Source organism: Burkholderia sp. Bp8963 (assembly GCF_003854275.1).
Lineage (GTDB): Bacteria > Pseudomonadota > Gammaproteobacteria > Burkholderiales > Burkholderiaceae > Burkholderia.
Genome location: NZ_QTQP01000030.1, coordinates 1 through 57671, shown reverse-complemented (window position 1 = coordinate 57671; position 57671 = coordinate 1). Strand labels below are relative to the sequence as shown.

General features: G+C 64.2%; 53 protein-coding genes and 4 pseudogenes (1 of these 57 running past the window's edge). 20 read left to right on the top strand and 37 right to left on the bottom strand.

Annotated elements, in window-relative coordinates:
- Positions 1-702, top strand: the 3' portion of a protein-coding gene (locus DID96_RS23660) for a membrane integrity-associated transporter subunit PqiC (RefSeq protein ID WP_124601711.1). 51 nt of this gene lie to the left of the window's left edge; only the last 702 of its 753 coding nucleotides appear in the window; the start codon falls outside the window, past its left edge; its stop codon occupies positions 700-702.
- A gap of 62 nt (positions 703-764) precedes the next feature.
- On the opposite strand, the gene DID96_RS23655 is transcribed toward DID96_RS23660, so the two are convergent.
- Positions 765-1520 (bottom strand): TetR/AcrR family transcriptional regulator, encoded by a 756-nt coding sequence (locus tag DID96_RS23655; protein WP_124601683.1) that lies wholly within the window; start codon positions 1518-1520, stop codon positions 765-767.
- A gap of 179 nt (positions 1521-1699) precedes the next feature.
- Between DID96_RS23655 and DID96_RS23650 the strand changes: the two genes are divergently transcribed.
- Positions 1700-2128 carry a TetR/AcrR family transcriptional regulator gene (locus tag DID96_RS23650; protein ID WP_124601682.1) on the top strand — a complete coding sequence of 143 codons (429 nt, stop codon included), beginning with the start codon at positions 1700-1702 and terminating at the stop codon, positions 2126-2128.
- Between the two features lie 100 nt (positions 2129-2228).
- Here DID96_RS23650 and DID96_RS23645 read toward each other — a convergent pair whose 3' ends face one another.
- The 20 genes from DID96_RS23645 to DID96_RS23545 form a co-directional block, all read right to left on the bottom strand.
- Positions 2229-3365, bottom strand: coding sequence for a porin (locus tag DID96_RS23645; RefSeq protein WP_124601681.1), 1137 nt, complete (start codon positions 3363-3365; stop codon positions 2229-2231).
- Positions 3366-3560: 195 nt separating this feature from the next.
- Positions 3561-4688: an SMP-30/gluconolactonase/LRE family protein gene (locus DID96_RS23640; RefSeq protein ID WP_260463991.1), complete on the bottom strand. Its 1128-nt coding sequence runs from the start codon at positions 4686-4688 to the stop codon at positions 3561-3563.
- A gap of 41 nt (positions 4689-4729) precedes the next feature.
- Positions 4730-5224 (bottom strand): YbhB/YbcL family Raf kinase inhibitor-like protein, encoded by a 495-nt coding sequence (locus DID96_RS23635; protein WP_124601680.1) that lies wholly within the window; start codon positions 5222-5224, stop codon positions 4730-4732.
- Between the two features lie 244 nt (positions 5225-5468).
- On the bottom strand, positions 5469-6629 hold the full coding sequence (locus tag DID96_RS23625; RefSeq protein ID WP_124601679.1) for an acyl-CoA dehydrogenase family protein: 1161 nt from the start codon (positions 6627-6629) through the stop codon (positions 5469-5471).
- Positions 6626-8434 (bottom strand): acyclic terpene utilization AtuA family protein, encoded by a 1809-nt coding sequence (locus tag DID96_RS23620; RefSeq protein ID WP_124601678.1) that lies wholly within the window; start codon positions 8432-8434, stop codon positions 6626-6628. Before DID96_RS23620 ends, DID96_RS23625 begins: the two co-directional genes overlap by 4 nt.
- Complete coding sequence (locus DID96_RS23615) at positions 8419-9183, bottom strand: enoyl-CoA hydratase-related protein (protein WP_124601677.1); 765 nt, start codon at positions 9181-9183, stop codon at positions 8419-8421. Before DID96_RS23615 ends, DID96_RS23620 begins: the two co-directional genes overlap by 16 nt.
- Positions 9180-10427, bottom strand: coding sequence for a CaiB/BaiF CoA-transferase family protein (locus tag DID96_RS23610; RefSeq protein WP_124601676.1), 1248 nt, complete (start codon positions 10425-10427; stop codon positions 9180-9182). Before DID96_RS23610 ends, DID96_RS23615 begins: the two co-directional genes overlap by 4 nt.
- A 23-nt stretch (positions 10428-10450) precedes the next feature.
- On the bottom strand, positions 10451-10999 hold the full coding sequence (locus DID96_RS23605; protein WP_124601675.1) for a 2,4'-dihydroxyacetophenone dioxygenase family protein: 549 nt from the start codon (positions 10997-10999) through the stop codon (positions 10451-10453).
- 26 nt (positions 11000-11025) lie between these two features.
- Positions 11026-11766, bottom strand: coding sequence for a cupin domain-containing protein (locus tag DID96_RS38410; protein ID WP_185732339.1), 741 nt, complete (start codon positions 11764-11766; stop codon positions 11026-11028).
- Entirely contained in the window at positions 11763-12029 is a 267-nt protein-coding gene (locus DID96_RS23595) for a hypothetical protein (RefSeq protein ID WP_124601674.1), read from the bottom strand. The genes DID96_RS38410 and DID96_RS23595 overlap by 4 nt, the downstream gene beginning before the upstream one ends.
- A 98-nt stretch (positions 12030-12127) precedes the next feature.
- A complete protein-coding gene (locus tag DID96_RS23590; protein ID WP_260463990.1) occupies positions 12128-12919 on the bottom strand; it encodes a GntR family transcriptional regulator in 792 nt (263 codons plus the stop codon).
- A gap of 551 nt (positions 12920-13470) precedes the next feature.
- On the bottom strand, positions 13471-14232 hold the full coding sequence (locus DID96_RS23585) for an SDR family NAD(P)-dependent oxidoreductase (protein WP_124601672.1): 762 nt from the start codon (positions 14230-14232) through the stop codon (positions 13471-13473).
- 17 nt (positions 14233-14249) lie between these two features.
- A complete protein-coding gene (locus tag DID96_RS23580) occupies positions 14250-15164 on the bottom strand; it encodes a LysR family transcriptional regulator (RefSeq protein ID WP_124601671.1) in 915 nt (304 codons plus the stop codon).
- A gap of 9 nt (positions 15165-15173) precedes the next feature.
- Complete coding sequence (gene fdxA / locus DID96_RS23575; RefSeq protein WP_124601670.1) at positions 15174-15506, bottom strand: ferredoxin; 333 nt, start codon at positions 15504-15506, stop codon at positions 15174-15176.
- Positions 15506-16279, bottom strand: coding sequence for an enoyl-CoA hydratase-related protein (locus tag DID96_RS23570; protein ID WP_124601669.1), 774 nt, complete (start codon positions 16277-16279; stop codon positions 15506-15508). Before DID96_RS23570 ends, fdxA begins: the two co-directional genes overlap by 1 nt.
- A complete protein-coding gene (locus DID96_RS23565; protein WP_124601668.1) occupies positions 16276-17457 on the bottom strand; it encodes a CaiB/BaiF CoA-transferase family protein in 1182 nt (393 codons plus the stop codon). Before DID96_RS23565 ends, DID96_RS23570 begins: the two co-directional genes overlap by 4 nt.
- On the bottom strand, positions 17454-18839 hold the full coding sequence (locus DID96_RS23560; RefSeq protein ID WP_124601667.1) for an FAD-dependent oxidoreductase: 1386 nt from the start codon (positions 18837-18839) through the stop codon (positions 17454-17456). Before DID96_RS23560 ends, DID96_RS23565 begins: the two co-directional genes overlap by 4 nt.
- Before the next feature lie 37 nt (positions 18840-18876).
- Entirely contained in the window at positions 18877-19716 is an 840-nt protein-coding gene (locus DID96_RS23555; RefSeq protein ID WP_124601666.1) for an ABC transporter permease, read from the bottom strand.
- Positions 19716-20549 (bottom strand): ABC transporter ATP-binding protein, encoded by an 834-nt coding sequence (locus DID96_RS23550; protein ID WP_260463989.1) that lies wholly within the window; start codon positions 20547-20549, stop codon positions 19716-19718. The genes DID96_RS23555 and DID96_RS23550 overlap by 1 nt, the downstream gene beginning before the upstream one ends.
- A gap of 3 nt (positions 20550-20552) precedes the next feature.
- Entirely contained in the window at positions 20553-21584 is a 1032-nt protein-coding gene (locus tag DID96_RS23545; protein ID WP_124601665.1) for an ABC transporter substrate-binding protein, read from the bottom strand.
- Between the two features lie 264 nt (positions 21585-21848).
- Between DID96_RS23545 and DID96_RS39575 the strand changes: the two genes are divergently transcribed.
- From DID96_RS39575 to DID96_RS23525, 4 genes and pseudogenes are all read left to right on the top strand, one after another.
- Positions 21849-22616, top strand: a complete 768-nt coding sequence (locus DID96_RS39575) for a porin (protein WP_409333805.1) — start codon at positions 21849-21851, stop codon at positions 22614-22616.
- A 48-nt stretch (positions 22617-22664) separates the two neighbouring features.
- Positions 22665-24244 (top strand): IS3 family transposase gene (locus DID96_RS23535; RefSeq protein ID WP_409333804.1). Its coding sequence is split into 2 segments (ribosomal slippage): positions 22665-23148 and positions 23148-24244, totalling 1581 coding nucleotides; the frame shifts between segments, so codons are not numbered across the junction.
- Positions 24245-24271: 27 nt separating this feature from the next.
- On the top strand, positions 24272-24940 hold the full coding sequence (locus tag DID96_RS23530; RefSeq protein WP_124601664.1) for a porin: 669 nt from the start codon (positions 24272-24274) through the stop codon (positions 24938-24940).
- Positions 24941-24960: 20 nt separating this feature from the next.
- A pseudogene (locus tag DID96_RS23525) lies at positions 24961-25392 on the top strand (dihydrodipicolinate synthase family protein); the annotation flags it as partial.
- A 184-nt stretch (positions 25393-25576) separates the two neighbouring features.
- On the opposite strand, the pseudogene DID96_RS23520 reads toward DID96_RS23525, so the two are convergent.
- A pseudogene (locus DID96_RS23520) lies at positions 25577-25711 on the bottom strand (HU family DNA-binding protein); the annotation flags it as partial.
- 93 nt (positions 25712-25804) lie between these two features.
- Between DID96_RS23520 and DID96_RS38405 the strand changes: the two are divergent.
- Entirely contained in the window at positions 25805-26005 is a 201-nt protein-coding gene (locus tag DID96_RS38405; protein ID WP_185732338.1) for a hypothetical protein, read from the top strand.
- A gap of 181 nt (positions 26006-26186) precedes the next feature.
- Here the strand turns inward: DID96_RS38405 and DID96_RS23510 are convergent.
- The 6 genes and pseudogenes from DID96_RS23510 to DID96_RS23485 all read right to left on the bottom strand — a co-directional run.
- Positions 26187-26408, bottom strand: a pseudogene (locus DID96_RS23510) (transposase); the annotation flags it as partial.
- A gap of 33 nt (positions 26409-26441) precedes the next feature.
- A complete protein-coding gene (locus DID96_RS23505) occupies positions 26442-27305 on the bottom strand; it encodes an IclR family transcriptional regulator (RefSeq protein WP_124601662.1) in 864 nt (287 codons plus the stop codon).
- 136 nt (positions 27306-27441) lie between these two features.
- Positions 27442-28833: an MFS transporter gene (locus DID96_RS23500; protein WP_124601708.1), complete on the bottom strand. Its 1392-nt coding sequence runs from the start codon at positions 28831-28833 to the stop codon at positions 27442-27444.
- Between the two features lie 131 nt (positions 28834-28964).
- Entirely contained in the window at positions 28965-29798 is an 834-nt protein-coding gene (locus DID96_RS23495) for a sugar phosphate isomerase/epimerase (RefSeq protein ID WP_124601661.1), read from the bottom strand.
- A 30-nt stretch (positions 29799-29828) separates the two neighbouring features.
- Positions 29829-30440: an NIPSNAP family protein gene (locus DID96_RS23490; RefSeq protein WP_124601660.1), complete on the bottom strand. Its 612-nt coding sequence runs from the start codon at positions 30438-30440 to the stop codon at positions 29829-29831.
- Positions 30427-32184: an FAD-dependent oxidoreductase gene (locus tag DID96_RS23485; protein ID WP_124601659.1), complete on the bottom strand. Its 1758-nt coding sequence runs from the start codon at positions 32182-32184 to the stop codon at positions 30427-30429. The genes DID96_RS23490 and DID96_RS23485 overlap by 14 nt, the downstream gene beginning before the upstream one ends.
- Positions 32185-32322: 138 nt before the next feature.
- Between DID96_RS23485 and DID96_RS23480 the strand changes: the two genes are divergently transcribed.
- Positions 32323-33243 carry an NAD(P)-dependent oxidoreductase gene (locus DID96_RS23480; protein ID WP_124601658.1) on the top strand — a complete coding sequence of 307 codons (921 nt, stop codon included), beginning with the start codon at positions 32323-32325 and terminating at the stop codon, positions 33241-33243.
- 4 nt (positions 33244-33247) lie between these two features.
- On the opposite strand, the gene DID96_RS23475 is transcribed toward DID96_RS23480, so the two are convergent.
- The gene (locus tag DID96_RS23475; RefSeq protein ID WP_124601657.1) at positions 33248-34294 is read right to left on the bottom strand and encodes a Gfo/Idh/MocA family protein; all 1047 of its coding nucleotides are present in this window, start codon (positions 34292-34294) and stop codon (positions 33248-33250) included.
- A gap of 187 nt (positions 34295-34481) precedes the next feature.
- Between DID96_RS23475 and DID96_RS23465 the strand changes: the two genes are divergently transcribed.
- The 6 genes from DID96_RS23465 (at position 34482) to DID96_RS23440 (ending at position 44128) form a co-directional block, all read left to right on the top strand.
- Positions 34482-35780: an ABC transporter substrate-binding protein gene (locus DID96_RS23465; protein ID WP_124601656.1), complete on the top strand. Its 1299-nt coding sequence runs from the start codon at positions 34482-34484 to the stop codon at positions 35778-35780.
- Between the two features lie 135 nt (positions 35781-35915).
- Complete coding sequence (locus tag DID96_RS23460) at positions 35916-36785, top strand: branched-chain amino acid ABC transporter permease (RefSeq protein WP_124601655.1); 870 nt, start codon at positions 35916-35918, stop codon at positions 36783-36785.
- Entirely contained in the window at positions 36782-39346 is a 2565-nt protein-coding gene (locus tag DID96_RS23455) for a branched-chain amino acid ABC transporter ATP-binding protein/permease (RefSeq protein ID WP_124601654.1), read from the top strand. Before DID96_RS23460 ends, DID96_RS23455 begins: the two co-directional genes overlap by 4 nt.
- Positions 39343-40185 carry a shikimate dehydrogenase gene (locus DID96_RS23450; RefSeq protein ID WP_124601653.1) on the top strand — a complete coding sequence of 281 codons (843 nt, stop codon included), beginning with the start codon at positions 39343-39345 and terminating at the stop codon, positions 40183-40185. The genes DID96_RS23455 and DID96_RS23450 overlap by 4 nt, the downstream gene beginning before the upstream one ends.
- Before the next feature lie 370 nt (positions 40186-40555).
- Positions 40556-42322, top strand: coding sequence for an FAD-binding protein (locus DID96_RS23445; RefSeq protein WP_124601652.1), 1767 nt, complete (start codon positions 40556-40558; stop codon positions 42320-42322).
- 285 nt (positions 42323-42607) lie between these two features.
- On the top strand, positions 42608-44128 hold the full coding sequence (locus DID96_RS23440; RefSeq protein ID WP_124601651.1) for a sensor domain-containing diguanylate cyclase: 1521 nt from the start codon (positions 42608-42610) through the stop codon (positions 44126-44128).
- Between the two features lie 18 nt (positions 44129-44146).
- On the opposite strand, the gene DID96_RS23435 is transcribed toward DID96_RS23440, so the two are convergent.
- From DID96_RS23435 to DID96_RS23425, 3 genes are all read right to left on the bottom strand, one after another.
- Positions 44147-44731, bottom strand: a complete 585-nt coding sequence (locus DID96_RS23435) for a hypothetical protein (protein ID WP_260463987.1) — start codon at positions 44729-44731, stop codon at positions 44147-44149.
- Complete coding sequence (locus tag DID96_RS23430; RefSeq protein ID WP_124601650.1) at positions 44728-45468, bottom strand: IclR family transcriptional regulator; 741 nt, start codon at positions 45466-45468, stop codon at positions 44728-44730. The genes DID96_RS23435 and DID96_RS23430 overlap by 4 nt, the downstream gene beginning before the upstream one ends.
- Before the next feature lie 100 nt (positions 45469-45568).
- On the bottom strand, positions 45569-46117 hold the full coding sequence (locus DID96_RS23425; RefSeq protein WP_124601649.1) for a VOC family protein: 549 nt from the start codon (positions 46115-46117) through the stop codon (positions 45569-45571).
- 116 nt (positions 46118-46233) lie between these two features.
- On the opposite strand from DID96_RS23425, the gene DID96_RS23420 reads away from it, so the two are divergent.
- The 6 genes and pseudogenes from DID96_RS23420 to DID96_RS23395 all read left to right on the top strand — a co-directional run.
- Positions 46234-47739, top strand: coding sequence for a bifunctional 3-(3-hydroxy-phenyl)propionate/3-hydroxycinnamic acid hydroxylase (locus DID96_RS23420; protein ID WP_124601648.1), 1506 nt, complete (start codon positions 46234-46236; stop codon positions 47737-47739).
- Positions 47740-47835: 96 nt separating this feature from the next.
- Positions 47836-48681, top strand: coding sequence for a fumarylacetoacetate hydrolase family protein (locus DID96_RS23415; RefSeq protein WP_124601647.1), 846 nt, complete (start codon positions 47836-47838; stop codon positions 48679-48681).
- Positions 48682-48932: 251 nt separating this feature from the next.
- Positions 48933-50303, top strand: coding sequence for an MFS transporter (locus tag DID96_RS23410; protein ID WP_124601646.1), 1371 nt, complete (start codon positions 48933-48935; stop codon positions 50301-50303).
- 202 nt (positions 50304-50505) lie between these two features.
- Positions 50506-51525, top strand: coding sequence for an NAD(P)H-quinone oxidoreductase (locus tag DID96_RS23405; RefSeq protein WP_185732337.1), 1020 nt, complete (start codon positions 50506-50508; stop codon positions 51523-51525).
- 126 nt (positions 51526-51651) lie between these two features.
- Positions 51652-52725 (top strand): porin, encoded by a 1074-nt coding sequence (locus DID96_RS23400; RefSeq protein ID WP_124601644.1) that lies wholly within the window; start codon positions 51652-51654, stop codon positions 52723-52725.
- Between the two features lie 333 nt (positions 52726-53058).
- A pseudogene (locus DID96_RS23395) lies at positions 53059-54000 on the top strand (amino acid permease); the annotation flags it as partial.
- A 272-nt stretch (positions 54001-54272) separates the two neighbouring features.
- On the opposite strand, the gene DID96_RS23390 reads toward DID96_RS23395, so the two are convergent.
- The 5 genes from DID96_RS23390 to DID96_RS23370 all read right to left on the bottom strand — a co-directional run bounded on the left by DID96_RS23390 (position 54273) and on the right by DID96_RS23370 (position 57633).
- Positions 54273-55286, bottom strand: coding sequence for a hypothetical protein (locus DID96_RS23390; protein ID WP_124601643.1), 1014 nt, complete (start codon positions 55284-55286; stop codon positions 54273-54275).
- A 400-nt stretch (positions 55287-55686) separates the two neighbouring features.
- Positions 55687-56040, bottom strand: coding sequence for a hypothetical protein (locus DID96_RS23385; protein ID WP_124601642.1), 354 nt, complete (start codon positions 56038-56040; stop codon positions 55687-55689).
- Positions 56041-56228: 188 nt separating this feature from the next.
- Complete coding sequence (locus DID96_RS23380; RefSeq protein ID WP_124601641.1) at positions 56229-56963, bottom strand: type IV toxin-antitoxin system AbiEi family antitoxin domain-containing protein; 735 nt, start codon at positions 56961-56963, stop codon at positions 56229-56231.
- 47 nt (positions 56964-57010) lie between these two features.
- Entirely contained in the window at positions 57011-57226 is a 216-nt protein-coding gene (locus tag DID96_RS23375; protein WP_124601640.1) for a hypothetical protein, read from the bottom strand.
- A gap of 107 nt (positions 57227-57333) precedes the next feature.
- Positions 57334-57633 carry an H-NS family nucleoid-associated regulatory protein gene (locus DID96_RS23370; protein ID WP_311767765.1) on the bottom strand — a complete coding sequence of 100 codons (300 nt, stop codon included), beginning with the start codon at positions 57631-57633 and terminating at the stop codon, positions 57334-57336.
- Positions 57634-57671 lie beyond the last annotated feature (38 nt).

Sequence of the window (57671 nt, the reverse complement as noted above, 5' to 3'; positions counted from 1 at the left end):
GCGAGTGCGCTCGCGCTGTCCGCCTGTGCGTCGTCGCCGCCCAGTCGGTTCTATACGCTGGCGCCGGAGGCGCGAGCCGGGGCCGCTTCGAGCGTTTCCGGTCCCGCGGCCTTGATCGACATTCAATCTGTCAGCGTACCGGACCAGGTTGCGCGCAATCAGCTCGTCGTCAGGATCAGCGAGACGCAGGTTGAAGTGCTCGAAAACGAACGCTGGGCGTCGCCATTGAGCGACGAAATACGCATGGCCCTGTCGATGGCAGCGACACAACAGTTGAGCGACGTCAGCGCTCCCCGTCCGAAGCAGAAAGGCGATGCGCACGTCTATCGCGTTGCCGTCGACATGCAGCGTTTCGAGTCGTGGCCCGGTGCGCGGGTGGTCGTCGATGCGATCTGGAGTATTCGCTCGCCGGGCGCGCCCGGTGAAAAGCTGACTTGCCGCAGCACGGTGTTCGAGCCTGTAGCCGCCGGTTACGATGCGCTGGCGGACGGTCATCGCCGCGCGCTGACGACCATCGCCGGGCAACTGGCGGCGACCGTTCGCGCTCTCGACGCCGGCGCGGGCGGCCCGCCAATGTCGACGACAAGCCGTTCAGCGAATTGGGCGCCGACGGTGCAGTGTCCGTCCCCGGCCACCCACATCGCAAACGACGCCATATCGATTTCGGGATCGTATGCGGCCCGTTCGGGGTTCGCGCAATGAGTGAATACCGCTTGGCTACCCGCCTTGCCGACGGTCAGCCGAGCGGTATGCCGTCATGGTTTTCAGTCGGCTTCGACAGCGGGTTCCACGATCGGCAACGGACGCGTCGCAACCTTTTCGGCTTCCGCCCGTTTGAGACCCAGGCTTTGCAGCAGAACGGCGGCCACGCGCTCGGCGAGATGCTCGCTGCTGAAATCGAACGCGTTCAACGCGTCGGCATTCGGCGCCTCCGGCACGACGACGCCGAGTTCGGCTGTCACCGCGGCAAGCACGGTGCCGCCCACGGACAAGAACGCGACGAATGGATCCGCGACGGCGAAACGCTTTGCATCGATGCCCCTTTGCACATCCCGCAACAAACGCTGACCCAGTCCGCGGGTAAGCATGCGCGAGGAAAAGCCCTCCCTGACCAGGAACTGGCCCCAAAGAGGCTCGCGATGCGCGCGCATCAACGTATAGCGCACGGAGACGGCGATCACCTCGGCCGGGTCGGACACGCCGGTCGCGAGACGGTCGAGCCAGTCGGCGAACTCCTCGAACACGGACTCAACCAGAGTCGCGTAGATCGCCTCCTTGGACTCGAAGTGGTTGTAGAACGACCCGAAGCCGACGTCGGCCGCCTCGGTGATTTCGTTGATGGCCACACCTTCCATGCCTTTTTCGGCCATGAGCTTGAGCGCTGCCTCAAGCAGGCGCGCCCGCGTCTCTCTCTTGCGGCGTGCGCCGCGCGGCTCCCGCGCGTCAGCGGCCTCCAAAGTGACGGCAGGCGTTCGCGGAGCGGCGCGCTTTTGTATCGGGCGATTTGTTGTCTTCGACATGACGATTCCGATCTCGATCAGAACCGCAGTATAGATTCAAACGTCTCAACCGACAAACCAGTCACTATTGAGCGTAATATCATTTACAATTGCGGGATTGGCCTCGTCTTTGCTCAGGCGTCAGCCGGCAGCCTGCTCCGACCCGCCCATTGGGACACTGGACTTCTCATGGACATCCAATGAAACGCAAAAGGCTGACGCACGCGGAACGAAGAGCGCAGACGCGCGAGCAAATGGTGGAAGCCGCTCGGGAGCTCTTTATCGAAAAGGGATTTCCGGCGACCAGCGTGGCCGATGTCGCCGAAGCGGCGGGCTACACGCGCGGCGCGTTCTATTGCAACTTTTACGACAAGTCCGACTTATTGATCGAATCATTGCACTGGAAGCAGGACGAGCGGACGTGCAACCTGCACTCCGCGTTGTTGAAACTCCGTGATTACTTGCAAAGCGACGATTGCTTTACCCTCTGGGTCGAGGCAAGCCTTCTCGCAAGGCGGGACCCCGCGTTTCGCGCGCGGTTCGATTCAGTCCTGAACGACGCGAAACCCGCCATTCCAGTTCAGAAAGGCGAGGCAAGCGAGCCATGCGAGGCGCATCGAGAGAATTGAACGTCGCCGCCACAACGCTGCCCGACAAGGGTTCGAGTTCATGAAAGCGAATCACGCCACCTGGCCTATCGCCATGATGGCGCGGCTGCTGACAGCCAAATCAGAAGCGATGCGAGACGCCTACAGCGACCAGTGTCTGAGACGCACCAAAATCCGGCGCACCCGTCGGCGTGGCAACCCGTATCCCGGCCCAGCTCGTCGTTGCGGTACCGTTGTTCTTCATATGGCCGGCCCGTACGTACAAGCTTGTCCGTTTCGAAAGGAGATGGTCGTAACCCAGTTGGATGCCAAGCGTATTGTCGTGTGAGCCGCGCACGTTACGTTCAATTCCCGAGATCTCGACAACGTCTTGCGGCGACGCCTGAATGGTTACGCCGATGCCCGCGATGCCTACCGGGTGCGCAGTGCCGGCGAGCGCGGCCGCCGAGCCCGCTGGTGCGTCGTGCGGTCGCGCGTACGTATAAAGGAACTGGATGTTCGCAATCCCGAAGCGATATGCGAGTGCACCGGTGAAGTGTTCGGTGGCGACCAGGTTTAGCGAAGCAAGCGGCCCGACGGTGATCGCCTGCGTTCCCGGACGCTGCGATTGATAAGCGACAGACGCATACAGCCCATACCCGGTGTAGGTTGCGGACACGTCAAGGAGGTTGCCCGTCGAAGCTGGCACGGGTTGCGTGACCGTCGCGGCGAACGCGTACATCGCGGCCAGCCGCACGCCACCGAAGTCCGGCGATTGATAGAGCACGGCATTGCTCGTGCGCCCGGCGATCGATTGTGTCGACAGCGTGTTCCTGTCTACGGCAAGGACCGCCGCGACAAGCGGCGACAGGACTTCGTCGAGTGCAAACGGATCGGCGCCATAGGCGGTATTGAATGAGGGCTGATACTGCCGTCCGAACGTCAGCGAACCGTATTTGTTATCGGAGAGCCCGACCCATCCCTGACGGTAGAACAATGCCGTCGTATCGGTGAAGAGCGTCCCGTTGTTGACGTTGTAGCCTGTTTCAATATCGAACTTTGCCTGAAGCCCTCCGCCCAGATCCTCCCGCCCCAATAATCCGAAGCGCGAACCCGATTCACCACCGCTTCGTTCGGAGTACGAAGTGTGACCGCCATTATTAAGATACTGCATGAATGTATCGACCACGCCGTACAGTGTGACGTTCGACTCTGCGGCCGCACTCCCGGCCGCTAACAGGAATGTAGCCCCGCAAATGGTCTTCGCAGAAAATTGCACGTTCGTCTCCTTTCTTCCTTCCACGGTGGATATCGAGCGGCAATGAGGACCTCGATACGATCCTTATTCCCACTGCTTGCATTGACGGTACATACCGACCATTCGCCGATTCATCTCGGTCTTGCGCTGCATGTGTTCGATCGCGTGAGATGCGCACGCCAGCGGTCGAACGCAGTGCAGTGGAGCAGCAGAATCTTATTGCCGTGCGGTGAGGTCCTGGCCTTGCGGTATCCGCCTCTTGATTTTCGAGATCGTGTGGACCTTCACCTGGCCTGCCCATGGCCCATCGATTGTCCGCAGATCCGCGGCCACGGGATGCGCGAAGCCAAGCTCATCGCTAAGCCTCGAAAGTGCCGCGGCGTAATCGAGAGACAAGTTGGTGACAAGCACGTCGTCATCGCGGAAGACCAGGCTATTCGACCAAAGGAGACCTATGGGCGCCCCCTTGCGATCGATTCCGCCGAAATCGCCGAGCTTTGCAATCACTCGCCCCTGTGTCGGCTCGAGCACGACAATCTCGTTGGACTGGTTGCATGCAATCCAGATGTTGTCGTGCTCGTCGATGATCAGGCCGTCGGGCCCGCCGCCGACGCGATTGACGAAGACCTCGGGCGTGCCAGGTTCAAGCGCCGAGCCGGTCACCGGTATTTTCACGATCGTGTCGTTCGATGTGTTGGCGACGAACAGCGCCGTCCGCTCCTTGTTGAACGCGAGACCATTCGCGCCGATGTGCGGCGCTGGCCTTGTCGGACTGAGCAGTGGGCTTTTGACCCATGCCAACCCTTCGCCGCCGCCTGGTCCGGTTTTCCAGATGATGCCCTGGTGGGAGTCGGTGACGTACACGTTGCCGGCGGCATCGAACGTCATCCCGTCAAGGCCGGGATTCTTGCCCGTGACCGTCATGAATACCGATGAGACACCCGTATCGGGATCGACGCTCAAAACCTTCCCATACTGATAATCGATGACGAGCAACTTGCCGGTCTGCGGATTGAAACCCACATCGAGCAATAGCCTGCTTGAGCCCTTGATGCGGACAGTCCGTAGGTGCTCGCCCTGTGGGTCGAACACAATGAGCGTTCCCTCACTCGTCAAAGGCTTGTTCGCCGCGACCGTCACGACGTAGACGTTGCCGTCATGGTCCAGGGCGATCCCCTCAGGATGCGCCTCGCCAGGGGGCAACGTGGCAAATGTCTCGACCTTGCCGCGCTCCCAGGCCTTCGCGGCGAGCGGCGTCGTCAACAACGCCAGCAGTATCAGTACCGTTTTGACCATGCCCGTTCTCATCTTGCAGTCTCCAAAGTTGGGGAAGCTGTAATGCATCGGATTATTCGATCGTGTCCGCCCCATTCATGCGAGCACCCTCATCGGCTGTAGAGGCCGGTCAGGGTGGCCACGGCGAGCGTGTTCTGGTGGATCACGAAGCGCACCACCGCGTTGGGCGCGTTGGCTGGCAAATCAAGCTTCGGCACACGCAGCGCGTGCACGGTGAAGATATAGCGGTGCGCCGGCAAGCCCTTGGGTGGGCAGGGGCCGCCGTAGCCGGCGGTACCGTAGTCGTTGGTGGCCTGAGTGCCACTGGCGCCGAGGTCAGCGGCGTCGGTGGAGCCTGCACCGGCGGCAAGCTGCGTGACGGACGAATCGATATCGAACAGTATCCAGTGCCAGAAGCCGCTGCCGGTGGGTGCGTCCGGGTCGTACAGCGTCAGCGCGAAACTCCTGGTTTCTTCCGGCGAGCCGTGCCATTGCAGGGCGGGTGAATGGTTCTGACCGCTGCCATCGAAGCCATTGAACTCATGCACCCGTTGCAGCCGTTCCAGATCCTTGAATTCAGGCGATATTACTGTGAAGTTCTTCACGCCATTTCCTTTGAATAACTCGGTTTTACAATTCGGATGCCTAAACGTTTATCTCGCCACGCGACACGCTCGGCCGCTGACGATGACACGTTTCCATCTATCGCGATGTTTCCGTCATGCGGACGGTCGGCAATAACCCGGGCACAGGCGTCGCCCATTTCTGCCGGATTGCGGCGCAGCGTCGGTCCGCCATTGACCTGCAGGTCCTGCCCCCCTGGATTCCGTTTGCCTCGCGCCGTGCGCGTCAATACGACTTCGGCAGCCCGAGCGCCTGCTCGGCCACGTAGCACAGCGCGAGCTCCTGCGTCACCGGTGCGAGCAGCGACAGCACGCTTTCGCGCAAGCCGCGCTCGACGTGGTACTCCTTCGCGTAGCCATATCCGCCGTGCGTACGCACCGCGCGCAACGACGTCTCGAAACTGGCCTCCGCCGCCAGGTACTTGGCCGCCGTGGCCTCGACACCGCAGGGCTTGCCGGCGTCATAGAGAGCCGCCGCCTTCCACATCAGCAGTTCGGCCGATTGAAGGCGCATCCAGCATTCCGCCAGTGGATGCTGAATCGCCTGGTTCTTGCCGATCGGGTGGCCGAACACGACGCGTTCCTTCGCGTAGTCGGTCGCCCGCGCCAACGCTGTCTCGGCGGCGCCGAGCGCGGCAGCCGCGACGAGGATGCGCTCCGGGTTCAGCCCGTGCAGGAGGTACCTGAAACCCTGGCCTTCCTCTCCGATGCGATCCTCGACCGGGATTTCCAGCCCGTCGATAAACAGTTCATTCGAGTCCACCGCCTTGCGCGCCATCTTCTCGATCTCGCAGATACGCAAATGCGAACGGTCGATGTCGGTGTAGAACAGCGTCACGCCGTCCATCGGCCGCGCGCATGCCTCGATCGGCGTCGTGCGGGCCACGAGCAGTATCTTGTTCGCTTGCTGGGCGGTCGAAGTCCAGACTTTCTGGCCGTGGACGATGTAGCGGTCGCCCGCGCGGCGGGCGGAGGTTCTGACGCGTGTGGTGTCGGACCCGACGTTGGGTTCGGTCACGGCGAAGCAGGCGCGATCCGAACCGTCGATCAGCGGCGGCAGCATGCGCCGCTTTTGCGCCTCGCTGCCGAACACGACCACCGGCTGCGGGCCGAACAGGTTCAGGTGGACTGACGACACCGCCGCCGAACCGAGCTTGCCGACCGTACGCATCACCATCGCGGCCGCCGAGATGCCGAGGCCGGCGCCGCCATGTTCCCTTGGCATGGTCACGCCAAACCACCCGCCGCGGGCAACGGCATCGCAGAATTCGCTGGGCCAGCGTCCATCGCGGTCGCGCTGGAGCCAATAATCGGCGCCGAAGTCGGCGCAAAGCGCGTCGACGGCGTCGCGAATCGCAAGCTGGTCGTCGGAAAAATCGAAATTCACGCGGTGAACTCCTGCAACATGCCTGTGGGAACGTCGACCGGCATGTCGAGCAGCATCTGCGCCATGCCCTTGCCGAGCGGGTCGTTACGCATCGATGCCATGCCGCCGCCGCCCAATGCCCGCTCGCAGACGAGATTGATGGCATGGATGCCGGGCAGTTCGTAACGTTGGACCGGCCCCTGCACCAGATGGCCGAGGTACGCCGCGACCCGCTCTGACGTCACCTGGTCTCTTAGCACCGGCAGCAGGGCCGGATGCCGCGCGATGAGACCAATGTTGGAAATGTCGCCCTTGTCGCCGCTGCGTCCGAGCGCGATTCTCAACAGCGGCACGGTCTGGCGTGGGCCGGCAGGCAGCGCACCTTCGATAGGCGCCAGCGGTTCCGGCGCGACCTGCGGTTGCGGTGGCGGCAGCGTCACGGTGAATGTCGTGTCGCCGAGCGTGACCGACGGCGTCACCTGCTCCTTCGGCATGAGCCAGGCGAACTGCCGCAGCACCGGCGACACCGAGGGACGGCCACCCGCACCGGTCGTGCCGGGTGACCAGGATGTGCCTGGTGCGGCCAACTCGCGGCTGAACATCTGCAGTGCACGCCGGTCGGCATGCGTCACCGTCAGGCGCAACACGACTTCGCGCGTCGGCAACGGGCGCGCATGGGGCCCGTAGGCCGACTCCGTGCCGAGCAGCTCGATATGGGTGCCCAGGAAATCCGTGAACCCACACTCACGCAGCAGCAACCGGCCTCGCTCGAGCAGCGCCTCGCCCGTGCGCCTCGCCTTGGCTGCAGCGTCGATTCCGACGATGGTAAGTTGTCCTGACACCTTGAAGCCCGCCGACGCAGTGGCGCTGACCTTGTAGGTGCCGGTCGGCGGCCGGCCGCGCGCGCCGGTCACGAGCACGCGATGCGGCCCGGTCTGTTCGATGCGCACCTGTCGAAAGTCGCAGGTCACGTCCGGAAGCAGATAACTGGCCGGATCGCCGATCTCGTACAGCAGTTGCTCCCCGACGGTTGCGGGCGTCACGAGGCCGCCGGTGTCCGCGGGCTTGGTAACCTCAAAGGTGCCGTCTTCGTGGCACTCGACGATCGGATAGCCGATGTTCGCCCAGTCCGGCACGCTGGCCCAGTCGGTGTGCAGGCCGCCCGTCGCCTGGCAGCCGCATTCGATGATGTGGCCGGCCAGACTGCCGGCGGCGAGCCGGTCGAAGTCGTCGGCCGCCCAGCCGAACTCATGCATCAGCACGCCGAGGGTGACGGCGCTATCGACGCAGCGCCCGGTGATCACGATGTCGGCGCCCGCGGCCAGGGCCTGCGCGACGGGCAGTGCCCCAAGATAGGCATTGGCCGACACCAGCCGCTCCGGCATCGGTTCGCCGCTGGACATTTCGACCGTGCCGGCCGCTCGCATCGCGGCGGTGAACGGGAGTACGTCGTCGCCTTCGACGATCGCGACGCGCACCGGGACGCCAAGTTCGTCGGCCAGCGCCTGCACCGCTGTCGCGCAGCCCTTCGGGTTCACGCCGCCCGCGTTGCTGACGATGCGAATGCCCTGCTCGACCGCCTGCTTCAGCACCGAGCGCAGCGCCACTGTGACGAAGTCGATGGCGTAGCCTTCCTCCGGTCGCTTCGCCCGCGCGCCGGCGAGGATCGACATGGTGAGCTCGGCGAGATAGTCGAACACCAGGTAATCGATGCCCCCGCAGCGCACCAGTTGCGCCGGCCCGAGACTGCTATCGCCCCAGAAGCCCGAGGCGCCGCCAATGCGCACGACCTTGCCCGGCGTCGAGAATGTCATTTGCCCGTCCATTGCGGTTTCCTTTTTTCCTTGAATGCAGCCACGCCCTCGCGCGCGTCCCGGGTTAGTGCCAGCAGGCCGAGCTGCCCTTCGCCGAACGCGATCGCCTCTTCGAAGGACATCGAACGCATCGCCTTCATCGCATACATGCCGCGCCGCAGCGCGGTGGGCGAGCTGGCGAGCAGCCGCGACAGCAGGCGCTCGAGCGCAGCATCGAGGTCGTCGGCCACCTCATTCACCAGACCGATCTCGCGTGCCCGCGCCGCGTCGATGGGCTCGCCCGTCAGACACAGCTGCGCCAGGCAGCGTTGCGGCAGCTGAGCCTGCAGCACGGCGAGCACCTGCATCGGGAACACGCCTACCTTCGCCTCCGGCAGGCCGAATGTGGCATGCCGGGCGGTGATCGCGAGATCGCACATGGCAAGCAGGCCCATGCCGCCGGCCATGCAGGCGCCGTTGACGCGCGCGACGAGCGGCACGTTCAGCGTGCGGGCCGTTCGCAGCAGGTCGGCATAGGCGCTGGTCGGCATGGCGTAGTCGAACGCGAACGCATCCCCGCCGAGGTCGGCGCCGGCACAGAACGCGTCGTCGCCTGCGCCGCTAAGCACCACGGCGCGAATGGTCTCGTCGACCCGGGCGCGATCCAGCGCCTGCTGAAGCGCGTGTATCACTTCCGCGTTGAGCGCATTCCGGCGCTCCGGGCGGTCAATGGTGAGAATTAGCCGCCCGTCCTGCCGGCTGGCGCGTACGACCTCGCTCATGCTTCGACTCCCGTTGACTCGCTGCACGCCGCCACTTGCGTCACGCCCGCTTGCACCATCTCTTGGATCTGCTGCGGCGAGTAGCCAGCTTCGGCCAGCACTTGCGCGCTGTGCTCGCCCAGCAACGGCGGCGGGCGCAGCGGCGGCAGCGGCGTTTGCGGCCATTCGCTGGGCACCGCCAGGGTTCGCAGCACGCCTTCGGTGGGATGTTCGAGTTGCTGAAAGAACCCGATGTCCTGCAGGTGCGGATCGTCGAGCAGCGACTCGAAGGTGTGCGCCGACAGCACCGGGATGCCGAGCGGCTCCAGCAGCTCGCTCCATTGCTGCGTGGTCTTCGTTTTCAGCTGGTCGGAGAGGATCTGGTACAGCGCCTCGACATGCTGCGTGCGCGATTCACCATCGGCAAACCGCGGGTCGCTCTCGAACCGTTCGGCCTCGCCGACCACGCGCATGAAGGCCTTCCACTGTTCGTCGGTGTAGACGACGAGGCACACCAGGCCATCCTGCGTGGCGTACGGCCTGCGCTGTGGGTTGAGCAGCCGCGGATACCCGAAGCCGCCGCGCGGCGGGACGAACGTGTGGCCGTAGAGATGGTCGCCCAGCATCATCTGCGCGGTCGTTTCGAACATCGGCACGTCGACCGCCTGGCCGCGGCCGGTGCGTTCGCGCGCGAACAGCGCCGCGCAGATCACACCGAACGCGTACAGGCCCGTCGCCCGGTCGGAGAGATTGAGCGGAGCATAGCGCGGCATGTCCGAACCGGCCCGTACGCTGGCTTCGGGGATGGCGACTGCCGCCTGGATCAGGTCGTCGAAGGCGCGCATGTCCGCATAGCGGCCGCGCTGGCTGAAACCGAACGTGCCAACATAAATCAGTCGCGGGTTCACCTGCCGCAGCACGTCGTAGTCGAGCCCGAGGCGCGTCATCGCCTGCGGCCGCACGTTGTAGACCAGTGCGTCGGCCGCCTGCGCCAGCTTAAGCAGCGCCTCCTTGCCTTCGGGGCGCTTCAGGTCCAGCACGATGCTGCGCTTGTTGCGGTTCAGGTTGAGGAACAGCGGGCCGGCACCCGTGCGCCCGCCAGGACCGGTGGCGCGCAGCATGTCGCCGCCGGGTGGCTCGACCTTGATCACATCGGCGCCAAGGTCGGCCAGCATCTGTGTGGCCGAAGGTCCCATGACGACCTCGGTGATATCGACAATGCGCAAGCCCGCGAGCGGTCCGCCCGGGTTGGAGTCGTTTTTCATCTGGCCCGTGCTCCTCTTTTCGGTCAGGAACCGGCTACGTCGGCACCATTGCCGCGGATGTAGGGCACCGGCCCGATGTCCCGTGCCGCCGCGAGGGCCTCGATCGCGTACCGGATCGAGACCGCATCATTGAGCGAGTGGAACGTGCCGTCCTCGTTGAAACTGACTTGCGCGCCTTCGATCCAGGCAATAGTGATGGTGTCCTCGGTGTTGTCCTCGGGGGTGTAGAAGGTGTGCACCGAGCCGCCGGGCTCGTACAGATAGGAGCCCGCCGTCTGCGGCTGGTCGGGGTACTCGCGATACATCCAGCAGCCCTGGATCGTCCAAACCTGCGCCGTACCGGTGTGGTAGTGAATCGGCAGGGAGCGGCCGGGTTCCACGATGGCCATGAAGACCCACTCGCCGCGCTCCAGGTCCAGGCGCAGCGGCTTGATGTGGATACCCGGAAAGACATCCTTGATCAGCGGAATCTGCTCGATGTTGACGGTCAGGAGCTTGTCTTGCGGCAGAGCGGGCAGCGGCAGCGGTGCGCCAGTGGACGTGGTGGGCTGCGCGAGAATTCTTGCGTTCATGAGTTGTCTTCCGTTGTGAGTGGATGTCAAGCAGTGGCTGGAAGCCGCCCTTTGATAAGGAAGCCGGACGCAGGCTGCTCCGGCAACGAGCGCAGGGAGGCGGCGGCCCCGCGCGGAAGAAACAGGAAGTCGCCCGGCGTGAGACCGAAGTCCTGCCCGTCGGCGCGTGCGTCGATCCGTCCGCGTTCGACGTAGAGAACCTGCTCGGCGTCAGGCTCCGTGGTGCAGACCGATGCGCTGCCGGCAGGCATGCGCAGCGCCGCAATGTCGACCCAGCGCGCGCCAGCGGTCTCGCGGTCGATGAGGGGAACCGTGCCGGTGGCGGCGTCGCCGGCGGCAAGCACGCACACCTTGCCGTGAGCGGGCGCGGCAACAGCGCCGTCGGGTTCCGTGATCGTGTGCGCCGGGTTCTCGCCATAAGGCGGCGTATAGACGACCAGCACGCGCCCGGGTTGGTCGCTGGTCACGCGAAACGAATGGAACACGCCTGCCGGCACGTAGGCCCAGGTCCCGGGCTCCATCGCTTCAACGCGGCCCCCCTCCCCCGACTCGCCGGTTCCCTCGATCATGTAGGCGCATTGCTCCAAGTGGGGATGCGCGTGCGGCCGCGCGCCGTGCGATTTCACGATCGTGCCGACCAGCACTTCGAGCGCCGTCGCGCCGACGGTCTCGGGGCCAATCACGCGCACATTGGAGGTGCCGGTGTGGTTGGCCGGCGCGTAGGCGGCTAGGTCTGCCGCCCGAATCACGGTAGGTACGGACTTCATTCGGGCTGGCTCCATGCGGTCTTGACCGCCGGGGCGGCTGCCTGCGCCGCCATGAAACCGGAGGCATTGGGACGGTTTTCTAAGATGACGTGCTGGCCCTTCCCGGCGGGCAGCGATTGGTCGAGAACGCGCGCCCCGGCGTCTGTTCCGCTTCCGACCGGAAAGGGAACGATGATCTTGATGGGATCGGTCGGATAAGGGGCCGCCGCCATTGCTTGCGACGCGAGCAGGGGGGCAGCCAGGAGAAAGAGAAGATTCCGCATGCGCATCGAACTCCAATGAAGACTGAACTTCGGAGAGTTAAACCTAAACTCCTAATGTTAGAAGTTTAGGCGTGCGCAAAGTGGCGTCAAATACGGGCTTACCCGACAGTCCGTCGCTGGGGCTCTGTGATCCCGGGCACGGTTTTCAGGGCGGACGCGGGGAGGTCGATCTCGGAGACGTAGCGGTCGCCCCGATACCAGGCAGCTCCCACGTAAAGCACGTTGCCCTTACCGTCAACCAGGCGCCGCGACATCTTCGCGACGGGCGAGGCAAACGGGATCTTCAGCATGTCGCATAGGGGAAAATCCGCGGGTATTACGGTCACGCGTTGCCTCAAGCGTTTGCAGCGCGAGCCCAGTTCGTCGAGCACCGCTGCAAGCAGCTTGCGCTTCCTGGCGATGTCCTTGGGCAGTGATTCGAAAACCGGCGTGGGCACATAGATTTCGGCGTAGCAGAACGGCTCGCCAGAATAGGAGTGAAGCTTGCGGACACACACGTATTCGTCGGCCGACCGGTCATCCGGTCCGAGCAGCTCCTGCGGCACCTGGGTGCAGCGCCGGACTTCGAGTATCTCGAAGGCAAGCGCCTGCGGCGTGGCGAAGGGGTTGTTGATCACCTGTTCGAGGTCGCCCGTGGCGGCGGGCAGCGCTGCAACGTGGGTTCCAACGCCCCGCTGGCTGCGGATCAGCCCTTCCTTGGAAAGCAGCTCGTATGCTTGCCGGACGGTGACGACGGCGACGCCCAAGTCGTCCGCGAGTTGCGTGATCGGCGGCAGCTGCGCGCCGAGCGGGTATTCGCCCTTCGCTATTCGGTGCCGCAGCAGGGACGCCAGCCGCTGATATTGCGCAACACCGCGCTCGGCCGGCAGCTCCGACCGCTCGGTCCCCATGGGTCGCTCATCCGACGTCATATAAATCCTAATTAACCAATATTCGAATTATATGTGAGCGATGGGGCAAGCTGACGCTCGCGTTCTTGGCACACCCCAACTGCCAGATAACGCCAGCCCCGGGCCGTGCGGAGTGGAGTAAGAGACAGGGTGTAGTCGAACTATTTCGCTGCCTCCCCTCTCGCCCCGGCCGCCTCTACGCCCCCCCGGGTTTCCCTATGCCGACGCGCTCGCGGCGCTGCGCGCGTGGTATGCGGGCCGCCTATCGTCTGTTTGACGGACATCAGACCAATGCAGTGCGTTTCGGCTTTCAACGAATTTGATTCATCAGTTCGGCAATGTGTCGATTACGGGAGGCCCGTCGAATTTTTGCGGGACTGCATCGATAGATAACTCGTCGCCGCCGATACCGTGTCGATACCGACGGCCGTCATTCGAAAAGCCATGCATCCGCATGGTTTGACACCAATTGCAGCGACAACGGACGCGCAAAGCAGCGTGCCAGCTTCAAGCGATCCGCTCTAACGGAACCTGCCAACACTATAGTGAAATCAAGGCATCACTTGCCCACCGTTCACTTCGATGATCTGCCCAGTGACGTAACTGCTCGCTTCGTCGCTTGCAAGAAAGAGGAATGCCCCCGTGCACTCATCGGCCGTGCCGAGACGTCCCATCGGAATGGCCGCCGCGAAACGCGCGAGTATCTCTGGGCTCGAATGACCGTCATGAAATGGCGTCTCGATTACCCCCGGCGCGATGGCATTGACGCGAATCCTGTCATTCACAAGTTCCTTCGCCATCGTCCGCGTGATTGTAGAGACAAACCCCTTGCACGCAGCATAGAGGCCCGCGCCCGGGCCACCGCCGGTACGCGCGGCCTGCGTCGTCACGTTGATGATGTTTCCGCCACCGTCGCGCGCCATCAGTGGAATCACTCGCCGACTGACTGCAACGACCGAACGGGCATTGAGTTTAAACACCTCGTCGATGTAATCGTCGTCGGCTTCCACGATCGGCGCACGCCGAACGAACCCGCCTGCATTGTTGACCAGCACGTCGATGCGTCCGTAGCGTTCGCGCACCTCGTCAACCATGCCGTCCACCTGCGCCGATTGCGTCACATCGGCCTGCACGGCGAACGCGTCGCCACCGCACTCTTTCACCTGAGCCACGACCGCGTTCGCTTCAGCGATGCCGCCTCGGTAGTGCACGGCAACGCGCGCACCACGTGCGCCAAACGCGCGCGCGACCGCGGCCCCAATGCCCGAACTCGCGCCAGTAATTAACACAACCTTGTTCTTCAGATCCTGCATATATGCCCCGTGATCGGTCAGGCTTCCTGAAGCGACAACTCGACATGCCTCAGACGCCGCACGACGCGGTCGAGGAACTCGACCGTGACGTGCGGCAACGCACGTTGATTCGGCACAATCACGCCAACCGTAAGCGCGTTGACGTTGTCGTCGTCGAGCGGTCGCCATACCACCTCGCCGCGCGCGAGCTCATCAAGGAAAGCCAGTTTGGAAAAGAAAGAAATGCCGCGCCCGGCCGCGATCAGCCGCTTTAGCAGCGTCGTCGAGTTGCAGGTGACGCTGGGTTGCAGCGATTCCCAGAACTCGGCGAAGTCGGTCGTCACGACGCCCTGGATCGGCGACCGCCCCTCCAGCCGCAGGAACGCGTGCGAGCGGCAGTCCTCGAAACTGATCCGCTCTCGCTTTGCGAACGGATGCGACGCAGCCATCACCACGCCCGGCGGCAGCGACACTTCAGCCGCGACGTCGAGGCCTGCGGGCAGCTTCGTGATATAAGAAATGCCGATGTCGTTCTCGCCGCTGAGGAGTCGTGCCGGCACGTCGTGTGGCGGAACTGCGGCAATCGAGTAGGTCACCGCGGGATAAACGTCGGAGAATTCCTCGACCGTGGCAGGCAGCAAATCAACGAAGAGCGAATCCATCGCAACAACAGAGACGTGTCCCTTACGCTCGCCCTTCAGATCGTCAAGTTCGCTGCGCATCAGGTGGAAATCGTTCAGCGTTGCGCGGATATGCAGCAACACGCGCTCGCCGGCTGCGTTCAGGCGAATGCCGTTCGGCAGCCGGTCGAATAGCTCGGTGCCCATCTCGGCTTCCAGCTTCAGGATCTGCCGGTTGACAGCGCTCGACGCCACGTAGAGATTCTGCGCGGCCTTGCGGATCGAACTGCACCGAGCCACCTCGACGAAATACTTCAGGACATTCGCATGCATCTTGGTCTCTTAGGATGTGATAGCCGGCCATGCGGCGACCAGTGGATGATCACACGCCGTTTTGCCAACGTCACATGCGCCGCCAGGCAGGCCGAGCCCACTCACGCTCGCATCGAAGAACTCGCGGTTCGCTAAGGCAAAGGGCGCCTCGGTCGCCGGGAGCTCCTCCTCGTGAAAAATCGCCTCGGTCGGGCATACCGACACGCATATCCCGCAATTGACGCATTCGTCAGGATGGATATAGAGCGTGCGCCCGCCTTCATAGATGCAGTCGACAGGACAGCATTTCACGCACGCTCCGTCCTTCACGTCGATACACGGCGATGTGATCACATAGGCCATCAGAGTCCGCTCCAGCGGGGTTTGCGCTTCTCCTGGAACGCGCGCACACCCTCGTTTGCATCCTCAGATTGCAGCGCCTCGACGAGCGCAGGCAGCCGCAGCGCCTGTGCTTCGGCCGGAGAGAGCGTGGACGTGCATTTCACGACCTGCTTGATCGCCTGAACCGACAGCGGCGCGCATGCGAGCACCGCCTCAACCCAGCGATCGACGGCCGCGTCCAGTTCTGCGCGCGGCACGACCTCGTTGACGAGGCCCATCTCGCGGCCCTCTCGTGCGGACACACGGCGGCCGGTCAGCAACATCGCCATTGCCTGACGATACGGGATCTGCCGTTGCAGCAGCGTCATCCCGCCGTCGAGCGGCATGCGCCCGACAAGCGCCTCGGGCAGGCCAAAGCTCGCTTCTTCGCACGCGACCACGAGATCGCAACCCAGTACCATTTCGAAACCGCCGCCAAGCGCGTAGCCATTGACCCGCGCGATCACAGGCACGTTGAGCGTCTCGCGCAGCGCAATGCCGCCGAAGCCGCCGGGCCGCGGCGCAGCCCAGTATTCGAGGCCGCTCACAGAAGGATTCTTCAGGTCGGCGCCGACGCAGAACGCCCGCTCGCCCTCGCCGGTCAGGACGACGACGCGCACATCGCGGTTGCGCTCGAGCTCCGTCCAGATGCGCTGGAGTTCGCTTTCGGTCTCGAGATCGACCGCGTTGAGCGCCTCGGGACGCGCGAGCGTCACACGTGCAACGTGCTGATCGATTGAAAGTCGTACAGTCACAGTGCCTCCGTGGAAATGCCGTTCGTGAGTGTGCGGAGCACTTCCTCGGTATGTTGTCCAAGCCGCGGCGGCGCGCGCCGCAAGCTGACCGGTGCGCGCGACAGCTGGATCGGACTGCCGATGAAGCGCACCGGCTGGCCTTCGCCCTCGCCTTCGATGATCAGCTTGTTATGCAGCGTTTGCGGATCGACGAGCGCCTCGCGCAGGTCCCGTACGGGCGCGCACAAGAGATCCTGCTCTTCGAGCCGGGCGAGCCAGAAATCGCGCGTGTTGGTTGCAAAGCGCTCACGGAAGATGCGGTGCAATTCGGCTTTGTGACGGAACTGCTCGGTCAGGGTGGCAAAGCGCGGATCCAGCGACAGATCCTCGATTTGCAGCGCGGCGCAGATGTCGCGCAACGGGTTCTGCTTGAACGCCCCAACCAGCACGAGCGGGCCGTCCTGCGTATCGAATACCCCGGAAAGCGGCATTGCGGCCCAGTTCACCTCCGAGTCCTGCATCATGATCATCGCTGCTTCTTGCATCTGCATCGCAAGCATGGAGTTGTACAGCGACACATTGACCTTTTGCCCCTCGCCAGTTCGCTCCCGATGCAGCAACGCAAGCAGGATGCCCTGCACGAGGTGCATCCCAGCCGAATAGTCCGCCAACGCAGTCGGATAAACCGAGATCGGCACCGACTCGTCAGCGCGGCGAGCCATCACGCCGCTCATCGCCTGAGCGAGCACGTCCTGTCCACCTTTGTGCGCATACGGCCCGGTTTCGCCGAAACCTGTCCCGATTGCGTAGACAATGCGTGGATTGATCTTGAGGCACGCTTCGTAGCCAAGGCCCATGCGGTCCATCACGCCCGCGCGGAAGTTGCTGACCACGACGTCCGCATCCGCAATCAGCGCCTTCAAGGCTGCCATCTGCTGCCCGTCGCGCAAGTCGAGCGCCACGCTGCGCTTGTTGCGGTTCAGACTGCAGAAGATCGGGTTGTCGGCGCCGGCGACCGGCTCGAACGTCGAGCGACTCAGATCGCCCGCCCCCTTGCGCTCGACCTTGATCACGTCCGCGCCGTAGTCGGCGAGCGTCTGCGTGCAGACCGGACCCATCATGACCTGCGTGAGGTCGATCACGCGCACGCCCGCAAGGGGCATGTCGTGCAGTTCGACCGTGTCGTGCGCGCTTGTCATGCGGCCTCCCGTGCTTCGATAGGAACGGCCAGCGCCGGAATGTCGGCATTGCGCCCCGGTTGGTCGCCCGGGTCCGCACCTTGTTCGCGCAACTTCTTCTGCAACGTGCGCACATCGACATCCCGCACCGAAACGCCCGCACCCAACGCGAGGGCGGCCGCGACACCAGCCGCTTCACCCATCGCCATGCACGGCGGAATTTCACGCGACATCTTCTGCGCTTGGGACGTCGCCGAATAGTGGCGCCCGGCGACGAGCAGGTTGTCGACCTGCTTTGGCAGCAGCACGCGATATGGCATGTAGTAGTCGCGCCCGCGCGCGACGCTGTCCTCGAAGCGCGTGCGCTGCGCGAGGTCCTCCTTGGTCATCACGTATTCGCCTTCCAGCAGACGGGTCTGGCGCACGCCCGTTTGCGGAGCGACGTCGATCACAAAGCAGTTCTCGAAGCCCGGCAGCTTCTCGCGCACGAAATCGACGACTGCGTGAATGTGTTTGCGCCCCTGCACTTCCGCACGCGTGAGCTCCTCCGGCTTGAGGCCGTCGAGGCCGGGCATGTGCGGGCAGTTGCACCAGACGACACCGGGTAGCGGCGTCTTGAGCCACCAGTAGCCCCACGATCCGCCGAGAATGCGCTTGATCTGGCGATCGAGCAACGCGAATGCTTCCGGTTCTTCAGCCTCGAAACGCTCGGCCGCATCGGTATCCACGCCGCCGAGACGAAACACCGTTGTCGTGATGTAGCTGCCACCGACATGCGGCACGCCTGCCGACGCCGCGACATCGAGGTCACCGGTCGTATCGATCACGATGTCCGCGAGAATCGCTTCACGGCCGCTCTTCGTATCGCAGATCACGCCCTTAACCTTCCCGTCCTCGACCAGCGTGCGTGAAAACCACGAGTGCAGTCGCAGCTCGATGCCAAGCTCTTCGACCATCTCGAGCGCCACGCGCTTCATCGCATCGGGATCGAACGCCGCCGCGAAGCAGACGGGATGCGGCGTCTTCTGCGTGTGAAAGTCGAAGGTACCCCAACGGCCCCACTGCCGATAGACAGCGGGATCTTCGCCCCATTCGTGCGAGCGCGGGAACACCGCGAGCTTGCGCGCTGCCATGCGCTCGATGAACGTGATGCAGGTGCCGCGTACCGAAATTTCCTGCAGGTGGTTGTCCCACATGTCGTCGAGCACGAGCACCATGCCGCCCGAAGCAAGGCCGCCGAGGTGGTTGTATCGCTCGAGCAGAATCACATGTGCACCATTGCGCGCCGCGCCGATCGCCGCCGACAGGCCTGCCGGCCCGCCACCGACCACCACAACGTTTGCCTTTGCCACTACGCGCACGTCGCGCGCGGGCTCTTGCAACCAGTCACTGACTGCGTTCATTTCGTCTCCTTGCAAATTTGGGTTGTTTCGATCGGACTCAATGTGCGTTTTCAGGCTGCCATTTGACGAGCCAGCGTTCGAACGCCGCAATCACGAGAAAGAACAGGCCCGACAGGACGGCGCTCATGATGATCGCTGTATACAACAGTGCCGAATCGAAGCTGTAGGTGGCCTGGATGATCATCGCGCCGATGCCTTGCGTTGCGCCGATCCATTCGCCGACTACCGCGCCGATCACCGACATTGACGCGGCGATGCGCAGAGCGGAGAACAAATACGGCAGCGACGCATACAGGCGAAGCTTGAAGAAGATTTCTCGCTTGCTCGCCGACAGGATCTGCATGAGTTCCATTGCCTGCGGATTGACCGCTTCGAGGCCGCGAACCATGTTCACCAGCGTCGGGAAAAAGCAGACGATCGCGGCAATCGTGATCTTCGGCTCGAGGCCATTGCCCATGATCAGGACGAGAATCGGCGCCTTCGCGACGACCGGAATCGAGTTGATCATCACGGCCACGGGATAGCAAATCTCCCGCATAGTCTTGTTGTGTACAAAAAGTGTCGCAAGCAGGATCGCGACAGCATTGCCGAGCACGAAGCCTCCCGCCGCTTCGATGGCGGTCGGCAACATGTTCTGCAAAAGCAGGTCGCTCTTGCTGAACAGCGTCTGCACCACGAGCAATGGCGATGGTGCGATGAACGGCTTCACGTGAAAGCCAGCGACCACGGCCCACCACACGAACAGGAGCCCCGCTACGCCGAGCGCCGGCAGACTGCGGGACCGCCACCATTGCCGGCGGCGTCGCGCCAGGAAGGCCTGTGCCTCGGAATCCGCGGCCTGGGATGTCAAATTCAGTTGGATCTCGGACGTCGCCATCAGCAAGTCTCCAGTACACGGCGCAAATGCGCGGCAAGTTCGACGAACTCCCGGGTCTCCCGAATGTCGAGGGTCCGGTCTTCTGGCAGCGTTACCGGCACGATCTCCTTCACGCGGCCGGGATTGGCGGCCAGCATCAGCACGCGCTGGCCGAGGAAAGCGGCTTCATAGATGCTATGCGTGACGAACAGCGTGGTCAGGTTCAACTCCTTCCAGACCCTGCGCAGTTCCTCGTTGAGGCGGTCGCGCGTAATTTCGTCGAGCGCGCCGAAAGGCTCGTCCATCAGCAGCACCTTTGGATCGCTGACCAGGGCGCGCGCGATCGCGACGCGCTGGCGCATCCCGCCGGACATCTCATGCGGGTATGCATCCTCGCGCCCCTTCAGGCCCACGAGCTCGAGAAGCTCGCGCGGTGTTGCGCGACCGGCTCGAGCCTTGCCACCGCCGATTTCGAGTGGCAACTCCACGTTCTGGATGGCGGTGCGCCAAGGCAGCAGTGCGGCGTCCTGGAACACGAAGCCGATGTCGCGGCGTTCGCGTGCGACTTGCGGCGCCGCGCCGAGCACACGGATCTCGCCGCGGCTGGGCTTGATGAGGTCCGCGACGACCCGCAGCAACGTCGACTTTCCACAGCCCGAGGGGCCCAGCAGCGTGAGGAATTCGCCTGCGGCGACATCGAGACTCAAGCCCTCGATCGCCGTGACGCTGCGCCGATCCGTGAAGAAACGCACATTGATGTCGCGACAGCTGATCGACCGAGTGCCGGCCAGCGGTTTCGCCAGGGACGAGCCGGGTTGCTCCGTCCGTGTCGAATGGAGAGTGGCAGTGTGCATGGGTTACACCAGAAGGCGAGAGGTCCGGGTAGCGTTGAGAACGTCCATCGTCATGACGTCCTCGACCTTTGGCTGGCGCGCGCGGAATTGCCCGAGCTGCCCGTACGTCGAGATCTGCTCCTCCCAAACTTTCGCGTCCATCGTCCCCCAGCCCTGGGCTTGCGTGGACTGGTTGAACGCATAGCCCATCAGCGCATCGATGGCGACGCGCTCGTCGGCGCGGTTCAGGTTCGGATATTCCTTGACGAGCAGGTCAACCGCTTCGTCGCGATGCGCGTTGGCATAGAGCCAACCACGGGCCGTTGCCCTCAGGAAGCGAGTGACGATGTCGGGGTGATCCTTGAGCGTCGTGCTCGTGGTGTAGTACGGCAGCGCGTAGAGGCGCACGCCGGCGTCCCACAAGCGCAGCTCGACGCGATCCGCGCCGAGCTGCTTCAGCGCCGTCGTGTTGGTTTGCCAGCCCGTCACCGCATCGACCTGCCCGCTCAGAAGCGGCATCATGTCGGCGCCGATCGGCACGATGTCGACCTGGGACTCCGGAATCTTATTTTTGGCAAGGAGCGCCTTGAGCAACACCATACCGGTCGACTGAATGCCGATGCGCTTGCCGATCATGTCATGCGGCGTGCGGATCGGTTTTTTCTTGAGCGAAAAGAACGTATACGGATGCTGCTGGAGCCCGGCGGCGATGCACTTGATCGGCAGGCCTTCGGAGACTGCGAGCATGATCGACGGGCTCGACGAGATCTCGCCGGCCTCGAAGCGCCCGGAGGCGACGATGGCGACGCCATCGATATTAGGGCCACCTGGCTGAATGTGAAAATCGATGCCTTCCTGCTCGTAAAAGCCGAGCCTCTTCGCCGCGATCTCGGCAACCTGGTTACCGCCCGGGATCCATCCGAGCTGCATGTTGACTGTGACCTTGGTGCCTGCGAAGGCGCGCACTGAAAGCAACGAACCTGCCGCAGCCATGCCGCCCGCCGCCAGCGTCATTCGCAGTAACCGTCGGCGTTCGACATTATCGATTGTTGTCATCTCCATCTCCAGTGATCCGTCTGGGGGTTCAGGGCGCCGGTCCGGCTCAGTTCAAGTGTTGCCGGCCGAATGCATTCTCAGCAGCCGAAAGTGTCCCCGCAAGCATCAATTTTGACGCTGCGTGATGCCACAATTCGCTCACCAGGTCTGCACATGGATGGTGCGTCATGCATATCCCTGTGCGCGATTCGCGCACCGATAGCGGGAGTTCGCTCGAAAAATTAGCTCACTGGTGGCCAAAATCGGTGCTAGGCGACGCGAATTTTGTTCCGCAAGAATCAGTTCGCCGACGGGGTTGACCAAAGAAGAGCCCGGCGCAATTCGGAACTGCGCGACCAAACGCTCGTTGCACACCGCTCACAAATCGACTGGCGGCATTGTCTTTTGTGCGGTCAGGGTCGATGTGCAGTCGCTGCGGGAAAACATCCGAAGTCGGAAGAAAGCAACGAAGTTTTGTTTTACATGGCAATCGTTTCGCATTCCTACGTACATAGCTTCGAATCAGACATTCACTTTGCAAAACAAATATTCAAGGGAACCATGAACCGACGTCTCTTCGTTCTTGCAGCGGCCGCCCTCGCATGCCAAACCGCATCTGCCCAATCCAGCGTGACCCTCTACGGGTTGATCTCGAGCGGTATCGTCTACGCGAACAGCCAGAAAGGCGCCGACCACCAAGGCCACTCGACGTGGCAATTCGCGAGCGGGCCCATGCAAACGCCTCGCTGGGGGATGCGAGGCACTGAAGATCTTGGCGGCGGGCTATCGGCCATTTTTACTCTGGAAAATGGTTACAGCATCGGCACCGGAACGCTTTCGCAGGGCGGTCGTGAATTCGGTCGGCAAGCCTTCGTCGGACTTTCGTCGAATACCTACGGCACAGTGACGTTGGGGCGCCAATACGATGAAGCCGTGACGCTTTGCATCTTCGAATCGGCATGTCAGTTTGCAGCATATGGCTCGCATATCGGTGATAGCGACAACGTGTTCGACTCCTTTCGTATCAACAACGCGGTCCCCCCGGCGTCATAGTAGTTGTCGCCTCTGAACTTTCTTATCAAGAAGAGTCAGAGGTGCAGGTTGAAGGCGAAACAAACGTATTCTGTTGAGTTCAAGGAGCAGGCGCTGTCGAAGGTCCTGCAGCGCGGGAGCCGCACGGTTGGAGCAGTGGCCGATGAATTGAACGTGAACGTACTGACATTAAGGAAATGGATGAGAGGCGCCGCCGCCGCGAACCGGAGCTCGGGCTCCGGAGACGCAAGACGTCCGGAAGACTGGTCGCTGGAAGAACGGCTGATGGCCTTGCAGGAGAGCCACGGGCTGGTCGACGAAGCATTGAACGGCTGGTGTCGGGAGCGCGGCCTGTTTGCGCATCATCTCGCGCAGTGGCGAGCGGACTTCTGCGCCGCTGGTGGAATCGGTGGTAGCCGGCGCGAGAGCGCCCAGGAGGTGCGGGATCTGAAGCAGGCCAATGTCCAGCTGCAGCGCGAGTTGAAACGCAAGGAGAAGGCGCTGGCTGAAGCTGCGGCGCTACTGGTGCTGCAAAAAAACTACCGCGCGCTGTTCGAGGGCGAGGCCGAATGACGGCCCCTGAAGAGCGCAAGGCCTTGATCAGCCTGATCAACGAGGCGACCCTGGCCGGGGCTCGCCAGGCACGCGCGTGCAACATTCTGGGGCTCAGTGCCCGGACCGTTCAACGCTGGCAACGCGGCGAACCTGACGCGGTGGACAGGCGCTCGTTACGGCACCATGAGCCGCGCCACAAGCTTTCTGCCGACGAACGCGCCGAGCTGCTGGCGGTCGCGAACTCGCCCGAATTCGGTCATCTGCCGCCAAGCCAGATCGTGCCGCGACTGGCAGACCAGCAACGCTATATCGCCTCCGAATCGACGTTCTACCGGGTACTGAAGGCCGAGAAACAACTCGCCCACCGGCGCAGCGAACGGCCGGCCCACGCACGCAGCAAACCCCGTTCGGTTTGCGCCGACGCGCCGAACCAGTTGTATTCCTGGGACATCACGTACCTGCCGACGACGATCCGTGGACAGTATTTTTATCTGTACCTGTTTCTGGATGTATTCAGTCGCAAGATCGTCGGCTGGCAGGTCTATGCGGAGGAAAGCAGCGCGCTGGCCAGCGAAGTCCTCCGGGACCTTTGCGCACGCGAAGCGATACGGCCGGATCAGGTGATTCTGCATTCGGATAACGGCGGCCCGATGAAAGGCGCGACGATGCTCGCCACCCTCCAGGCGCTGGGTGTCATGCCGTCGTTGAGTCGCCCGGGCGTGAGCAACGACAACCCGTATTCCGAGTCGCTGTTCAAGACCCTGAAGTACCGGCCTGCTTATCCGCTCAAGGCGTTCGATACCCTGTTCGCCGCGCGCACCTGGGTGGGCGCACTGGTGCGCTGGTACAACCATGAACATCGTCACAGTGCGATCCGGTTCGTGACGCCGGCGCAGCGTCATGCCAACCTCGATCAGGACATTCTGGATCGACGCACGGCGCTCTACGAGACTGCAAGGCAGCGCAATCCGCTCCGGTGGAAAGGCCGTACACGCAACTGGCAGCGCGTAGATGCTGTGCACCTAAACCCGGATCGCGTCGACAACCAAGGCGTCGCCCCGCAACGCCGTAGCCAGGAGAGAAAGGCCGCCTGAAATTTATTCGTTGAGGCGACAACTAGCTTGAAAATTTCCGCGGTCCAATACAAGAGCATCAATTACCGAGGGCTTCAGTTCGAAGGTCTGTATGGATTCTCGAACAAGGCGGGAGGCTTCTCTGACAACAACGCCTACAGTGCAGCCGTACAGTACACGAACGGCCCGCTGAGGCTTGGCGCGGCGTATCTCCAGGTCAATATGCCCAACGACCCTGCCAATACCAATGGCGCGGTATATAACGATTACGGCTTCACGTCGCCATTCGTCACCAATCCCGCGACAGGGTCTGGTGTGAGCAAGCAACGGATGTACGGTGCGGGCGGCTCCTATGGAATCGGCCACGCGAACGTGTCGCTGCTATATACAAACGTCCAGTTCCAGTATCTCGACACGTCCCGGTTGTTGGTGCAAAACGTCGAGCTGTCACTGACCGATTACCTGCGCCCGGACCTCATGGTCGGTGCCGCATATATCTTCACGACGGGGGCCTATCATCCGCAAGACAACAAGCCGAAATGGCATCAGGTGAACGCCGGACTCGATTACTTCATCAGCAAGCGTACGGACCTCTTCGCCGTCGGGATTTATCAGAGAGCGGCGGGCGACGCGAAATACGCACAGATCTATTCACTGTCGCCGTCAACCACGAAAACGCAGGTCTCTGCCGTGATCGGCATGCGGCACAGGTGGTAATCAAGCGCGATGACCCGGTCATGAGCCAGCCAATCTACCGCCCCCGCTATCGCGGGGTTTTCCCCGTCGTGCCGACCATTTTCGACGATGACGGACGTCTCGATCTCGCTGGCCAGAAGCGCTGCATCGATTTCATGATTGATGCCGGCGCCGACGGTCTGTGCATACTCGCGAATTTCTCCGAGCAATTCGCCCTATCCGATGATGAGCGCAGCATGCTCACCGGCGTCGTGCTCGATCACGTCGCCGGACGCGTTCCTATGATCGTCACGACCACACATTTCAGTTTGCAGGTCTGCGCGCAACGGAGTCGCCGTGCGCAGGATGCAGGCGCGGCGATGGTCATGATCATGCCTCCCTATCACGGCGCAACCATCCGCGTGGGCGAACGCGGCATTTACGAGTTCTTCACCGCCGTGTCGAATGCAATCGACATTCCGATCATGATCCAGGTTCAAAATTGCAAACCCCCTCTCGATCAACCGGCGAGTCGACGGGAAACTGCAACTACATCGATAGCGAAAGATCAACGCTCGTACGCGGTCAGCGCAGGCGCGAGTCGCGCCTCGACGTCCCGCTCCACATCACTCGGTCTACCGAAGCGCTTGACATGAAGTCTGCGGTCGCCGCGACAGCTTATCGTTCGATGGTCGCCGCGGCGATGGTGATCTCCGCGCCAGTCGTCGGATTGCGACCGGTCCGCGCCGCGCGCTGCCCCTGCGAGAACGCCACGAAGCCGACCAGCTGCATCGCATCGCCGCGGCTCACCGCCCCCTCGCATCGAAGTCACCGCTTGCCGTTGCCGGTTGCAAGACTGCGATCAACTTCGCGCGCGACCATACGTCGTCCGAATCCCTGCGACACATGGCCTTGCTGCAAAGCGCCATCTTCGACACCCAGGATCTCGCCGAGGCGATTTCGGCCTGGCACGAGAAACGGCCGGGGCGCTTCGACGCCCTATCGCCGCTGACGACCCGCCAGACCGCGAGCGTGCCCGGGAACCACTGCAGGCCACTCGCGCGCCCGCTGATTCCCAGCCGCACACTCGATGACCGCGCCACATAATCGCGGCTCACCTCATCAGTTGGCCACTTCAAACGCAAATGGTCTGTTCCGCACGCCACGTCGAATGCTGATGGATCAGTTTCCACGCGCTTTCGAAAGGCGACCAGAGTTGAGTCGTCCAGCTACTCACTTTGACGATGCTGGCGTCGGCGCGACGCTCCATCTGGTGGTCGATTGGGCCGAAGACCAGGACGCCGCTGCTCATGATCTTGCAGACGGGCGCTGCGTGCAATCGATCCCATAAGCCGGCTTGCTGCCAATCGCGTAGCCTGCGCCAGCAACTGACGCCGGAACCGCATCCCGTCTCCGCTGGCAAATCTCGCCAGCGGATACCGATCTTCAGCACGCACAGGATGCCGGTCAGCGCAGCCCGATCCGGTACTGGCCTGCGACCCGGATTTCTCGCGTCGAGAAACAACCTCTTGACGCTACACAGTTAGCGCTTCGGAGGCCGCACGCGCGTCGTCGTTTTCGATGCGGCGGGCGGCGCCGCTTCCGCCGGCACGCCGGCCGCGCCCACCCGCTTGAACCACGGCGAACCCAGCGTGGCCGCGCTCATGTCGGACGCCGCCTCGAGCAGCAACGGCGCCAGTTCCTTGAGCCGCGACTCCGGCAGGCGGCTCGTCGGGCCAGCAAGGCTCACGATCCCGACCACCTCGCTCGTCACCGGATTGCGTACCGGCGCCGCAATCGACGTCATGCCGACCTCGTACGTCTCGATCGCCATCCCGTAGCCGCGTTCGCGTGCGCCGTTCAGGTCCTTCAGGAACTGCTGGATCGTCTTCGGCGCGCGCGGTACGTTCTGTGCCTTCGCGCTGAGCCCGCCCTGCTTCGACACCAGCTCGATCGCGCGCTCGTCGGGCAGCGTCGAGAGCCACGCCTGGCCGCTCGCGGTGCAATGCAGCGGCGGCTGGCTGCCCATGTCCGGGTCGTAGCGCAGCCCCGATTTCGCGCCCTGCGCCTTGCCAACGAACGTGATGTGGTCGTCCTCGACCACACCGAGCCGCGCCAGCTCGCCGGACGCCTCGGCCAGCCGGTCGAGCACCGGCTGCGAAATGTCGAACATCCCGCTCGTCGACAGGTAGATCAGCGCGAGCGACACCAGCTTCAGCGCGAGCATGTACTCGCCGTGCTCCTGGTCCTGCCGCACGAATCCTTCGTCGATCAGCATCGACAGCAGCCGGTGCGTGCCGCTGCGCGGAATGTTGAGCGTATCGGCAATGGTGGCCAGCGGCATGCGGCCGCCGTTCTTTGCCAGCAATTCCAGCACTGCGAGCGCGCGCTCGAGATTTCCTGCCATGGCGCCTTCTCATCCTTATCGTGATGGCAAATGAGAACACAATTCCACACTGGAACTCAAGCAGATTCACGCGGTGCGCCGGCGCTCGAATCCGCGTTGCCGCGATCCCGCACGCGGCCTGCCGCACCGCGCACTTTCAGTGTCCGGCGCTCACGCTCACCGGCACGAACGTTCCGCGATGACGCGCGCCCTTGACGAGCACCGCCGCGCCGCCCACCGCCGCCGGCACCGCGAGCGCCGCGAAAACCTGCCCGAAGCTCCAGTTCGCATGAAGCATCGCCGCGCCCAGCATCGCGCCCGCAATGCCGCCGAAGCGGCCGACGCCAAGCATCCAGCTCGTGCCGGTCGCACGCATCTCGGTCGGATAGGAGCCGGCCGCGAGCGCGCAAAAGCCGGTATTCGAGCCGTTCATGCAATAGCCGATGCCGAGCGCCAGCACGCAGATCACGCCGAACGGATGGGCCGATGCGCCCATGTACCACGCGAGCGCGCCGCCCGCGAGCACGGTCGCGCCGAGCGCGCGATGCGGATTGAAGCGGTCCATCTGCCAGCCGATCAGCACCGAGCCCACCGTGCCGCCCGCCTGGAACAGCGCGCCGACGACCGCCGCCTCGCCCAGCGAAAAACCGAGGCCCCGAATCAGCGTCGGCAGCCAGTTGCCGAGCAGGTAGACGGTGAGCAGGCCCGCGAAATAGCAGATCCACAGCATCACCGTGCCGAACGCGTGCTCGCGCGACAGGATCGCGCGCACGGGGCTGCGCGCGTCGCGCGCCGGTTCGTGTGACACGAAGCGCGTGCGCTCGTCGGCGATGCCGGGCTGCACGCAGTTCAGCACGCCGACGAGGCGCACGCGCCGGCTCTCCTTCAGCGCGAGGTAGCGCGCGGACTCGGGCAGCCACTTCACGAGCACCGGCACGTAGGCGACCGGCAGCACGCCGCCGAGCAACAGCACCGAATGCCAACCCCACGTCTCGATCAGCCATGCGCTCACGAAACCACCGCCCGCCGCGCCGAACGTGAAGCCACAGAATACGGCCGTCACCATCAGCGCACGGCGGCGCGGCGGCGCGTATTCGGCCATCAGCGTGGCCGCGTTCGGCATCGATGCGCCGAGGCCGATGCCGGTCAGGAAGCGCAGCACCGTCAGCGATGCGATACCGGTCGCAAACGCCGACGCCACGCTCCATATCCCGAAGAACAGCACCGCGCTGACCATCACGGTCTTGCGGCCGAAGCGGTCGGACATCGGGCCGGCGCCGAGCGCGCCGAACGCGAGACCGAGCAGGCCGCCGCTCATCACCGGGCCGAGCGCGTCGCGCGGGATCGCCCACGCACTCGAGATCGACGGCGCGATAAAGCCGATCATCACCGTATCGAGCCCGTCGAGCATTACGATCAGCATGCAGAGCAGCAGCACGAGCCAATGGAAGCGGCCGACCGGCTGCGCGTCGAGGAAATGCTGGACATCGATCGGCTTTTTCCGATCAGCTTCGTGATCCTGAGTATTACGTCCCGGCCGTCGGGCCATTTGCGAGGAAGTCATCAGTATGTCTCCAAAGTGTTGTTCTTGTTGTCGTGCTGAATGCCCGAGTCTCACGCCGGTGTCATATCGGACGCGAAACCCGGGCCCGTCATGTCGCCATCGCGACCGCCGCGCGCTCAGGCCGGCACGGCCGCCGCGTCGATCACCGCGAGCGACGCTTCGCGCAGGCGCCGCGCGCGCGCCACCGCGGGCGTCGTCTTCGCCCACTGCTCGTTCGGCACCTCGACGCTCACCGGCAGGTGCGCGGGCAGCGCGCGCAGGATGCCCGCAAGGTCGAGGCCGCCGTCACCCGGCACCAGCCGCGCGCAGCGCGCCTGGAACAGCAATGTGTCGACATCGGTCGGACGCTCGGCCGGCGCGTCGCAGAACTGCACGTAGCCGAAGTAGTCGCGCGGCAACGCGCATAGCGCGTCGAGCGACGAGCCTGCGCGGTCGAAGTGGATCGGATCGATGATCAGCCCGGTGTTGTGACGGCCGCAAGCGTCGACGATGCGCGCGCCTGCGTCGAGATCCTTCACGTCGGTCCACGGCATCGGCTCCAGCGACGGCGACAACCCGAGCGGCGCGGCGAGATCGCATAGCCGGCCGAGCCGGTCGACGGTACGCGCTTCATCAGGGTCGTTGCCCGCGACGAGCACGTAGCGCGCGCCAAGTTCGGCGGCCGTTTCGAGCATCGGCAGATAGTCCGTCACGTCGGTGTCGGGCTTCAGGCGCGCGATCTCGACGTCGAGCACGCGCATGCCCGTGTCGCGCAGGATCGCCAGCGTTTCGCGCCGGAGCGGCGTGTCGCCGACGATCGCGTGGCGGATCTCGGTGTCGGTGGCCGGCAGCAGGCGCAGGCCGACGTAGTCGTAGCCCGCGTCGACCGCGCATTGCACCATCTGCGGCGGGTTCAGTTCGAGCACGGTCAGCGCCGACAGCGACAGCGCGCGGGATTGAGGCTGGGTCATGTCGTCTCCTTGATCGTCATCGCGTCACGTTCAGCGCAGCGGCGAGAACGGCGCGGGCACGCAGATCGTCGATTCCATCGTCGTCAGATGCGCAGGGCCGCCCTTCGGCGGCCAGATGCCGTCCTTGACCGCTTCCGCGCGAATGCGCGAACGCTCATCCACGCCCGCATACGGCCAGATGTTCAGAAAGCGCGGCACGTCGCCGTCGAGCGCATACATTGCGCCAACCAGCGGCGAGCGCTTCGTGCGCTCCGGCACCGCCTGCTCCCACACGTCGATCGTATGCTGCAGGCTGCCGAGCTTCGTGCCGTACACGCGCATCTCGTAGATACCGCCGTACACGGCCGGCTCGATCGGCGGCAGGAACGGGAACAGCGCGTAGCTGGCCGTCTTCACGTCGACGATATATTCGCCGCAGCCGAACGGGTTGCCTTCGAGCAGCATCCGCTTGCGTTCGGCGACGAGCGCGGCTTCCGATGCATAGCCGCGCAACACCAGCGCCTGGCCGAGCGTGCCGATGTCCGAGTACCAGCAGCCGAGCAGCCTGCCGCCCTGCGGATCGCCGCTGGCCTTGATTCCTTCGAAGACCTGCGCGTTCGCGCCGATCTTCACCGTGAGCGTCACTACGTCATACAGTGTCATTGCATTTTCCTCGAGGATGAATCGATGTCGGCGCATGCGCGGCATCCGGCGCAGCGTCGGCAAGAGAAAGCGCGGCGAGATAACCGAAGGTCATCGCGGGCCCGAGCGTAATGCCGCCGCTCGGATAGCAGCCTCCCATCATGCTGGCCGCATCGTTGCCGACCGCGTAGAGGCCGGCAATCGGCGCGCCGGCGCGATCGAGCACGCGCGCGTCTCGGTCGGTCGCGAGGCCCGCGAACGTGCCGAGGCTGCCCGGCAACAGCTTCACCGCATAGAACGGCCCCGCTTCGATCGGCGCGAGACACGGGTTCGGCTGATGGCCGGCATCGCCCTGCACGCGGTTGTACGGCGTCGAGCCCTTGTGAAACGCAGGATCGGAGCCCTGCTTTGCATACTGGTTGTATGCGCAGACCGTGTCAGCGAGCGCATGCGCATCGATCCCGCACGCGCGCGCGAGCGCATCGAGCGTCGCACCGCGCTTCAGGTAGCCGGAGCGCCGGTACGGGCCGGTCGGAAACGGAAACGGCTTCGAGAAGCCGAGCCCGTAGCGACGCTGGAAGCGATGGTCGCAAATCAGCCACGCGCAGACTTCGTCGCCGGCGGGCGTCGTATCCAGCAGCGCCGAGATGAAGTCGTGATACGACGACGCCTCGTTCACGAAGCGCCTGCCTGCCCGCGTCACCGCGATCACGCCCGGCTTCGCACGCTCGATCAGGTGCGGAAACGCGACGGCGGCGGCGGCGGATTGCGGCACCAGCGACACGGGCGCCCACGCGGCCGGCGCGTCGAGCGCGTGATCGAAATGCGCGCCGATCGATTCGCCGAGCCGGATCCCGTCGCCGCTATTGCAGAGCGGCGCCGCCGACCAATGCTCGCGCCCGGACGGCGTATACGCGAAGGTCTGCGCGCGCCGCGCCGGATCGTGCGGAAAGCCGCCACATGCGAGCACGACGCCGCGCGCCGCGCGCACCTCGTGCACGACGCCGTCGACCTCGACTCGCGCGCCGGTTACGCGTTCGGCGTCGCGCATCAGGCCGATCGCTTTCGCGTGCGTGCGCAGGTCGACGCCGCGATCGGCCGCCGATTTCAGCAGTCGCGCGACGAGCGCATTGCCGTTGACGAGATACATCGAGCGCCCGTAGCGCAGCTTGTGCCAGGCGAACGCGGCCAGCCGGCGGCTCGCGTGCAGCGCCGATTTCGGCGAGCGCGTCGCGCGATAGAAATGCGCGAGATCCTGCCCGGACGCGATCGCCATCCCCTTGATCGTCGTGACCGACAACGGCTCGCGCAGCTTGTCGATCAGCGAGCCCAGCTCGCGGCCGTCGTACGGCATCGCGCAGATCGAGCGCCCGCCAGTGCCCGCGCCCGGCGTCGTGTGGAAATCGGGAATGCGGTTGCCGTCGACGAAGCGCACCGCCGTGTGCCGCTCGAAGAACGCGACCATCTCGGGGCCGCGCTCGAGCAGCGCATCGACCTTCCTGGCATCGAACTGCGCGCCCAGTTCGTTCTTCAGATAGGTGCGCGGCGCATCGACGTCCTCGCGAATCCCCGCGCGCGTCGCGAGCGGATTGCGCGGAATCCACATCCAGCCCCCCGACCACGCGGTCGTGCCGCCGAACACGGCCTCCTTCTCCGCGACGATCACGCGCAGCCCCTGCGCGGCCGCCGTCACCGCAGCCGCGAGCCCGCCCGCGCCGGAACCCAGCACCAGCACGTCGCAATCGAGTATCGGTTCACGCTTCATGTTCGGTATCGCCCGTTCAATGTCTCCAACGCCGGATGCGATGTCGCCGCGACGTTTGTGGAATGTTCTTTCGATGTGGAATACTATTCCACTAATTCGAGTTTCGCAAAGACTTTGTGACGACAGGGAGGCACGACAATGCGGGTACTGGTAACGGGTGGTAGCGGTTTTCTCGGCGCGTGGATCATCAGGAGGCTGCTGGCGCGCGGCATCGAATGCGTGAGTTTCGACCTGAGTGCGAACCCGGGCCTGGTCGACGCGCTCGCGCCCGCACGCGCCGCGGCGGTGCAATGGCGCACAGGCGACGTCGCCGATGCCGCGGCCACCGCACGCGCGCTCGACGGCTGCGACGCGATAATCCATCTCGCGGGCATCCTCACGCCCGGCTGCGCGGCCGATCCGGTGCGCGGCGCGCAGGTCAACCTGATCGGCACGCTGAACGTGTTCGAGGCCGCGCGCGCGGCCGGGCTGCGGCGCGTGCTCTATGCGAGCAGTGCCGGCGTATTCGGCCCGGACGACGGCGCCGTGCCGTTGCCGCAGACGCACTACGGCGCGTTCAAGCTCGCGTGCGAGGGCTCGGCGCGCGCGTATTGGCACGATCACGGGATCGCGAGCGTCGGTTTCCGTCCGCTGGTGGTCTACGGCGCCGGACGCGAGACGGGATCGAGCGCCGGGCCGAGCCTCGCATGCCGCGCGGCCGCGCGCGGCGAGCGCTACACGATCCCGTTCAGCGGCGCGACGGGTCTCATATACGCGGACGATGTCGCCGCCGCGTACGAAGCCGCGCTGCTGCGCGACGTCGACGGCGCGCACGCGTTCACGCTGGCGGGCGAGATCACGCCGGTGGCCACGCTGATCGAGCGGATCGCGGCTCTCGCGCCGGAAGCGCGCATCGACGCCGACGGGCCGCCGCTGCCGATCGCGACGGCCTTCCCCGACGATCCCGCGCTCGCGCGCCTGCTGCCCGGCCTGCCGCGCACCGCGCTCGACGACGGGCTGCGGCAGACCATCGCGTTCTACCGCCATCACCTGCCGGCACTCGCCGCAACCGGCCGCTAGACGACTAGGCGGCGACGGCGGCGGGCGCCACTGCGGTGCGCGCTGCCACCGCGCGATGCACGGCGAGCGTCGCCGCGAGCGTGCGCGCGGCGTCGTCCGCCGAACACAGCGGCGATTCGTCGCCGGCGATCACCGCCGCGAAGTGGCGCAACTGCTCGTGGTAAGGGTCCGCGCCGTGCGGCGTGCAGCGCTCGACCGTCAGCGGCTCGTGCCAGCCCTTCCCGCCGCGGTACTCCCACAGATCGAGCTGCGGCAGCGTGAGCGACGCATCGGTGCCGATCAGGAAATGCGTGTTCACCTGCTGGCGCGGATAGTGCGCGGCCTCGCCCGCTGCGAGATCCCAGTTCCACGGCGACACCGCGCAGTCCGACACCGCCAGCGTGCCGAGCGCGCCGCTGTCGAAACGCAGCAGCACCGCGGCCGTGTCCTCGACGTCGAAACCGCGCACGCCGTTCGACGTCTGCGCGTGGACCTCGACGATCTCGCCGAGCAGGAAACGCATGATGTCGATGTCGTGAATGAGGTTGATCAGCACGGGGCCGCCGCCCGCCTGCCGGCGCCACTCGACGTCGAAATACGCGTCGGGCTTGTAGAACGTCGCGAGCGCATTGGCCGCGACCGGCCGGCCGAGCCGTCCGGCGCGCACGATCTCCCGCGCACGCCGCAGGATCGGATTGTGGCGGCGATGGTGCCCGACCAGCAGCGGCACGCCGGCTTCACGCGCGGCGCGGCTCATGCCGGCCGCCTCCTCGACGCTGTCCGACACGGGCTTCTCGATCAGCGCGGGCACGCCGCGCTCGATGCACGCGAGACCGACCGCCACATGCGTCGCGTTCGGCGTCGCGACGATCGCGCCGTCCGGACGTACGTCATCGAGCATCGCCGCGTAGTCGGCGAGCCAGCGCAGCCCTTCGGCGCGCGCGAACTGCTCCGCCGCCGGTGACGGGTCCGCGATCGCCACCACTTCCACGTGCGGATGCACACGCGCGCGCTCCACGTGCATTCGCCCGATCGCGCCTGCACCGATCACCGCCAGCCGTCTCCTTGCCATCGCTTCATCTCCTTGTTCGGGTTGTACGACGCGTATCCGCGACCAACCGGGTGAATACCCCGATTTCTTGAAATCTTCTTTGATTGTTGAATACTATTCCAGTTTGAACTAGAGTTCATCAAAAAATTTCGCCACGCGTCGCGATGGCACGGAATCGACCACTCACCGGGAACAGGAGCGCAGACAGATGACGGACCAGCACCAGCAGGACGACACCCTTTCCAGCCATCGGGCAGACGCGCCCGACAGCCCGGCGCTGTCGCGCCGCGCGTGGCTCGTGACCGCGGGCAAGGCGCTCGCAGGCGGCGCGGCGGCGCTGGCCGCGCCCGCGATCGTGCGCGCACAGGGCGAACAGCCGCTGAAGCTCGGCCTGCTGATGGCCAAGCAGGGCGTGTGGACCGAACAGGGCGAGGTGATCGCGAACGGCGTGAAGCTCGCGCTCGACGACGCGGGCAACCAGGCGCGCGGCCGCCGCGTCGACCTCGTGTGGTACGACGAACCCAATCCGCAGTCGGCGCAGCAGAACATGCAGAAGCTCGTCGAGCAGGACAAGGCGATCGCGGTGATCGGCGGCACGAACAGCGGCACGTCGCTCGCGATGTCGTCGGTCGCGTGGCGCACCAAGACCCCCTATATCGCGCCGAACGCCGCCGCGCGCGAGCTGACCGGCAGCAGCTGCAACCCGTATACGTTCCGCGTGCTGAGCCCGACGCCCGTCACCTGCCGCGCGCTCGCGCCGTCGCTGTTCGCGATCGGCAAGAAGTGGCATTTCCTCGTCGCGAACTATGCGTACGGGCAGGACATCCAGCGTTCGATGTCCGACTTGCTGAAACAGGCCGGCGGCACGATCAGCGGCGCCGACGTCACGCCGCTGAACACGACCGATTTCAGCTCGTTCATCCTGAAGATCCGCCAGTCGAAGCCCGACGTCGTGCTGCTCGGGCTGCCGGGCGGCGACCTGTCGACGTTCCTGAAGCAGTACGCGGAAATGGGCATGAAAGGCCGGATTCCGGTCGCGTGCCCGATCATCGGCGATTCGGATCTGTGGTCGATCAGCGTCGATGCGGCGACCGGCTACTACGGCAAGCCGTGGCACTTCAGCTCGCCCGGCCATTCGCCGGACGAAGTCGCATTCGTCAAGCGCTACGCCGCGAAGTACGGCAAGCCGCCCGCCGACAAGGCCTGGATCGGCTGGTTCACGACCCGCGCACTGCTGCAGGCGATCAACCAGGCGAAAAGCACGTCCGGCGTGGACATCGTGCAGAGCCTGGAGACCGTGCAGTTCGCCGACGGCAGCGGCCCCGCACACTTCCGGCCGTGGGATCACCAGCTGCTGCGGCGCTGGACCGTGTTCAAGGTGAAGGACGGGATCACCGACAAATGGGACTGGCTCGACCAGATCTCCGTCGTGCCGCAGAACCCGGCCGAGCTCGACCGCCTGTACGGCACGCGCCAGGAGATCGGCTGCACGATGGCCGCGCGCTGACGCCGCGCGCCGCCGCACCGCCGGCACATGCGCCGGCAAGCCCCACGCGTATCCCGCGCACGCCGCGGCTCGCTGCCCGCCCCGTTCCGACGGGGTGCGGCGCGGGCCCGGCGGGCCGCACACTGGAGTAAGGGCATGGCAGAAATGGTGTTGTCCCAGGTCGCCAACGGACTGGTGCTGGGATTCCTCTACGTGCTGCTCGCGATCGGACTGTCGATCATCTGCGGGCTGCTCGGCATCGTCAATTTCGCGCATGGCGCGCTGTTCGCGCTCGGCGCGTATTTCGCGATCGCGCTGTCGACGCAGTTCGGGTGGGCGGCTGTCGTGCTGGCGCCGCTGCTCGTCGCTGCGGTCGGCGTGCTGATCGAGGTGGTCTTCATCCGGCGGCTATACGGCAAGGAGCCGCTGCTCAGCCTGATCGTCACGTTCGCGCTGTCGCTGCTGATCACCGCGCTGACGCGTCTCGTGTGGGGTGCCGGCGGCCTTCCGTTCAGCCCGCCCGACGCACTCACCGGCTTTCTCGTCTACGGGCCACTGCTGATCACGAAGTACCGGCTGTTCGTGCTGGTCGCGACGGTCGCGATCCTCGTCGCGCTGTGGTGGTTCATGAACTACACGCCGTACGGGCGGATCCTGCGCGCGGGCAGCCGCGATCCGGAAATGGTCGGCCTGCTCGGCATCAACCTGCCGCGCGTGCTGACCGGCGCGTTCGCGCTCGGCGCGCTGCTCGCAGGCGCCGCCGGCGTGCTGGCCGCGCCGCTGCTCACGGTCACGCCCGGCATGGCGACCGCCGCGGTGATGCCCGCGTTCGTGATCGTGACGATCGGCGGCCTCGGCTCGTTCGCGGGCGCCGTGGTCGCAGGCCTGCTGGTCGGCATCGTGACCGCGCTGGCCGTGCAGTTCTTTCCCGAAGGCTCGTCGGTCGCGATGTACGTGCTGATGGCCGTCGTCCTTCTCGTGCGCCCTCGCGGGCTGTTTGGTGAACGCTGGGAGCGCTTCGAATGAAACTCGGCCAACTGACCCGGCACCCGGTCGTGGTGCTCACCACCTCGCTGATCGTCGTGTCGCTCGCGCTCACCGCGACCGGCACGCCGCTCGAACGCGCGACGCAGATCGCAATCTACACGCTGTACGGGATGGGCGTGAACCTGCTCGTCGCGTATACGGGGCTCGTGCCGTTCGGCGCATCGGTGTTCTTCGGCACGACCACCTACCTCGTCGCGGTGTCGCTGCTGCGCGTGCTCGGCAATGAAATGCTCGCGCTCGCGGCCAGCGTGATCGTGACGACCGTGCTGGCAGCGCTGATCGGCGCGATCGTGTTACGCCGGCGCGGGCTGTATTTCTCGCTGCTCACGCTCGCGTGCTCGCAGATCGCGTTCGAGATCGCGTTCAAGTGGACCGACTTGACCGGCGGCGAAAACGGCCTGCAGAACGTGCCGCGCCCGACCTTCCCCACGACCGTCGGCTTCCACGTGTTCGCGTGCGTGACGGTGATCGCCGTCGCATGGGTGCTGTGGCGCATCGTGCACGCGCCGTTCGGGCGCGCGCTGCAGGCGCTGCGCGACAACGAGCAGCGCGCGGCGAGCCTCGGCTACGACACCTACCGGCTCAAGCTGCGCGCGTTCGTGATCTCGGCGGCCGTGATCGGCTACGCGGGCGGCCTGCTGTGCCTGATGCTACAGGGCGCGTATGCGAACAACCTGAGCTGGGAACACGCGGGCGACAGCCTGCTGATGACGGTGCTCGGCGGCGTCCACCAGTTCCTGGGGCCGCTGTGGGGCGCGATCGCGTTCATCCTGCTCGAGGACAAGCTGAGCAGCCTGACCGAACACTGGTGGCTGATCTTCGCGCCGATCATCATCGCGTTCGCGTTCTTCTCGCCCGAAGGCATTCACGGCATCGTGCAGCGCATGCTGCGGCGCCCGCGCTGGACGCTCGTGCGCGACACGATTCCCGCGCGCCCCGACGTCATCGCGCCATATCGCGCGAGCCGCATCGACTCGGATCCCGACACGCCGGTGCTGAGCGTGCGCGTTCTGTCGAAGCGCTTCGGCTCGCTCGTGACGGCCGACCAGATCGACCTCGACGTTTATCCGTACCGGCTGCACAGCTTCATCGGCCCGAACGGCGCGGGCAAGACCACGTTCTTCAATATGCTGACGGGCGTGCTGTCGCCGACGGCCGGCACGATCACGTTCGACGGCCGGGACGTGACGAAGCTCGCGATGTTCCGCCGCGTGCGGCTCGGCATGAGCCGCTCGTTCCAGATTCTCAGCGTGTTCCGCAACCTGTCCGTGTTCGAGAACGTGCGCGTCGCGGTGCAGGCCTCGCAGCACGATCGCCTCGGCCTCTGGCGCGATGCGCACGCGCTCGACGAACAGAATGCGCAGACTTGGTCGCTGCTCGCGGCGGTCGGGCTCGTCGAGCGCGCGGCGCACGCATGCGAAAGCCTCTCGCATGGCGAACAGCGCCTGCTCGAAATCGCGCTGTCGCTCGCGACGCGCGCGCGCCTGCTGCTGCTCGACGAGCCGCTCGCCGGTCTCGCCGAAGCCGATCGCGCGCGCGTGGCCGCGATCATCCGCGAACTCGCGAACCATCATGCGGTACTGCTGATCGAGCACGACATCGACCGCGTGCTGACGATCTCCGATCGCGTCAGCGTGCTGCATCGCGGCCGGTTGATCGCAGACGGCTCGCCGGCCGAAGTCGCGCGCCACCCGGAAGTGATCGAAGCGTACCTCGGCCATGCGAACGGCGAACGGCCGGTCGACGCGCGGCTGGCCGGGCGCGACGACGAACATCGCGAACGCGACGGCTCGGCAGCGGCAGCGCGCCGCCCGCTGCTGCTGCTCGAACGCGTGAAGGCCGGCTACACCGGCAACACGATCCTCGACGGCATCGACATCACGCTGTACGAAGGCGAAGTGATCGCGATCCTCGGCCGCAACGGCGTCGGCAAGACGACGACACTGCGCGCCGCAACCGGCGTCACCGACATCACGGCCGGCCGCATCACGTTCGACGGCCACGACATCACCGGCCGCCCCGCGCACGAGATCAACCGCCTCGGCCTCGCGATGGCGCCCGAAGGGCGCCGGCTGTTCCCGAACCTCACCGTCGCCGAAAACCTGCGGCTCGCCGCGCGCAAGGGCGGCGCGAGCGTCGACGAGATGTTCGTGCTGTTCCCGCGCCTCGCGACGCGCAAGGACGCGCGCGCCGAACATCTGTCGGGCGGCGAACGGCAGATGGTCGCGATCGCGCGCGCGCTGATGGCGCCCGCGAAGGCGATCCTGCTCGACGAGCCGTTCGAAGGGCTCGCGCCCGCCGTCGTGCAGGAAGTGCTCGACGCCGTCGTGAAGCTGCGCGAGCGCGCGAGCGTCGTGATCGTCGAGCACCAGGCCGACATGGTGCTGCCGATCGCCGACCGCGCGTACGTGCTCGTCAACGGCCGCGTCGCACATGAAAGCAGCGCGGCCGCGCTCGAACAGGACGCGGCCACGCAGGCAAGACTGCTCGGCATCGTGCACGACGATGCCGGTTCTACCCCGGAGATGAAAACAGCATGACTTCCACCCTGACCGTGACCATTCCCGTTTCGCTCGACGAAGGCCTGAGCGGCGCGACGCGCATCCATTTCATCGTCGGCGATCCGATCGCGCAGGTACGCTCGCCGAAAGGCGTGACGGCCGCGCTGCGCGAGGCCGGGCTCGATGCGCTCGTCGTCCCCGCGCACGTCGCGCCCGACGATCTCGCGGCGTTCTTCGCGGGCGTGTCGCCGATGCGCAATGTCGACGGCGTGATCATCACCGTGCCGCACAAGTTCAGCGCCGCCGCGTTCTGCACGAGCCTGTCCGACGAAGCCGCGTTCCTCGGCGCGGTGAATACGCTGCGCCGCACGGCCGACGCCGGCTGGCACGGCGGCATGTTCGACGGCACCGGCTTCGTCGCCGCGCTCGCCGACGCAGGCTGCGACCTGCGCGGCAAGCGCGCGCTGCTGATTGGCGCGGGCGGCGCGGGCTCGGCGATCGGCCACGCGCTGGTCACGGCAGGCGCCGCGTCCGTCGACGTGCGCGACAACGACGCGGTGCGCGCCGGCGCGCTAGTCGAGCGGCTCGCGACGCTGCAGCGCGGGACGGCGCGCGTCGCCGCCGCGGACGTCGCGCCCGAATCGTTCGATGTGCTCGTCAACGCGTCGCCGATGGGCATGCGCGCGGACGATCCGTTGCCGGTCGACGTGTCGCGCGTGCCGGCCACCACCTTCGTCGGCGACGTCGTCACGAAGCCGCCGCTCACGCCGTTCATCGAGGCGGCGCGCGCACGCGGCTGCCGAACCGTCACCGGCACGCAGATGTTCGCGCGCGTGTGCGACCGGATGGTCGCGTTCCTGACGGATGCCGCCGCCTAAGCGCGAGCCCGGGGGCCGCGCGCGTCGCATTGTCCGAACGCCGCGCACCCGCTGAACCGCTTTCGATGCAAAACGGCGGCGCACCGCGCCGCCGTTCCCCCCGCATCACCACGAGTACAGCCCGACCAACTGGCTGACCGGCTTCTTCGGCGCTCACCCGGGCGACATCGACGGGCTCGATACGATCTATCGCGCGAACATGCGAACGTGCCGATCGGGATGCGGTCGATCGGCCTGTGCAGACACGTCAATTTCCAGAACACCATTCCACTTTTAAATTTATTGGAATAATATTCCACAATCATCAAGACATCGTCTACCGTGCGCCGAATCGGCACGCATGGCGGGACGGAACGAAGGAGACGTGGACATGGGTGCGGTCATCGATCAGGGCTGGGACGAACAAGTGGACCTGCTGGTATTCGGCGCGGGCGCGGCGGGCATGACCGCCGCGCTGGTCGCCGATCACGAGGGTCTGGCCGTCCTTGTATGCGAAAAAACCGGCGCGGTGGGCGGCATCACGTCCACGTCTGGCGGCACGACGTGGGTGCCGGGCACACGCCTGAGCGTCAACGCGGGCGTGCCCGACAGCGTCGACGATGCACGGCGCTTTCTGCAGTCGGTGGTCGGCGCGCGTGGCGGCGACGATGCGCGCGAAGCGTTTCTGCAAAGCGGCCCCGAGGCCATCGACGAACTCGCGCGCATCAGCGATGTGAAGTTCATCGCCGCCGCCGCGCACCCCGACTACGTAAACGGGCCCGGCGCCGCATACGGCGGCCGCGCGCTCGTGCCCGCGCCGTTCGATGCGCGCGTGCTCGGCCGCGCATTCGCGCGCGTGCGGCCGCCGCGCAAGGAATTCATGGGGCTCGGCGGAATGATGGTCGCGCGCAATGACCTCAATGCGCTGCTCGCGCCGTTCGCATCGGTCGCGCACTTCACGCGCACGATCGCGGTCGTCGGTCGCTATGCGATGGACCGGCTGCGTTTTCCGCGCGGCACGCAGCTCGTAATGGGCAACGCGCTCGCCGCGCGGCTTTATTACAGCCTGCTCAAGCGCAACGTGGAGGTGCGCTTCGACACGCCGCTGCTCGAACTCGTGCGCGAGAACGGCCGCGTTGCCGGCGCGATCGTCGCGACGCCGGACGGCGGCCGCCGGCGAATCGGTGCGCGTCGCGGCGTGGTGCTCGCAACAGGCGGCATCACGCGCCATCCGGCGCTGCGCCGGCAGTTCTTCCCCTCTGCCGCGCAGCCGTTGTCGCTGTCACCGGACACCCATACCGGCGACGGCGTCGATCGCGCGCAGCGCGTCAACGCGCGTGTCGAAAATGGCGGCGACAGCCCTGGGCTGTGGATGCCGTGCTCGATCCGCCGCGCACCGGGCGCAGAAAAAGGCGACGACAGCGTATGGCCGCATATCATTCTCGACCGCGCGAAGCCCGGCCTGATCGCGGTCAACCGTTGCGGCGAGCGCTTCGTCAACGAGTCGAATTCGTACCACGACTTCGTGATGGGGATGCTGCGCGACGACGGCAACGGGCCGAGCGTGCCGGCCCACCTGATCGTCGATGCGGCGTTCATCCACACGTATGGCCTCGGCCTGCTGATGCCGGCACGCAGCGCGGCCCGCATCGCCGAATTCGAACGCGCCGGCTATCTGGTGAAGGGCGCGACGCTGGCCGAACTGGCGGCGAAGCTGCAGGTGGACGCCGCCGGTCTCGCGCGCACCGTCGCGACCTACAACCTCGACGCCGCCGACGGCAAGGATCCGGCGTTCCAGCGCGGGAGCAACCCGATGAGCCGCTTCAACGGCGACGCGGCGCAACAGCCGAATCCATGCATCCGGCCGATCGGCGCGGGGCCATACTATGCGGTGACCGTGTGGCCCGCCGATCTCGCGTGCAGCGCTGGCCTGAGCGGCACCGCGAACGGCGAGGTACTCGATGTCGACGGGCGCGTGATTCCCGGCCTGTTCGCGTGCGGCAACGATCTCGCATCGATCTTTCGCGGCACCTACCCCGGCCCCGGCACAACGCTCGGGCCGGCCATCGTGTTCGGCTGGCGTATCGCGAAGTTCGCCTCGCGCCGCGATGCGGCGCCGGCCGATGCATCGGCTGCCTGCGCCAACGCGCACGACTGACGAACAGGCTTGCCGCGTTTGGCCGATACGTCGCTATTTTGCTGCGCGTCGTTCCGCGTCGTTCCGTTTAGGCACGTTCCGAGGCCAAAGACGACGACCAGTCACCGCAGCGGCTGTCTAAAGTGGAGAAAGGAATAGCGCGCATTGCGGCAAGTTGGCATGCGGGCGCGGCCGCAGCCTTCAACTGAGTGCCGTGCCGGCCTCGATTTTCGGTTAACCGTGCCGTTAACAGGGATTTGACCTGCGCCGGAGCAATTGCAGCCGGCTTTCCATACGAGCGCGCGCATGCCCGCATTCACTTCGATCGAGAAAATTGCCGACTGGGCCGGACGCAACTATCTTGCCGTCGGGGCCTTGGGCACGCTGATGTCGCTTGCCGCGCTCGGGATCAGCGCGGCGACACTGTGGGCCGGACGGAGCGAAGTGGTCGAGCACGCACATGAGACGTCGCGCAACGTCGCAGCCGTGCTGGTGAGCCAGATCGCGCGCACCGTCGAAACGTCGAACAACGCACTGGTCGCACTCGCGTCCGATCTCGGCAAGCCCGCGGTGCAGCGTATGAATGCAGGGCTGCGGCACGACCTGCTGTTCGAGCGCACTACCGCGCAATATGTCACCGGCATGGGCGTGACCGACAAGCGCGGCCAGTTGATCGACGGATGCTGCAGCGCAACCCATCATTGGGATTTCAGCGATCGCGACTACTTCAAGGTCCATCGCGATGCGGACAACGTCGGCCTCTACGTGTCCGAGGCCTATCGCGCACGCTCGCGCGGCGGCAAGGAATCCATCGCGCTGTCGCGGCGCATCGACCGGCCGGATCTTACGTTCAACGGAATCGCGGTGGTCGCCATCGACCTCGCCTATTTCGATCAACTCCTGTCCGGCCTCGATGTCGGCCCGAACGGTGTCAGCGCGATCCTGCGCGCGGACGGCACGATCCTCGCGAGAAATCCGTCGTTGAACGACAACCAGATGAACCACCTGCGTCGCTCGAAAGCCTTCGAGCGGATGGTGAACAGTGAATCAGGCTTCTATCCCGCGCGTTCGAGCATCGACGGCATCATGCGGCTGTATACATACCAGCGGGTGCCGGGCACGCCGCTGATCGCCGTCGTCGCGCCGGCCGAGCACGCCGTCCTGGCGGGCATTACGCGCCTGTCGTGGACGGTCGGCGTATCCGCAACCGTGATCAGCGCACTGTTCTGCGCGGTGGTATGGCTGCTTACGTTTGCGCTGCGGGACAACCTGCGCAAGCAGACGCTGCTCATGGACCTCACGCGGACCGATCCGCTGACGGGCCTGTGCAACCGCCGCGCGCTCGATATCGCACTGGCCGACGAATGGGAACGGCTGCAGCGGGGCAGCAACGGCAGTCTGTCGATTCTGTTCATCGATGCCGACCACTTCAAGCAGTACAACGACCGGCACGGCCATGCGGAAGGCGACACGGCGCTGCGCTTTCTCGCAGAATGCATCCGCACGAACACGCGGCGGCGCGGCGATCTCGCCGCGCGCTACGGCGGCGAGGAGTTCGTCGCGGTGTTGCCGGATACGAATGAAAGCGGTGCCTGGCAGGTCGCGGAGGCGATTCGCCGCGAAGTCGAACGCAACCGGCTCGACGGGTTTGCGGAAACCGTTCCGGCCTTCACCATCAGCATCGGCTGCGCAACCGGCCATCGCGCGCGCCCCGCGTCCGTGCACGCGCTGTCGCATCAGGCGGACATGGCACTTTATCGTGCAAAGCGCGAAGGCAGAAACCGCGTGTGTTGCGCGGAAACGGAGCAATTCGCGCGCCTGGAGTGACCGGCGAATGATCAACGGTTAACGGTCCGCACGAAGCTGATCCTGTCTTTCGGTCTCCTGACGTGCGTGGTTCTCCTCGTCTCCATTCTCGGCATCGTATCGCCGACAGCGTGATCGACACGCCCGTTGCTCGCCGCTTGCCGTCCACTCGCGCAGCAGCCGGGCCAGTGCGCGCACCGCACCGTTCCGATCGAGCGCCTCAACGAGCACGAACAATCCCGCGACGAGTGGCAGCACGCTCCATGAAATTTCGCGAACGATCGGCACGCACGCCGTGCGATCCCGGTACAGGACGCACGCGGCGGTGACGAATCCCGCGACCGCGGTCGGCAACCCGAGCGGACAATCCGTCATCGACGCCGCCATCAGCGCAACGGCCGTGACCGCAATGCCGGCCATCGCAATGCCGGCCATCGCAATGCGCCCGCCGCCGGTGAGCGGCCGCACCTGTAAACCCGACACGCAATGGCCGCGAAGCGCATGTCGCTGAGTGATCCGAAGCATCACGAACGTGCGCGCGATCGATGCCACGGACGGCAGCGCGAAATGGGCCAGCCATTCGCCGAACGCGGGCATGCGCGAACCGTACAGCACGAGGGTCAATGCGCGCCTATTGTGTGATCCGCGACCGCGGCTGCAATCTGCTGGGCAGTTGCTTGCAGTTGCTTGAGCAACTTGCCGTGATCCATGAACTCGAAACGTTGCAGTGACGTGACCAGCGCAAGCGCGGCAGTCGCCTGCGGGCCGCTGGAAAAAAGCGGCACGCCAATCGAAGCCATTTGTGCCTCCAGTTCGCCCCGCGACACGTAATAGCCTTCCTTGCTGATCTTCTGCAGGCCGCGCCAGAATTCCTCAAAAGTTTCGCCCATGCCCGCATCACGAATCTCGATAGCGCGCTTTTCGAACAATCGCTTGAGCCGCGCCCGCGGCAGCGTCGCCAGAATCACTTTTGGCGCGGATCCCAAAAACAGCGGCCGGGGACGGCCCCTTCCGTAGGCAAGATCCAGCCCCCCGCTGGCACTTTCCCGGTGAGTATCAACAATCTCTTCGTCGAACATCCTTGTCATGACGCAATCGCAGCCCGTCTGCTCCGATAGCTCGCGCATCAGGGAATGCCCCATCGAAAAAAACGGGTCAACCGTCCGCAATTGGTAGTCCAGCGTCATGACTCTGGGGCCCAACGTGTAGCTACCATTGCCCAGCCGGGCAAGCAAGCCGGCATCGACAAGGTCACGCAGGTAGCGATAAGCCGTCGGGGCCGAGCAGCCGATCGTGGCGCATATGGTCTCCATTGGCCACACGGGTTTCTCGATCGAGAAGAGATCGAGAATCGAGAGCATTTTGGACGAGCTTGACATCGGAGCAAATGTAGCGAAAGTGGGGCTGGAGTAGCCGCTATTGTAGCGAAGGCCGCGTCGCCCCCTACCCGCCAATTGCCCTTCAGGCAATCCCCATCTTCTCAGCCATTCGCGCCTGCCAAGTCTCTCGCGGCTCAAATCCCGGCAGCGAGCGCGCATGATTTGCGACTGCGTCCATCAGCACATCATCGGTGAGTGAAAAATCAACCGGCACCTTCATCGGCTGACTCACATACCACGGCGTGTCAACGAACAACTCAAGTCGATTGCCTTCCGGGTCGCGCGTGTACACCGATATCGCGTTGCCGTGAGTGGTGGGCTGGATGTCAGTCGCACCGGCTTCGGCAAGACGCCCGAACAATTCCCTCAGCGTGGCGAGACTATCGGCCCGGAGCGAAATCTGGTTGATCACGTTGAAAGGCACATGTTCGGGGCGGCCGGTGGCAAGCACGATCTGGTGATGCTCCTTCGGGTCACGGCTCAGGAATACCAGATCAACCGGCCCGTTCGGCCCGGCCAGCGTGCCGGCGTCGGTGATCGTGAAGTCCAGGAGGTCCGTGTAGAACCGGACCATGGTAGGCAGCTCTCTGACGTACATCCCGACATGGCTGAAGCTCAGTCCCTTACGCATCTCCACCTCCTTTTAAGTATCACTATACGATAATTTATCAACTTATCTCTTGACGTTCAAGCCATCACGCCTATACTTCTATCACAATGTGATAGCACAACTGGAGACAGCAGATCATGTACGACGTCGCAGTCATCGGGCTGGGCCCAGTCGGCGCAACGCTCGCCAATTTGCTGGCGAGATGTGGATTGACCGTAGCCGTGCTGGAGCGAGAGTCAGCCCCGTACGCCCTGCCTCGTGCGGTTCACTTCGATGCGGAATGCATGCGGGTGTTTGACGCGATCGGCATCGCGCAGGAAGTCGCCGCGTCTTGCCACATTTCGCCGGGCATGAAATTTGTCAACGCGAACGGGCAGCTGCTGGTGGATTGGCCGCGGCCTCAGGAAATCGGCGCGCAGGGCTGGCATTCGAGCTATCGCTTCCATCAGCCTGACCTCGAGCGCGTGCTGCGTGCACGACTGGCCGAGCATGCCGACGTGTCAGTGCATCTGCGCAGCGAGGTGTACGCAATCGACGAGTCAGCCAACCATGTCACGGTCAAATTTGAAGACCTCAGCTGCGGCAAGCTCAAGACCCTCGAAGCGGCATATGTGGTAGGGGCCGACGGCGCTCGCTCGCTGGTGCGCCGATTGATCGGCACCGAGATGACCGATCTGGGGCTTCATGAGCGCTGGCTGGTCTTTGACGCCGTGTTGAAGCGCCCTTGGTCCGTGCTGGGCGACTACAGCGTCCAGTTTTGTGATCCCGCCCGACCCGCTACTTACGTGCGCGGCATCGGCAATCGCCGTCGCTTCGAAATCATGCTGCACGCCAGCGAAGACGCAGCCGAGATGGCGCGGCCGGACACCGTCTGGTCGCTGATCGAGCGCTGGATGACCCCCGACGATGCTGAACTCGAACGCGCGGTGGTGTACACCTTCCATGCCCTGGTTGCGCAACGCTGGCGCCGCGGGAGGCTGATTCTGGCGGGCGATTCCGCCCACCAAACGCCACCATTCCTCGGTCAGGGCCTGTGTGCGGGTATTCGCGATGCCGCGAACTTGGCTTGGAAGCTCATGGCCGTGTGCCGCCACGGGGCCGTCGATACGCTGCTCGACACTTACCAGGGCGAACGTGCTCCGCACGCCAGCGAGTACATCAAGCTGGCCGTTGAGCTCGGTCGCATCATCCAGGCACGAGATCCGGAAGAGGTCGCCGAACGTGACCGCACATTGGCAGTCGCACCGCGGATGCTGCGCAGCCTGAGTCCTCGTCTGGGCGAGAGCGATCTGCGCCTGGCGCAGACGGCAAGCGGCCTCGTCGCGCCACAGCCGATGCTTGCGGGTGGACAGCGCCTCGACGCGAACGCCGGTCAGACGTTCGCCATCCTCGCAAAGCCGGGCCTGCTGGACACTGCATCCGCCGAAGCGCTGCGCGAGGGAATGCGTTGTCCGCTCACGGTGATCGACGCCGGAAGCGCCGAAGCGATGGACTGCTTGAAGGAGTTCGATGCGGCAGCGATCGTGATTCGACCGGACCGCTACATCTTTGGCACAGCATCAGACCTGCAACAGTTGCAGGCCCTCGTCAGTGGTCTCGGTCACATTCTCGAGGCGGAAAAATCGCCTGCCCTGGCGTCCTGATCGGGCCAATCGTCAACCCGAGACGCACTGGCCGCATCGTGTTGCGTCACGAGCGTCTCTTTTATCAAGTATCAGTAGAAACCTGGAGATTCATTCATGAAGCTGGTCAGCTTTTCCCGTAACGGCACCAACAGCATTGGCGCAGTCACCGATCAGGGCGTCGTCGACATCGGCGCGCGTCTGAATCTTTCCGATTTGGGCGCGGCATTGCGCCAGGTCGGCATCGATGCAGTCAAGGAACTGGGCGCGAAGTCGGAAGCCGACTTCGCGCTGTCGGAAATCGACGCGTATCGCCCCGTCGTCGCCGACCCCAACAAGATCCTGTGCGCAGGGCTCAACTACGACGAGCACGTGCAGGAAACCAACCGGCAACGCACCGAGCACCCGACCATCTTCATGCGAGTTGCCGAATCGCAGATCGGTCACGAGCAAGCGATCCTCTTGCCGCCTGAATCGGATCGTCTCGATTACGAAGGCGAGATCGCCGTTGTCATCGGCAAGGGCGGTCGCCGCATCTGCGAAGACAAAGCGCACGAGTACATCGCCGGCTTCTCCTGCTACAACGATGGAAGCGTTCGTGACTGGCAACTGCATACGGCGCAATGGGGGCCGGGCAAGAACTTCGAGGCAACCGGGGCATTCGGCCCGGCGCTCGTCACGTCCGATGAAATCGGCGAAAACGAAGCGCTGACGCTCGAGACGCGCCTCAACGGCCAAATCATGCAGCACGCGACAACGGACATGCTGATCTTCTCAATCCCGACGCTGATCGCTTACTGCTCCAGCTTCATTACGCTCACGCCTGGCGACGTGATCGTGACCGGCACGCCGGGTGGCGTCGGCGCCAAGCGCAACCCGCCGGTTTTCATGAAGAACGGCGACGTCGTGGAGGTCGAAGTGAGCAAGCTCGGCGTACTCCGGAACCACATCCGTGCTGAATAAGGCTCTGCCGGTGCGCTGTCCTCGGCTGGATCGAGGCATCGCGCGCCGGCGCTTCTGAACCTGGCGAAAGGACGGGTCGACTCCATTCATGGCGCTAGATGGAGCGGCTGGCTCGAAACTACGGGTGGCTGAAAGGCAAACCCGACATGAAGTGTTGCTTGCACTGAGGAAGTATTCGAATAGCGAGGGATGACCGCACGTACGCTGGGGTCATCAATGCGAAGCCTAGACAAACACCAGGAGACAACTTTATGGACATCCGGACCATGGACATCCGTGAAGCGATAAAGAACCGGCCGATGCAATGGCAGCAGATCGTCGTGATTGTCATTTGCATTCTGCTTACGATGATCGACGGTTACGAGATCATTGTGCTGCCATTCGTGATGCCGCATCTGGCGAAGGCATGGAAGCTGAGCCCGGTCGAAGCCGGCTATCTGCTCAGCGCGAGCGTGTTTGGAATGGCGCTTGGTGCGGCCATCATTTCTCCACTCGCAGACCGGATCGGGCGTCGCGCCCACATTCTGCTGTGTCTCGTGCTGGTCACCGTCGGGATGCTGTTGTCCGCCAGAGCCGAGAATATCCAGGAATTGCTCGTTGTCCGGGCGTTTGCAGGCTTGTTCATTGGCGGCTTGATCGCCAGTATCAATGTCCTTGTCTCCGAGTACAGCTCCGACAAGCGCCGTGGCGTCGTCATGGGCCTATACGGCATTGGACTGCCGTTGGGTTCCGCGCTCGCGGGTAGCGTCGTGGAGCCTCTCGTTGCGAGATACGGATGGTGTGGACCGTTCGCGTTCGGTGGGTTGCTGACTTTGGCGATGACTGCCCTCGTTACCCTGATGCTGCCGGAGTCGGCCGAATACCTGATTGAGCGTCGGCCCAAGCGCGCGCTGGAAAAATACAACAAGATCGCCGCCTGGCTCGGCCACCCCCAATCCGTGGTGCTTCCTGACGCTTCCCGCAAAAGCGACGGTCCTGCGTTTGCGGTCGCGGCGAAATCGATATTTGGTGGCATCATGCTGCTCCGCACCGTCTGCCTTTGGCTCGGCTACGCGGGACTCATCGCCGCCTTCTATTTCGCCAATACCTGGACCACCAAACTGATCGCGGACGCGACCGGAAGCCTCGGGTATGGTGTGCACGTCGGCACGCTCATCATGATCGGCGGCGTCATTGGGTCGTTGCTGTTCGCCAGCCTGTCGCTCAGGATCCGTCCGGTCATGGTAACCGCCCTGATTCTGATTGGTGGTGCTGTCGTGTACACGCTGTATGCCGTGTACTTCCGAAATGTCGCACTGGCTATACCGCTTGCCATGCTCGTCGGCGTCTGCGCGAGTGGTGGTGTTTGTGCCTTCTATGCAATCAGTCCGCCCATTTATCCCGCGATCGTGCGAGGTACGGCTGTTGGCCTGATGATCGGATTCGGACGAGCCGTCTCGGTCGTCGTCCCGATTTGGACGGGCTACATGCTGACCCTCGGCTGGACACCGTCGATGCTGTACCGCGTGTTCGGCGCAGTGCTGGGGACCGCCGCCGTGTTCGTGCTGCTTCTCGACCGTGCGAACACCGCGCAGACAGCCGATTCCGGAATGTACGGAACCGCCGATAAGCGGGCGGGATGAACTCGACGTCGATGCCGACTTGATCGAGCACCGTGGCCAATATCCGCGATGCTGTCTTCCGCACCCGGTCCGTCCGATTTGCAAGTGCGTAACCGTATCCTCTGATCGATCCCGCCACTGGCGAGGTTGATCTCCTGAATATTCCCAAGCGCCTCTCTCCGGGGATCGGTTGCCTACATATCACTTCGCAATGCTAATAAAAATGCAAGAAAACCACTTCGAACCCATCCCGAATCATCAGATCGGCATCCAGATTACTGCTGCCGGCGGCCCCGAAGTCCTTGTTCCGGTCGAAATGCCCGTGCCGAAATGTGGCTCGTCGGACGTGCTGATCCGGGTCGTATCCGCCGGCGTGAACCGGCATGACGTCAATCAACGCCGCCGCGGCCCTGACACGGAGCATAGCCCCGTGCCAGGGCTTGAGGTTTCCGGTGTCGTGGCGCGTGTCGGCGCGCACGTCACGAGCGTCGAGATGGGTGACGAGGTATGCGCACTCGTCAATGGCGGCGGCTACGCGGAATATGCGATTGCCGACGCGGGACAGGTCTTGCCTGTTCCGCCGGCAATCTCGCTGCGCGACGCGGCGGCACTGCCGGAAGCCCTGTTCACCACCGTGCACAACTTCTTCAATGTGGCGAAACTCGCTCCGGGCGAATCCGTGCTGATCCACGGCGGCACGAGCGGCGTCGGCACCCTGGCGACCCAAATGCTGACGGCACGCGGCCACGCAGTGTATGCGACATGCGGCACCGATGAGAAGTGCGCGATGGCGGAAGCGCTCGGTGCGGTTAAGGCATTCAACTACCGAACCATCGCATTCACTGATGCGGTGCAGGCGGCTACTGGCGGGAAAGGCGTGGACGTCATCCTGGACATGGCCGGTGCCGCCTACGGTCGCCAGAACATCGAGGCGCTCGCCCACCGAGGCCGCGTGGTGCATCTGTCGCCGGGCGGAAATGCCGACCTGGCCTTCCCGCTGCGTGAACTGATGCGCAAAGAGGCGGTAGTGACCGGCTCCTTGTTGAGGCCGCTGCCGAACGAAGAGAAAAACGGCATTGCGCGCTGGCTGCACGCGAACGTATGGCCTCTCATCGGCACCACGGTCAAACCGATGATCACGCAGCGTCTTCCGCTGGAACTGGCCAGCGCAGCACACGACGCTCTGGAACGAGGTGATGTCGCGGGCAAGATCCTGCTCGACGTCTTGGGGCAATCCAAATAGCAAAAGCGTGCGAAACGTTCGAGCAGATTCGTTCGTCTTGCCTCGCGTGAGCGGAGTCGCCGCAATCGCAGGTCTGATGACGCGATTTCGTCTGATCCGAGTTCTTTCAATAACGGGAGGAGATCTGTGAAAAAGCATGCATTGGCGGGCTTGGCCCTGGTTGCGGCGACTGCGCACGCGCAAAGCAGCGTGACGTTGTACGGCATCATGGATACGGGCGTCGCCTATTACAACCACGCGGCAGGCGGCGGCTCGTCCTTTGGCATGCCGTCGATTACCGGCGAATTGCCGTCGCGCTTTGGATTGAAAGGAAGCGAGGACCTTGGCGGCGGTCTCAAGGCATTGTTCAACCTCGAAAGCGGCTTTGCGCCGGACACGGGCGTGCTCGGATACGGCGGACGATTGATGGGGCGCACCGCAACCGTCGGCATGAGCTCGGCGTACGGCACCGTATTGCTTGGCCGCCAGTTCAACATGACCTACAACACACTGGGTTATGCCGATATCATCGGGCCATCGCTGCACTCATTCGCGAACTTCGATCCGTATCTGGCGAATGCGAGAAGCGATAACTCGATCGCGTATACGGGGAAATTTGGTGGACTGACGGTCGGCGCAACCTACAGCTTCGGCCGCGATGCCGCCGGTCCCGCCGGTCCGTCCGCAACGAATTGTGGTGGACAGGTGCCGGGTGACTATCTGGCGTGCAAGCAGTTCACCGGCATGCTTGCATACGAGGGGGCCAATTTCGGCGTTGCAGGATCATACGACCAGATGCGCGGCGGAAAGGGTGCGTCTGCACCGCTCACGAGCAGCGCCTTCACGGATACGCATACGGTGGTCGACGCCTATTACCGGTTCGCGCAAGCAAAAGTGGGGCTGGGCTGGGTGCATCGCATCGTCGAGGCCGCGGCCGCATCGATGCGCTCCGATCTGTATTTCGGGGGTATCAACTATATGCCCGCGCCTCAATGGTCGCTTGATGCCCAAGCCTCCCACTACATCGCACACGGGATCTCGAATGCGACGCTGGTTGCGGCCCGCGCGACCTACCTGCTGTCGAAAAGCACGTTCATCTATGCATTGGCGGGCTACATGGTAAATAGCCGGACCAGCGCGGTGTCCGTGGCGGCGGGCGGAACGGTCGAGCCGGGCGAGAACCAGACCGGTGTGATGTTGGGTATCCAGCACCGCTTCTGACTCCCGTCGTTCCGTCGGCAACCCTTTCCGGGATGTCGCACGGCAAGCGAATTCATATTTGCCGAAGCCGGCCGGGGCAAAGATCAAAAGCGGCGCTCAAGGAAACTAACTGCCCCGGCTTCACGACGGGACGAAAAGTGTCGCAGCCGATCAACAGCGCGTCGCATTTGTTATGGGTCGCGGTCGGATATTTTCTAGATCCCATGGCTTTGTGCCGAGAAGATACACGTCGCCAGGTGGGCAATTGCGTGCCGAGGCGCCGCATCGCCGTCCTGGAAGGCGCAGTTCATTGGACAGCAGGCCAGAAATCAAAAATATGGATTGGAGGATGACATGAATAATAGTCACACGGGCCTCGCGACAGGCCTGAAGCAACGCCACGTCACGATGCTGTCGATCGCGGGCGTGATCGGCGCGGGCCTGTTCGTCGGCTCCGGACACGCCATCGCGGCAGCCGGACCAGCGGCGCTGCTCGCCTATGCGCTGACGGGCGCGCTCGGCATCACGCTGCTGCTGACGGTCACCAACCTCTTCTCGGTCAAGAACTACGGCGAATTCGAATTCTGGTTCGCGCTGATCAAGGTCGTCGCGATCGCGCTGTTCATCGCGATCGGCGGCGCGGCCGTTTTCGGACTGCTGCCGGGCGGCCCAGTGTCGGGCTTCGCGAACCTGGTCACGCACGGCGGGTTCATGCCGAACGGGATCGGCGCGGTGTTCGCCGGCATGCTGATGACGATGTTCTCGTTCGTCGGCACCGAAATCGTGACGATCGCCGCGGCCGAATCCGAACATCCGGAGCGCCAGATCGTGCGCGCGACGAATTCGGTGATCTGGCGCATCTCGCTGTTCTATCTCGGCTCGATCCTGTTCGTCACCGCGATCGTGCCGTGGAACGACCCGCTGCTGCCGGTGCACGGCTCCTACCAGCGCGTGATGGAACTGCTCGGCGTGCCGCATGCGAAGGCGATCATCGACGTCATCGTGCTCGTCTCGGTCGCGAGCTGCCTGAACTCGGCACTGTATACGGCGTCGCGGATGCTCTTCTCGCTCGCAAAGCGCAAGGACGCGCCTGCGTTCCTGCAGCGCACCGACTCGACCGGCACGCCGAAAGCCGCCGTGCTCGCGTCGACCGCGTTCGGCTTTCTGACCGTGATTGCGAACTACGTGGTGCCGGAGCAGGTGTTCAACGTGCTGATCGCGACGTCGGGCGCGACCGCGTTGCTCGCCGGACTCGTGCTGATCGCCGCGCGGCTGAACCAGCGCAGCCTCGATGCACAGTCGAGTCCAGGCCGCCGCGGGGTGTCGCCGAGCGCTTATCGGGAAGGTCAGGCACCGGGAGCACTCGGTGAGATATCCGATCGGGGCGATCGTGCGATCACCTTGGGCGAGCTGTTTCCTAATCGGAACGAGTTTTATTGAATCGAGAGGGCGGAGGTGTTCGGTCTTCGGGTGCGTCGCTTCTTCTCGTCGACGAGCGGGGATTGCGAATTCGCTCACGTATCGCAGTCAATCCAGTCCGTTTGCGCGAGCGAAGTCGGAATGAGACGCTAGAAATTGCGCGCCAGGCCGACCATGAACATGTCCTGGTCCTTGTTGTTGCCGGTTGCGACACGATTGAAGCGCAAGCTCCCCGCCCAATCGTTCGTGACCTGATAGGTCACCTGCGCGCTGAGCAAGGCATTGAGTCTCGTCTTGCTCGAGACCTCGTCCCGATCATGCGAGAGATACGGGCCTACACCTGCCGAAAGCGTCCATTTGCTCCTGATCGGCGCGACGTACCAGAATTGCGCTGCCACACCTCTTCGGCCGGCGACGCCGTTATTGCCTTCATAGACGAAGCTCGCCGAATAGGCCCACGCATTGCCGAGCGGCCGCTTGACTTCGACCATATACCCCTTTTCGATCGGCACTTGGGGACGGTTCGTCTGCGACGTCCCGGCCCAAACGCTCACCTGCGTCTTGCCGTCCGAAAGCGCCGGGCCAGGATCGCCGCCAAAATCCGAGCCGATGCCGAAGAGCACCACGTCGGAGTTGAATCCGTCGATCATCTGAACGTGGTTGTACTGCACCTTGAGGAAGAAGCGGTTGGGAACGACGTAATACCGCACCGCTGCTGACGCGCGCACGCCCCATCGCTTTTCGTTACGCGGCTGGTTGTCGACATGTGTCGTGTCCATGCTGAAATACGGCCCCGCCGACAACTCGAGCGCCAAGCGATCGCCGACCGGCCAACGAAACGAACCCAGGGCGGCGAAGCCGTCACGGTGGTGATCGGCGGGATGCCCCTCGTTCACATACGCGAGGTAGACCGAAAGGTAGTCATTCAAGACATCGCCGAAGCCGACTTCGTAGGCACGCCAATGCATATCGCCACCCTCGGTCGCACGTCCGTCACCGTACACTGCATAGACGTTGATCGTTCTTTCCGATGGCTTGAACCCGCTCGGCAAGCTCGATGGGCTGTCCTCGGCGTGCGCGAGGCCTGCGCCTGCCAGACTTGCCAGACCGGCGATCGCGCTTGCGAGGACGAAGCGCGAATGGATGCGACGGCACTGTCCCATTTGGACACCCCTCACCTTGGTAACCGCGATTTCTTGGACAAGTTGATAGCGATTATAGGCAGCCTCGGGTAATAGGGGAAACTCTCGCGACTTAGGCCGCTGGCCCCTGTAAACAAAGGGCCGAGCGGCCATGACGACGGTCCGTCGTCATCGGAGTATTCCCCAATATGAACGCGGGTTATCCCTATCCTGTCTGAGTTCGTCACCTACCTGCATTCGGATGCTCGCAATCGATCACCTTGCCCGCTTGCTTCGTCATCGTGCCGCCAATGTCATCCGGCTCATGCCTGAGCGAAACAGCCCTCGGCCCCCGCAGCCCAAGCCCTACAAGCCTTTCGCAGTCAAGATCATCATGTAGGTATCCTTAAGTATCGCATCGGCACTCACCACGGCATCGTTATCAAAACAGCGAGGCCTGACGCGGATCCCGTGGGGGTGTGCCGGAATTTCTCACGGGTTTCCCGGACCGCATCAGCTTGCGACGACGAAGGACACGTCGCAGGTGAGCTACAAGACGCACGGTTTCGCCGTCTGCTGTCAGGTACAGACAGAACCGCCCGATCTCACCCGGGGCGCAGGCTTCGCGTGCACGTAACGAGAGTCGAAGTGCATGGCGACGCGCGCGAGCAATGAGTTGCCCCCGGCTCATGCCGGGCCAGCAGTCGGCGACCATCGACTTCACCGCAGCCGGCAACGCCTCGGGCGCCATGTCGGGCGGCAAGGAGATGGCAATCAGCTCGAAAGTGTCCGACATAGAGGTAGTTCCAAGAGGCAAGCGTTGTGTGGCTTCAATCAAGTCGTCACAGCGTTTTCAGAGGACCAGACAGAGGCCCCGATGTCCGATCAAAGGTCAGTGTGGGGCGCAGCAAGCAGCATGCGAGAGCGGCAAGACGTCGGGGGCGATCGCGAGGCGCAACCGGATCATAGCGAGGTAGGGTTCGTTCATTTTGGGTTGAGCGTCAGACGTTCGCCGTCTTTGTTGACGTTGGACCACCGCGTCCCGGCGCCAATCCGGTCGACATACCGCTGCAAGTCTGCCCCCCACGCATAGTCGCTGCTCCTACCCAGATCCCGAACCAGCCGAAGAACCTTGACGCGCTTGCAGTGCATCATGAATCGCTCGAGGACGGAAGGCCGAATGTTTCTCAGCGACGCCATCAGATTGATCGCTTCCGCCATCGATTGCCCTTTGCCGATATCGCTGGCGAGTTCGAGCAGTGCGCGTTCCGGAACGGAAGCGAGCACATGCGGATTGCCGTTCGGCAGTGGCTCGAGGCCCGCGTCATACGGCAGCTCGTCGTTGAAGATCTGGGTGGTCTGGAACGCGTAGCACATGTGCTCGTCAACCCACGCCGGAATCTCGCAGGATTTCTGTGCCCATAAGATGACCTTCGCACGGAAGTCGATGTTGTCACGTCCGGCTTGCCAGTCGAGTGCGGCCTTGCCCCCCACATGCAGGCCTGGCACTCGTCGACTCAGGTACGCGACGATTCCTTCCCGGCTTGGGCTGTCTCCCGTGAGCAGGTAGGCCCCCTTGGACAGTCGCTGCAGCCATCCCGCCTTGACCATGTAAGTCGCGAGTGCCGGGCTGACACCCATATCCTTCAGCATTTCCGTGTCGAGCGGTTGCCCGCGCGGTGCCTCCTCCATCAGGCGCTGAAGCGTCTTGCTAGCCATACAACCTCAAATCGCGTGGTTTATTCGGTAATCTTCGGGGGAAGTTTTTAGTTTATCAGAGTATTTAACGCGGCAAGGGTGAACTCGCAGTTCGGGGAGCCTGCGTTGCGCCCCTGCCCAGAATCCTGCATGGAATCGGAGACGTACGGCGTCGACTGCGGCTGAGTCACGCTCGTATTGGTACAGGAGGAGGCGAAATTCCCCCGCGCGAGGCCGAACGTGTCGTTGGTGCCGCCGTCGAACACATGCAGACGCACTGCCACGAAGTCCTCGTCACCGCCGTTGGTGATCGCGTCGCTCGACGTCGCGGAGCGTTGTCCGTCGCGGACAGGTGGTCACACCGTGCACGCGCAAAGATTCGTCGGGCCTATCAATTTTCCCCTGGCCACCAGGGCTTCGCAGCCGGGCGGATCAGATAGTCATCCAGGTTTTTGCCAGCCAGCCACTTCGGGCACGCGCCGCGCCCCGTCCACGATTTGCCCGATGACGGATCGTAGTATTTGGCCGGCAACTTCTTCGGCTTGTCCTTCACAAAGCCGGCCGCGCGGAGCAATTCCAACTCCGTGATGCCGTACTCCTTCCCCCCCGCGTCAGAATAGATGCCGCCCGGATAGAATTGGAACCTGGGGGCAGTAAAGAGAGAATGAATTGGCGCGATACGGACAGACATTCAAGGACAGAGCAGTGGCGCGGTTGTTGCCGCCGGAG

Excerpts from the sequence above, each read along its gene's own strand:
- DID96_RS23390 (WP_124601643.1), bottom strand. The coding sequence starts at position 55,286 with ATGGGACAGTGCCGTCGCATCCATTCGCGCTTCGTCCTCGCAAGCGCG.
- DID96_RS23565 (WP_124601668.1), bottom strand. The coding sequence starts at position 17,457 with ATGACAAGCGCGCACGACACGGTCGAACTGCACGACATGCCCCTTGCG.
- DID96_RS23445 (WP_124601652.1), top strand. The coding sequence starts at position 40,556 with ATGGGTGCGGTCATCGATCAGGGCTGGGACGAACAAGTGGACCTGCTG.
- DID96_RS23560 (WP_124601667.1), bottom strand. The coding sequence starts at position 18,839 with ATGAACGCAGTCAGTGACTGGTTGCAAGAGCCCGCGCGCGACGTGCGC.
- DID96_RS23410 (WP_124601646.1), top strand. The coding sequence starts at position 48,933 with ATGGACATCCGGACCATGGACATCCGTGAAGCGATAAAGAACCGGCCG.
- DID96_RS23485 (WP_124601659.1), bottom strand. The coding sequence starts at position 32,184 with ATGAAGCGTGAACCGATACTCGATTGCGACGTGCTGGTGCTGGGTTCC.
- DID96_RS23550 (WP_260463989.1), bottom strand. The coding sequence starts at position 20,549 with ATGCACACTGCCACTCTCCATTCGACACGGACGGAGCAACCCGGCTCG.
- DID96_RS23620 (WP_124601678.1), bottom strand. The coding sequence starts at position 8,434 with ATGGACGGGCAAATGACATTCTCGACGCCGGGCAAGGTCGTGCGCATT.
- DID96_RS23505 (WP_124601662.1), bottom strand. The coding sequence starts at position 27,305 with ATGGCAGGAAATCTCGAGCGCGCGCTCGCAGTGCTGGAATTGCTGGCA.
- DID96_RS23380 (WP_124601641.1), bottom strand. The coding sequence starts at position 56,963 with ATGGCTAGCAAGACGCTTCAGCGCCTGATGGAGGAGGCACCGCGCGGG.
- fdxA (WP_124601670.1), bottom strand. The coding sequence starts at position 15,506 with ATGGCCTATGTGATCACATCGCCGTGTATCGACGTGAAGGACGGAGCG.
- DID96_RS23415 (WP_124601647.1), top strand. The coding sequence starts at position 47,836 with ATGAAGCTGGTCAGCTTTTCCCGTAACGGCACCAACAGCATTGGCGCA.
- DID96_RS23595 (WP_124601674.1), bottom strand. The coding sequence starts at position 12,029 with ATGCGGAATCTTCTCTTTCTCCTGGCTGCCCCCCTGCTCGCGTCGCAA.
- DID96_RS23585 (WP_124601672.1), bottom strand. The coding sequence starts at position 14,232 with ATGCAGGATCTGAAGAACAAGGTTGTGTTAATTACTGGCGCGAGTTCG.
- DID96_RS23500 (WP_124601708.1), bottom strand. The coding sequence starts at position 28,833 with ATGGCCCGACGGCCGGGACGTAATACTCAGGATCACGAAGCTGATCGG.
- DID96_RS23615 (WP_124601677.1), bottom strand. The coding sequence starts at position 9,183 with ATGAGCGAGGTCGTACGCGCCAGCCGGCAGGACGGGCGGCTAATTCTC.
- DID96_RS23385 (WP_124601642.1), bottom strand. The coding sequence starts at position 56,040 with ATGTCGGACACTTTCGAGCTGATTGCCATCTCCTTGCCGCCCGACATG.
- DID96_RS23370 (WP_311767765.1), bottom strand. The coding sequence starts at position 57,633 with ATGTCTGTCCGTATCGCGCCAATTCATTCTCTCTTTACTGCCCCCAGG.
- DID96_RS23425 (WP_124601649.1), bottom strand. The coding sequence starts at position 46,117 with ATGCGTAAGGGACTGAGCTTCAGCCATGTCGGGATGTACGTCAGAGAG.
- DID96_RS23605 (WP_124601675.1), bottom strand. The coding sequence starts at position 10,999 with ATGAACGCAAGAATTCTCGCGCAGCCCACCACGTCCACTGGCGCACCG.
- DID96_RS23480 (WP_124601658.1), top strand. The coding sequence starts at position 32,323 with ATGCGGGTACTGGTAACGGGTGGTAGCGGTTTTCTCGGCGCGTGGATC.
- DID96_RS23405 (WP_185732337.1), top strand. The coding sequence starts at position 50,506 with ATGCAAGAAAACCACTTCGAACCCATCCCGAATCATCAGATCGGCATC.
- DID96_RS23455 (WP_124601654.1), top strand. The coding sequence starts at position 36,782 with ATGAAACTCGGCCAACTGACCCGGCACCCGGTCGTGGTGCTCACCACC.
- DID96_RS23420 (WP_124601648.1), top strand. The coding sequence starts at position 46,234 with ATGTACGACGTCGCAGTCATCGGGCTGGGCCCAGTCGGCGCAACGCTC.
- DID96_RS38410 (WP_185732339.1), bottom strand. The coding sequence starts at position 11,766 with ATGAAGTCCGTACCTACCGTGATTCGGGCGGCAGACCTAGCCGCCTAC.
- DID96_RS23655 (WP_124601683.1), bottom strand. The coding sequence starts at position 1,520 with ATGTCGAAGACAACAAATCGCCCGATACAAAAGCGCGCCGCTCCGCGA.
- DID96_RS23610 (WP_124601676.1), bottom strand. The coding sequence starts at position 10,427 with ATGAAAAACGACTCCAACCCGGGCGGACCGCTCGCGGGCTTGCGCATT.
- DID96_RS23490 (WP_124601660.1), bottom strand. The coding sequence starts at position 30,440 with ATGACACTGTATGACGTAGTGACGCTCACGGTGAAGATCGGCGCGAAC.
- DID96_RS23475 (WP_124601657.1), bottom strand. The coding sequence starts at position 34,294 with ATGGCAAGGAGACGGCTGGCGGTGATCGGTGCAGGCGCGATCGGGCGA.
- DID96_RS23650 (WP_124601682.1), top strand. The coding sequence starts at position 1,700 with ATGAAACGCAAAAGGCTGACGCACGCGGAACGAAGAGCGCAGACGCGC.
- DID96_RS23460 (WP_124601655.1), top strand. The coding sequence starts at position 35,916 with ATGGCAGAAATGGTGTTGTCCCAGGTCGCCAACGGACTGGTGCTGGGA.
- DID96_RS23430 (WP_124601650.1), bottom strand. The coding sequence starts at position 45,468 with ATGCTCTCGATTCTCGATCTCTTCTCGATCGAGAAACCCGTGTGGCCA.
- DID96_RS38405 (WP_185732338.1), top strand. The coding sequence starts at position 25,805 with ATGGCCTTGCTGCAAAGCGCCATCTTCGACACCCAGGATCTCGCCGAG.
- DID96_RS23640 (WP_260463991.1), bottom strand. The coding sequence starts at position 4,688 with ATGCATTACAGCTTCCCCAACTTTGGAGACTGCAAGATGAGAACGGGC.
- DID96_RS23465 (WP_124601656.1), top strand. The coding sequence starts at position 34,482 with ATGACGGACCAGCACCAGCAGGACGACACCCTTTCCAGCCATCGGGCA.
- DID96_RS23580 (WP_124601671.1), bottom strand. The coding sequence starts at position 15,164 with ATGCATGCGAATGTCCTGAAGTATTTCGTCGAGGTGGCTCGGTGCAGT.
- DID96_RS23545 (WP_124601665.1), bottom strand. The coding sequence starts at position 21,584 with ATGACAACAATCGATAATGTCGAACGCCGACGGTTACTGCGAATGACG.
- DID96_RS23590 (WP_260463990.1), bottom strand. The coding sequence starts at position 12,919 with ATGGGGACCGAGCGGTCGGAGCTGCCGGCCGAGCGCGGTGTTGCGCAA.
- DID96_RS23555 (WP_124601666.1), bottom strand. The coding sequence starts at position 19,716 with ATGGCGACGTCCGAGATCCAACTGAATTTGACATCCCAGGCCGCGGAT.
- DID96_RS23440 (WP_124601651.1), top strand. The coding sequence starts at position 42,608 with ATGCCCGCATTCACTTCGATCGAGAAAATTGCCGACTGGGCCGGACGC.
- DID96_RS23495 (WP_124601661.1), bottom strand. The coding sequence starts at position 29,798 with ATGACCCAGCCTCAATCCCGCGCGCTGTCGCTGTCGGCGCTGACCGTG.
- DID96_RS23450 (WP_124601653.1), top strand. The coding sequence starts at position 39,343 with ATGACTTCCACCCTGACCGTGACCATTCCCGTTTCGCTCGACGAAGGC.